46 protein-coding genes (2 of these 46 only partly in view) are annotated in these 57,671 nt (G+C 37.1%); 24 read left to right on the plus strand and 22 right to left on the minus strand.

Annotated elements, in window-relative coordinates; all coding sequences use genetic code 11:
• The 8 genes from hppD to smc form a co-directional block, all read right to left on the minus strand.
• Positions 1-710 carry the 5' portion of a 4-hydroxyphenylpyruvate dioxygenase gene (gene hppD / locus BW935_RS06680; protein ID WP_076499783.1) on the minus strand. The gene continues 385 nt to the left of window position 1, outside the view, so 710 of the gene's 1,095 nt are visible here — the first part of the coding sequence; it begins with the start codon at positions 708-710; its stop codon lies off the left edge, out of view.
• A 52-nt stretch (positions 711-762) separates the two neighbouring features.
• Positions 763-1,764, minus strand: coding sequence for a 1-acyl-sn-glycerol-3-phosphate acyltransferase (locus tag BW935_RS06685; protein WP_076499785.1), 1,002 nt, complete (start codon positions 1,762-1,764; stop codon positions 763-765).
• On the minus strand, positions 1,761-2,666 hold the full coding sequence (locus BW935_RS06690) for a bile acid:sodium symporter family protein (RefSeq protein ID WP_076499787.1): 906 nt from the start codon (positions 2,664-2,666) through the stop codon (positions 1,761-1,763). The genes BW935_RS06685 and BW935_RS06690 overlap by 4 nt, the downstream gene beginning before the upstream one ends.
• A gap of 62 nt (positions 2,667-2,728) precedes the next feature.
• The gene (locus BW935_RS06695) at positions 2,729-3,337 is read right to left on the minus strand and encodes a hypothetical protein (protein ID WP_076499789.1); all 609 of its coding nucleotides are present in this window, start codon (positions 3,335-3,337) and stop codon (positions 2,729-2,731) included.
• 161 nt (positions 3,338-3,498) lie between these two features.
• On the minus strand, positions 3,499-4,152 hold the full coding sequence (locus BW935_RS06700) for a porin family protein (protein ID WP_076499791.1): 654 nt from the start codon (positions 4,150-4,152) through the stop codon (positions 3,499-3,501).
• 357 nt (positions 4,153-4,509) lie between these two features.
• Positions 4,510-5,919: a TlpA family protein disulfide reductase gene (locus tag BW935_RS06705; protein ID WP_076499793.1), complete on the minus strand. Its 1,410-nt coding sequence runs from the start codon at positions 5,917-5,919 to the stop codon at positions 4,510-4,512.
• A gap of 328 nt (positions 5,920-6,247) precedes the next feature.
• Complete coding sequence (locus tag BW935_RS06710; protein ID WP_076499795.1) at positions 6,248-6,811, minus strand: hypothetical protein; 564 nt, start codon at positions 6,809-6,811, stop codon at positions 6,248-6,250.
• A gap of 182 nt (positions 6,812-6,993) precedes the next feature.
• On the minus strand, positions 6,994-10,533 hold the full coding sequence (gene smc / locus BW935_RS06715; protein ID WP_076499797.1) for a chromosome segregation protein SMC: 3,540 nt from the start codon (positions 10,531-10,533) through the stop codon (positions 6,994-6,996).
• 69 nt (positions 10,534-10,602) lie between these two features.
• Here smc and BW935_RS06720 point away from each other — a divergent pair, with 69 nt between their 5' ends.
• The 6 genes from BW935_RS06720 (at position 10,603) to BW935_RS06745 (ending at position 15,414) form a co-directional block, all read left to right on the plus strand.
• On the plus strand, positions 10,603-11,127 hold the full coding sequence (locus BW935_RS06720) for a hypothetical protein (protein ID WP_076499799.1): 525 nt from the start codon (positions 10,603-10,605) through the stop codon (positions 11,125-11,127).
• 94 nt (positions 11,128-11,221) lie between these two features.
• Complete coding sequence (locus BW935_RS06725) at positions 11,222-11,728, plus strand: QcrA and Rieske domain-containing protein (protein WP_076499801.1); 507 nt, start codon at positions 11,222-11,224, stop codon at positions 11,726-11,728.
• Complete coding sequence (locus BW935_RS06730) at positions 11,728-12,276, plus strand: YceI family protein (RefSeq protein WP_076499803.1); 549 nt, start codon at positions 11,728-11,730, stop codon at positions 12,274-12,276. The genes BW935_RS06725 and BW935_RS06730 overlap by 1 nt, the downstream gene beginning before the upstream one ends.
• Positions 12,277-12,278: 2 nt before the next feature.
• Positions 12,279-13,139, plus strand: coding sequence for a DUF5777 family beta-barrel protein (locus BW935_RS06735; RefSeq protein ID WP_076499805.1), 861 nt, complete (start codon positions 12,279-12,281; stop codon positions 13,137-13,139).
• 87 nt (positions 13,140-13,226) lie between these two features.
• Positions 13,227-14,141, plus strand: coding sequence for a helix-turn-helix transcriptional regulator (locus BW935_RS06740; RefSeq protein WP_076499807.1), 915 nt, complete (start codon positions 13,227-13,229; stop codon positions 14,139-14,141).
• A gap of 106 nt (positions 14,142-14,247) precedes the next feature.
• A complete protein-coding gene (locus BW935_RS06745; RefSeq protein ID WP_076499809.1) occupies positions 14,248-15,414 on the plus strand; it encodes a DUF4221 family protein in 1,167 nt (388 codons plus the stop codon).
• A 159-nt stretch (positions 15,415-15,573) separates the two neighbouring features.
• On the opposite strand, the gene BW935_RS06750 is transcribed toward BW935_RS06745, so the two are convergent.
• The 7 genes from BW935_RS06750 to BW935_RS06780 all read right to left on the minus strand — a co-directional run bounded on the left by BW935_RS06750 (position 15,574) and on the right by BW935_RS06780 (position 23,229).
• The gene (locus BW935_RS06750; RefSeq protein ID WP_076499811.1) at positions 15,574-17,085 is read right to left on the minus strand and encodes a DUF4301 family protein; all 1,512 of its coding nucleotides are present in this window, start codon (positions 17,083-17,085) and stop codon (positions 15,574-15,576) included.
• Positions 17,086-17,228: 143 nt separating this feature from the next.
• On the minus strand, positions 17,229-18,053 hold the full coding sequence (locus tag BW935_RS06755; protein WP_245802656.1) for a 5-oxoprolinase subunit C family protein: 825 nt from the start codon (positions 18,051-18,053) through the stop codon (positions 17,229-17,231).
• A gap of 37 nt (positions 18,054-18,090) precedes the next feature.
• Positions 18,091-18,801 (minus strand): 5-oxoprolinase subunit PxpB, encoded by a 711-nt coding sequence (pxpB, locus tag BW935_RS06760; RefSeq protein ID WP_076499814.1) that lies wholly within the window; start codon positions 18,799-18,801, stop codon positions 18,091-18,093.
• Between the two features lie 7 nt (positions 18,802-18,808).
• Entirely contained in the window at positions 18,809-19,531 is a 723-nt protein-coding gene (pxpA, locus tag BW935_RS06765) for a 5-oxoprolinase subunit PxpA (protein WP_076499816.1), read from the minus strand.
• Between the two features lie 35 nt (positions 19,532-19,566).
• A complete protein-coding gene (locus tag BW935_RS06770) occupies positions 19,567-20,481 on the minus strand; it encodes a carbohydrate kinase family protein (RefSeq protein ID WP_076499818.1) in 915 nt (304 codons plus the stop codon).
• A 4-nt stretch (positions 20,482-20,485) separates the two neighbouring features.
• Positions 20,486-21,655 carry a glycoside hydrolase 100 family protein gene (locus BW935_RS06775; protein WP_076499819.1) on the minus strand — a complete coding sequence of 390 codons (1,170 nt, stop codon included), beginning with the start codon at positions 21,653-21,655 and terminating at the stop codon, positions 20,486-20,488.
• The gene (locus BW935_RS06780) at positions 21,640-23,229 is read right to left on the minus strand and encodes a sodium:solute symporter (RefSeq protein ID WP_076499828.1); all 1,590 of its coding nucleotides are present in this window, start codon (positions 23,227-23,229) and stop codon (positions 21,640-21,642) included. Before BW935_RS06780 ends, BW935_RS06775 begins: the two co-directional genes overlap by 16 nt.
• A 238-nt stretch (positions 23,230-23,467) precedes the next feature.
• Between BW935_RS06780 and BW935_RS06785 the strand changes: the two genes are divergently transcribed.
• The 4 genes from BW935_RS06785 (at position 23,468) to BW935_RS06805 (ending at position 31,829) form a co-directional block, all read left to right on the plus strand.
• The gene (locus tag BW935_RS06785; RefSeq protein ID WP_076499830.1) at positions 23,468-24,493 is read left to right on the plus strand and encodes a LacI family DNA-binding transcriptional regulator; all 1,026 of its coding nucleotides are present in this window, start codon (positions 23,468-23,470) and stop codon (positions 24,491-24,493) included.
• A gap of 778 nt (positions 24,494-25,271) precedes the next feature.
• The gene (locus tag BW935_RS06795) at positions 25,272-27,272 is read left to right on the plus strand and encodes an alpha amylase C-terminal domain-containing protein (RefSeq protein WP_076499834.1); all 2,001 of its coding nucleotides are present in this window, start codon (positions 25,272-25,274) and stop codon (positions 27,270-27,272) included.
• A 192-nt stretch (positions 27,273-27,464) separates the two neighbouring features.
• Positions 27,465-30,434, plus strand: coding sequence for a SusC/RagA family TonB-linked outer membrane protein (locus BW935_RS06800; RefSeq protein ID WP_076499835.1), 2,970 nt, complete (start codon positions 27,465-27,467; stop codon positions 30,432-30,434).
• 18 nt (positions 30,435-30,452) lie between these two features.
• The gene (locus BW935_RS06805) at positions 30,453-31,829 is read left to right on the plus strand and encodes a RagB/SusD family nutrient uptake outer membrane protein (protein ID WP_076499837.1); all 1,377 of its coding nucleotides are present in this window, start codon (positions 30,453-30,455) and stop codon (positions 31,827-31,829) included.
• Between the two features lie 51 nt (positions 31,830-31,880).
• On the opposite strand, the gene BW935_RS06810 is transcribed toward BW935_RS06805, so the two are convergent.
• Positions 31,881-32,315, minus strand: a complete 435-nt coding sequence (locus tag BW935_RS06810) for a DUF6526 family protein (RefSeq protein ID WP_076499936.1) — start codon at positions 32,313-32,315, stop codon at positions 31,881-31,883.
• 4 nt (positions 32,316-32,319) lie between these two features.
• Positions 32,320-32,820, minus strand: a complete 501-nt coding sequence (locus BW935_RS06815; RefSeq protein WP_076499839.1) for a GNAT family N-acetyltransferase — start codon at positions 32,818-32,820, stop codon at positions 32,320-32,322.
• A gap of 109 nt (positions 32,821-32,929) precedes the next feature.
• Between BW935_RS06815 and arfB the strand changes: the two genes are divergently transcribed.
• From arfB to BW935_RS06850, 7 genes are all read left to right on the plus strand, one after another.
• Positions 32,930-33,349 carry an alternative ribosome rescue aminoacyl-tRNA hydrolase ArfB gene (gene arfB / locus BW935_RS06820; RefSeq protein ID WP_076499840.1) on the plus strand — a complete coding sequence of 140 codons (420 nt, stop codon included), beginning with the start codon at positions 32,930-32,932 and terminating at the stop codon, positions 33,347-33,349.
• A 29-nt stretch (positions 33,350-33,378) separates the two neighbouring features.
• Complete coding sequence (locus BW935_RS06825) at positions 33,379-34,056, plus strand: response regulator transcription factor (protein ID WP_076499842.1); 678 nt, start codon at positions 33,379-33,381, stop codon at positions 34,054-34,056.
• Positions 34,057-34,077: 21 nt separating this feature from the next.
• Positions 34,078-35,385 carry a sensor histidine kinase gene (locus BW935_RS06830; RefSeq protein WP_076499844.1) on the plus strand — a complete coding sequence of 436 codons (1,308 nt, stop codon included), beginning with the start codon at positions 34,078-34,080 and terminating at the stop codon, positions 35,383-35,385.
• 125 nt (positions 35,386-35,510) lie between these two features.
• Entirely contained in the window at positions 35,511-38,255 is a 2,745-nt protein-coding gene (locus BW935_RS06835; RefSeq protein WP_076499846.1) for a TonB-dependent receptor, read from the plus strand.
• 15 nt (positions 38,256-38,270) lie between these two features.
• The gene (locus tag BW935_RS06840) at positions 38,271-39,587 is read left to right on the plus strand and encodes a DUF4876 domain-containing protein (RefSeq protein ID WP_076499848.1); all 1,317 of its coding nucleotides are present in this window, start codon (positions 38,271-38,273) and stop codon (positions 39,585-39,587) included.
• Positions 39,588-39,696: 109 nt separating this feature from the next.
• Complete coding sequence (locus BW935_RS06845) at positions 39,697-41,184, plus strand: DUF6850 family outer membrane beta-barrel protein (protein ID WP_139325511.1); 1,488 nt, start codon at positions 39,697-39,699, stop codon at positions 41,182-41,184.
• 31 nt (positions 41,185-41,215) lie between these two features.
• Positions 41,216-42,340, plus strand: a complete 1,125-nt coding sequence (locus BW935_RS06850; RefSeq protein WP_076499852.1) for a cytochrome-c peroxidase — start codon at positions 41,216-41,218, stop codon at positions 42,338-42,340.
• Positions 42,341-42,401: 61 nt separating this feature from the next.
• Here the strand turns inward: BW935_RS06850 and BW935_RS06855 are convergent, their stop codons facing one another.
• Positions 42,402-45,164 (minus strand): M14 family zinc carboxypeptidase, encoded by a 2,763-nt coding sequence (locus BW935_RS06855; protein ID WP_076499854.1) that lies wholly within the window; start codon positions 45,162-45,164, stop codon positions 42,402-42,404.
• A 521-nt stretch (positions 45,165-45,685) separates the two neighbouring features.
• Here BW935_RS06855 and BW935_RS06865 point away from each other — a divergent pair.
• Genes BW935_RS06865 through BW935_RS06875 form a run of 3 tightly spaced genes read left to right on the plus strand, consistent with a single transcriptional unit; the run spans position 45,686 to position 48,188 of the window.
• Positions 45,686-46,462, plus strand: a complete 777-nt coding sequence (locus BW935_RS06865) for an MlaE family ABC transporter permease (RefSeq protein WP_076499938.1) — start codon at positions 45,686-45,688, stop codon at positions 46,460-46,462.
• Positions 46,463-46,467: 5 nt separating this feature from the next.
• Entirely contained in the window at positions 46,468-47,208 is a 741-nt protein-coding gene (locus tag BW935_RS06870) for an ABC transporter ATP-binding protein (protein ID WP_076499858.1), read from the plus strand.
• Between the two features lie 2 nt (positions 47,209-47,210).
• Positions 47,211-48,188 (plus strand): MlaD family protein, encoded by a 978-nt coding sequence (locus BW935_RS06875; RefSeq protein ID WP_076499860.1) that lies wholly within the window; start codon positions 47,211-47,213, stop codon positions 48,186-48,188.
• Between the two features lies 1 nt (position 48,189).
• Here BW935_RS06875 and BW935_RS06880 read toward each other — a convergent pair whose 3' ends face one another.
• Both BW935_RS06880 and BW935_RS06885 read right to left on the minus strand, forming a co-directional pair.
• Complete coding sequence (locus tag BW935_RS06880) at positions 48,190-48,843, minus strand: ROK family protein (protein WP_076499861.1); 654 nt, start codon at positions 48,841-48,843, stop codon at positions 48,190-48,192.
• 352 nt (positions 48,844-49,195) lie between these two features.
• Positions 49,196-50,782 (minus strand): calcineurin-like phosphoesterase C-terminal domain-containing protein, encoded by a 1,587-nt coding sequence (locus BW935_RS06885; protein WP_076499863.1) that lies wholly within the window; start codon positions 50,780-50,782, stop codon positions 49,196-49,198.
• Positions 50,783-50,974: 192 nt separating this feature from the next.
• On the opposite strand from BW935_RS06885, the gene BW935_RS06890 reads away from it, so the two are divergent.
• Together BW935_RS06890 and BW935_RS06895 are read left to right on the plus strand one after the other, a co-directional pair.
• The gene (locus tag BW935_RS06890) at positions 50,975-52,420 is read left to right on the plus strand and encodes a protein adenylyltransferase SelO (RefSeq protein ID WP_076499865.1); all 1,446 of its coding nucleotides are present in this window, start codon (positions 50,975-50,977) and stop codon (positions 52,418-52,420) included.
• Positions 52,421-52,478: 58 nt separating this feature from the next.
• Positions 52,479-52,883: a GNAT family N-acetyltransferase gene (locus BW935_RS06895; protein WP_076499867.1), complete on the plus strand. Its 405-nt coding sequence runs from the start codon at positions 52,479-52,481 to the stop codon at positions 52,881-52,883.
• Between the two features lie 177 nt (positions 52,884-53,060).
• Here the strand turns inward: BW935_RS06895 and BW935_RS06900 are convergent, their stop codons facing one another.
• Positions 53,061-54,314 carry a hypothetical protein gene (locus BW935_RS06900; RefSeq protein ID WP_076499869.1) on the minus strand — a complete coding sequence of 418 codons (1,254 nt, stop codon included), beginning with the start codon at positions 54,312-54,314 and terminating at the stop codon, positions 53,061-53,063.
• Between the two features lie 484 nt (positions 54,315-54,798).
• On the opposite strand from BW935_RS06900, the gene BW935_RS06905 reads away from it, so the two are divergent.
• Together BW935_RS06905 and BW935_RS06910 are read left to right on the plus strand one after the other, a co-directional pair.
• Complete coding sequence (locus tag BW935_RS06905) at positions 54,799-55,608, plus strand: hypothetical protein (protein WP_076499871.1); 810 nt, start codon at positions 54,799-54,801, stop codon at positions 55,606-55,608.
• Positions 55,609-55,778: 170 nt separating this feature from the next.
• Positions 55,779-56,279 (plus strand): CHY zinc finger protein, encoded by a 501-nt coding sequence (locus BW935_RS06910; RefSeq protein ID WP_245802657.1) that lies wholly within the window; start codon positions 55,779-55,781, stop codon positions 56,277-56,279.
• Between the two features lie 141 nt (positions 56,280-56,420).
• Here BW935_RS06910 and BW935_RS06915 read toward each other — a convergent pair whose 3' ends face one another.
• A protein-coding gene (locus tag BW935_RS06915) for an outer membrane beta-barrel family protein (RefSeq protein ID WP_076499873.1) crosses the window boundary here: on the minus strand, positions 56,421-57,671 show its end. 1,569 nt of this gene lie beyond the right edge of the window; 1,251 of the gene's 2,820 nt are visible here — the last part of the coding sequence; its start codon lies off the right edge, out of view — the gene reads right to left on this strand; the stop codon is at positions 56,421-56,423.

Here is a 57,671-nt window from a genome sequence, read left to right on the forward strand (position 1 = left end):
GATTTTTTCTTGCCTTCTGCGGGTTCGTTGATTGGGAATTTGATAAATCCATTACCATTGGAAACTACCTTAGACATCAAGGCAGAATACTCAGTAGAAATATCTTTGTCGTCGAAAGTAATCAAAAGATTGAAGCCCATGACTTTTTCATAGAATTCTACCCATTTGTTCATTTCTCCCCAGCCTACATTTCCTACACAATGATCTATATATTTCAATCCTATAGGAGTTGGTTTGTATTGTGAAGTCCTAAGCTTGTATCCTGGGAGGAATATACCCTTGTAATTTTTCCTCTCCACAAAAGTGTGAATAGTTTCTCCATAAGTTCTGATAGACGCTACTACTACTTCTCCGTTTTCATCTTTAATTGTCTTAGGTTCTTCGTAGGATATAGCTCCTCTTGAGGTAGTTTCCTCCCAAGATTTCACGGCATCATCTACCCAAAGAGCCAAGACCTTTACACCGTCTCCGTGCTTTTTGATATGATCAGCTATTGGATGATTTTCATTGAGCGGTGTAGTGAGTACCAATCTGATTTTATCTTGCTTCAAAACGTAGGACGCACGATCTCTAATTCCAGTCTCAGGACCAGCATAAGCGATCAATTCATATCCAAAAGCATATTGATAGTAGAGCGCCGATTGCTTGGCATTCCCAACATACATTTCAACGTAATCTGTCCCATTGATAGGGAGAAAATCTTGTTCCATTGTGTTTTTGATTTGGGTTTATACGAATGACTACAAAGATAAAAAAATAAAGCTATTGCTGCCCATTTCTATTGGCAAGTAGGAAAATCATCGCCAAAAAAAGAAAAGAAATTGCCCAATCTTGATGACCAATTGTAGATAAGGTGAAGTATAATGCTAAATACCAGACGGGTACTCCTACGAGACCAATGATGAACTTGAAGGTAGCTTTGAATGCTGGATCTTCGATTTTGGGCTCTAGCCATAACCAAAGCCAATATAATGGAAGGTGAAATAGTTTCATTAGCTTATTTCTCAAATAGGATTTTTGAGTTTTTCCCTTTGATGAAGAGGATTTAGCTAGAAACTGATCTACTTTATCCTTGGAAGTCAAATCTACATCATGGGCAATCAAAGCCGTCAAATCTTCCTCATATTCTTGATCTGGTATGGTTACAACCAATTGATCCAAAGCAGTATAAGTTGCTTTTATCAAAGCATCAAAATTGGGAAAATGAATTTTTGGATTTAAGGTTTCACCAAATGTGATTCTAACTCGGCTACCAGAATGTAAGTGGTTGCTGAAATTGATCGCCACTGGAAGAATTACCAAGTCAAGTTCAGGATTCTTCTCTAGGGCTTGATAAGCAATTCTAGCAAAACCTTTTTTCAATGGCCTTAAATTCCTCAATGTGCTGTGACTACCTTCCCCAAAAATCAGCATGGATCCTTTATTGAGAAGGACATCAACACTTTTATCAAACGTTTCCTGATTCTTCTCCATATTTTTGACACCATCACGAACACGGTAGATGGGAACCATCCGAATATAATTCAACAGCTTAGCTATAAAAGATTGCCTAAAAACTGATGCTCGAGTAAGAAAATGTGGCCTTAAGTTCGTATTGGTAGCAATAAGGATAGGATCTATCAAGGCATTTTGATGATTGCAGACTATAAGCACAGCCTTGTCTTTTGGAATAAATTTTTTCCCCTCTACAATGATTTTTCCAAAATAGATATTGAGCGCTAGTTTGACAATCAGCCTTAAGCAATAATTAAAGAAGTTCTTCATTTGATACTGGGAGTATTTTTCCAATAGAGGGCGATAGCCATGCCAGAGATGATGTGCCAAATTCCCCACCAAGCAGCAATAATAGCCATACCACCCAAACCATCAAAATAGGTAAAAATCAAGACCAATCCCAAACCTGAATTTTGAATCCCTGTCTCTATAGTTAATGTTTTGGTATCTGGTAAATCTAATTTAAAAATCTTGGCTAAACTGAATCCAGAGGCTAAACCCAATAAATTATGTCCTAAAACCCAAAGAAAAATCAATCCAATAAATTGAAGGAATAGTTTGTAATTACCAATAAAGGCGATGGCTACGAAAGCTGCGAAAATTAAAATACTTAAGGGCTTAAGAATTTTTGTAGCTTTTTGACTCCAAGAGGGGAAACGGCTGTTGATCAAAATCCCAACAATCAACGGAATTCCTAAAATTAAGGCAACTGTCTGAAAAACATCAAAATAACTCAAACTGATTTCTCTCAAAATTTTTGCTGATGGAGCATAAAATCCTGCCCATAAAGCAAAATTGAATGGCGTAAGAAAGATTGAAAACAAAGTAGAAAACCCTGTCAAACTAACGGATAAAGCTGCATTACCCTTTGCAAGATGACTGAGAAAATTAGAGACATTTCCACCAGGGCATGCTGCTACAAGGAACATTCCCAATGCAACTGATGGAGGAGGATTGACGAACAAAACAAAAACCCAAGTCAGAAAAGGAAGAAAAATAAATTGGCTCAGAATACCAGCTAGAAATGACCTTGGATTGGTCAGTATAGCTTTGAAATCAGCTACTTTCAAATCCAAGGCTACACCAAACATGATAATAGCCAAGGAGATATTAAGAATGAACAAAGATCCTTGGTCAAAATTTAAGGTGCTTTGATCCAATACTTCAAGCATAATTAGAATTGGGTTGGAGCAACAAGATATAATTAATGTAGAATATGACCAAGGTGCATCATTTAAAACCTGAAGGCTATCCCCGTTGCTATATTGATTCTACTGATATTACCAGATCCTCTGAATTGATTTTGAAAATCTATACTGTTGAACCAAGAAGAAGTAGGAGAGAGGTGATACCTTGCGGTGGCTCCTAACTCAATTCCGAAATCAAACTCACTTACTCGAGTTCCATTTGCAAACTCATCTGTATAATCCAAAACGTTGAAAAACCGACCTCCCTTAGCTTTAAAATCAATGATCAAATCATCATGGATTTCATAGGAATACATCGGGCCGAGTAAAATAGCACCATAATTAGATTTCAATACTTTTCTATCAGCTTTATTGGTAAAAAAACCACCTTGAAGTTTAGCTGCTATCCCCCAGTTACGATCAAAAGTATAGCCCGCATCTACAAAACTAAAATTGAAACCAACTGAACCTGGCCCTACTTCTGGATCATTCGACCCAGGTATGATTCCGGGATTGGCATTTACATACCTTATATTTCCACCTGTATGAATCGAAGGACCTAGGCTTATTCCAAAGTATCCTTTTTTGATACCTTCTTGAGCAAACCCATTCGCATAAACTGCAATCATCAGTAATAAAAGCGTGATTTTCTTCATGTTATTTTTGTAGGTTTTATGGGTGATTTAGAATTGGCCTCAATGATAATTAAAACTTATATAATCCCATGCAAAAAAAGGAAGATTTTGACATCTCCCTTTCTAAACAAAATGAATTTGTACACTCTAATTTGAGGACTCAAAGGACAAATAAAGTGTCTTTAAAATCTAAAAGCGATTCCCGTTGAAAGATTGATTCTGTTAATCCTTTCATCAGAATACTCAGTAAATTGATTTTGAAATTCCAAATTATTGATCCAGGACCACTTAGGTGCAAAATGGTACCTTAAGGATCCTCCAAACTCCAACCCGAAGTTAATATTTTCTTGCAATGACCCACCTGAGCCATTACCAATGGTATAATCATTCCCAAAATACATTCTACCACCTCTCAGTTTAATATCTAATTCTAAATCATCTTGGAGATTCAAAGTGTACATAGGTCCTAACATGATCATACCAAAGCTAGAAACAAAAGTATCTCCGTTTAGCTCGCTGACATGAGCACCTCCTTGCCATTTTAGCGCAATCCCCCAATGTTTTCCAAATGTATATCCAGCATCGATAAGATTGATGTTGATACCAATACTTCCCGGTTTTAAATCTGGTGCGGGGTCCAATATAATGGGTTGTTGTTCTTGTCCAGGATCAACTGAAGGTACAGGCACGATTCTCATTGGACCAAACGAGGATCCGGTATGTATTGTCCATCCAAGACTTATACCAACGTACCCCTTTTTAAATTTGATTACCTCTTGGCTAAATCCTTCAAAGCAAGCAGTAAACAAAAAAACAAGCAATAAAATTTTCTTCATAGAATTGAGTTTAAGATTATGACTGAAAATTTAATACTAATTTTTTAATAAAAAATACCTTGGAATTATTTGCATAAAAAAGAAAAGAGGAAAATTTTAAAATTTTCCTCTTTTTCCAAAATCTAGGTTTTAAAGTTGTATGTCCTTTCAGTTATCCTCAGAATCTTAAATACCTAATACTATAATTTGATTAAATGCTTCTTTGCCAGTAGCCTTAATCGATGGTTGATTGTTCGCTTATTTTCAATATCTATAAGCATCTAATATCAAATTAATAACTTGTCCGCTGCGGCGGATCGGTTATAAGCTAATCTAGGCTTTTCTTTTGTTTGTGGCCAAGCTCAGTATATCCATTTACTATAAATACTTGTCTACAGTCTCTCTGATTTTTCCTGAAGGCCTATCAGCAGATGGATCTATCACTTTCCCTTCTTTGTCAAGTAGCAAAAATCTAGGAATTGCATTGACCATGAAGTGTTGTGCAATTTCTGATTTCCAAGCATTTTCAGTAAACCACTGCAAACCGTCCATATTTTTAGCTTTGACCATTTTTTCCCATGGTTCTTTACTGTCATCAATAGAAACTGTCAAGAAAGAAATAGGCTTATCCTTATATTCCTCTTTCATCTTATCCCAATGCGGATGCTCTGCAATACATGGTCCACACCAAGTAGCCCATATATCCACGTAGACCAAGTTACCTCTCAGATCACTCAAATTCACAGGATCTCCTTCTATATTGACAAAATTAAAGTCTGGGACATCCTGACCAGGCATGATTGGTTCCCACTTTTGTTTGATTTCCTCTAGCTTCGCTTGAAGTTTTGGACTTTGATTTTCAGCCATAAACTTTTCAAGTGAAGACTTCACATGCACAGGTCCCCGATACTCTAAGTTAGACTTGATAAAGTCATAAAGAAACTGATCTTTAACTTCAGGATTTTCTAACAATTTATCCATCGCCATAAATCTGGCTTTTTCATAACCTTCAGAACTTCCTCTAAGCGTGGTGTCCTGCTTCATGATTTCGCTGATTTCATCACTCACTCTTCTGTCAATCAGCCCCTTGTATGGACCAGATTTTAACAAATCAGCTCTTCCAAGGTCCATTGATGCAATCTTTGCTTTTACCTCCTCTTTTGGAAAATCAATTGAATCTTGAGAAATTTTATTCACATAAGCATGATACATTGGGTATTGCGTATCAAAAAGTAAGGGCTGGTATTCAAAGTAAGCCTCTTCAAGTTTAACAAAGTCTGGGTCTAATTCTTCTTGAGACTTTTTTGACTCCAATTTCGATTTAAGTGTAGCAAAAAACTCGTCTTTTTTTGCGAAATAAGCATCCTTTTCCATTCCCATCAATTCCATCATATTACCAATACCACTTTCTTGATAATACTGATTCTTTTCAAATAGGTAAGTATTTTCTGCAGCATGGTCACCAACTAATTTGAAGCTATCATTGAATGATTCTTTATCAACTTCAACAAAAATGCTATCACCTGGGCTTAGAAATAAATTGAACCCCTCGCGACCCATACTTACATAATAATTCTCTGATTCCTCTGCATCAAATGACACCTGGAAACTTCCGTCGTCAGCGATGGTAGTAGCAGCAATCTCCTGCTGAAGGTAAATCTTAAGTTCTTTTGAATCCGCATTCGCTACTTTTCCTGCGATAATGATCTTCGGATCAAATTTTTCTTGCTGTCCACAGCTCAAAATCAAAAAAGCCAGTACAGCCATTAAAATGGATGAATGTTTCATAGTTAGGATTTTAGAAATGGTTAATAAGCGTAAAAATTAGTCAGTAAATATCAAAAATCATAATTAATATTTGATTTTAACAAATGATAAGATGGCTACACCATACTTGTCTTATAACAAAATGAGCATTAAAACTAATTACGATTTTGAGTGATTTTCGATCCACCACGCTTATGCACCTTGGAGTAGCGGACAATTTATTCTTCGAAATTAATACAATAGACACATTAAAGCTTTTGGAAGTTAAGCTTTCTTAAAAGCAGTTAAAAAATTGTGGTTAAAAAAAAGAGGGTCGGGACCCTCTTTTTAAGCTTACTAATCAGCTTTCTTACTTTTTAATTTCACTTATTATCTCCTTAGCACCATCTACGCTGGAATTCAAGGCGGACTTTACAGAATCTACTGCTTCTCCACCGATATCTTTTGCTGCGTCCAATGCTGCAACTACAGCATCTTTTGCGGCTCCAATCGTATCGCCTCCAACCTGCTTAACCCCATTGACAGCACCTTTCACAGCTTCAACCGCTACTTCGGCCACATCTTCACCAAGATCTTTGGCAGACTCAATAGCTTGTTTTACACTACCTTGAACAGCATCTTTTTGACTTATTCCTGAATCCATCGCTCCTTGAATCGTTCCATTTACAATACCTTTTGCAGATTTGACAACTGAAACGCCTATATCTGAAATTCCTTGAAATGCACCAGATACAATTGATGCAGGAACTTGAACCCCCTTCACTACCAACTCACCAGTTCCTTTCAAAGTAGTAACAGCTATGTTTTTAACAGAGTTTGCTAATACGCTTCCTGTATCAGCAGTACCTTTTAGCGTAGCTTTTACACCGCCCTTGATACCGTTTACGACGTTTGAAATGATAGGTATACCCATAATTTTTAATGTTATTTGGTTATTGAATATTGGTAATTTAATAAAGAAAAAGGTTAAAGTAAAGTTTAAATCTAAAATTCTAAAGTTAAAACATGTTTTCAATTTGTTTTATAACAAAAAAAGTTCAGTTACTAACCGAACTTGAAAAATAGGAACTCAATCCAAAACTTAGCACAAATCTATTAAGCCAACTCCCTCAAATCCACTGGAACTACCCTAGAAACACCTGCTTCAATCATGGTGATCCCATAGATGATATCTGTACTTGCCATGGTACGCTTGTTATGCGTCACGATGATAAACTGTGACTCCTTAGAAAAAGTCTGAATGATATTATTGAACTTATCTATATTGGCATCATCTAGTGGCGCATCGACTTCATCAAATATACAGAACGGTGCGGGCTTCAATAAGTAAATCGAGAAGAGTAGGGAAGTAGCTGTCAAGGTCTTCTCTCCTCCCGAAAGCTGATTGATGGTCAGTGGTCTCTTGCCCTTTGGCTTGGCCATAATCTCTATAGCGCTTTCCAGCGGATTATCTGGATCTACCAATTTGAGATCACAATCATCTTCTTCCGTAAATAGTGACCTAAAGACTTTCACAAAATTCTCTTTAATCTTTCCAAATGCATCCAAAAAGGTTTCTTTGGCCACTTCATCAATTTCTTTGATGGTTTCTACAAGCGAATTTTTGGCCTTGATCAAATCCTCTTTTTGCGTCGTGATGAAGGTATGACGCTCTTTGATCTCATCATAAGCTTCCATGGCCATTGGATTGATCGGTCCGATTTTCTCCAACCTATCTTTGCAGCGCTGAACGATTTGCCTGATCTCAGTATCTTCCATAGCTTCATAGGCCTCGTCTATTTCTGGATTTTCTTCCATTAGGGTATCCAGGTCAATCTCAAACTCCACACTGAGCCTTTCTTTCATGGAATTGAGCTTCAATTTCAATTCATTGAGCGCATTATTTAGCTCTTGAATAGTTGCATCAATGTTCTCTTTACTTTTTTGAATTTCCCTGATTTGCTTATCTGTAGTATCAATTTCTGCCCGAGAAGCATAGTAATCCTTCTCAGCTTCATTGACGCCTTTTTCTATGGCTTCTTTTTCTGTATATAGCTCTATCAATTCATCATCCTTGACTTCATTATTGTCAAGAAGCGTCTTGATTTCTTGGTCTATTGAACCTTGTTCAAGCTGTGACTTTTCTATCCTCTCTTTGCTGCTTTCAAAAGCACTTCTTTTGAATTCTATCTCTTGCTCTAGACTACTAACTCTATTCAGCTGTTGGTGATATAATATGTTTTCTTGATTGAAAGCACTGGATTTTTGACTCAAACTCTCAGATTCGATTTGCAGCTGAGCATTCAACTCCTCTACTTCATTTTCAAGATATTCGAATTTAGCTTTTTCATCTTCTAAGCGTGGTAAAATATCCCCCAAGCTATTTTCTAGTTCCTCAACTCTTTCCAAAATATCTTCACGCTTGTTGGCATTTGAAGAAAGCATATCGCTGAGCTGTTCTTTTTTAGTGCGTACAGATACGAATTCTTGATTGATTTCGGAGATTTCAGCTTGAAGTACTTCAATGCCCTTCTTGTAACTGACCTCCTTAAGTTTCAAAAGATCACTCAGTTTTTTATCCAAATTAGACCTGGTGATACTGACTTTCTTATTCAGTTCTTTGATCTCTTTCTCAAGCTTTTCTAGATTCTTGGCTCTTCCAATTCTTTTCCCCTCGAATAAGCCCACTGAACCACCTGAAATACTAAACTTCCGCTTGGTAAACTTTCCACTTTCGGAAATAAAAATTGCCGAACTATCTCCAGGAAAATCTTGATACTCTCCCTTTACCAGATAAACATCATCCAAAATAAATGCGATCAATTTCGCATATTTGTCATCATACTCAATGATCTCTGTGGCAGCTATCGCATTTGCGAAAAGCTTCGTCTGAGAAGCTTGAAATTTATCAAAATGTTCTAAAACAAAGAAATTGGCTTTTCCTCTAGCAGCATCACTGAGTAAATTCACTGCGGTGATGGCTTGTTCTTGCGTATCTACTACATAATAATTCATGTAGCCCTCGAGGTAATTTTCTATGGCAACTCTATACTTTTCCTCAGTAGTCAAAATATCAGAAAGTAATGGAGTGTCCTTACCCCAAGTAGAGTTTTTCTTGAGAAATTTAATGGCCTCTGGAAATCCCTCTAGATTTTCAACCAATGATTTGGTTAGGTTGAATTCATTCTGTTTGGCATCTAGTTTTCTGGAATTTTGTGTCACTTCCTCTCGGATCATTTCTATGACCCTATTGTGCTCTTCTATTTTTTGATTTTGCTCTTCTTCCTTTGTTTTCAGCTTGCTCAATTCACCCTGCTTCACATCTAGCTGCTCTCTTAATACCAATAATTTGTCTTCAAAATCCGCCAAATTAGATTCTTGAGAGTAATCATCTGAAGCTGTTTTCTCTAATTCTTGTTTGAGTGTAGAGAGTTGGATTTGCTTGATTTCTTGCTCTTTGGAAAGTTGATAGACCATATCCTTGCGAGTAGTAAATTCTCGAGTCAGATCTTTTTGCCTTTCTTGAATAGCTGTATGTGATGTCTTTTGATTTTCATAGGACTCTCGGAGCTGCTCTACAGTTATTTCTTTCTCTGCCAGCAATTTATTGGCAGATTCCATCTCCTGTTCAAGTGATCTTATACTAAACCCCGCTCTATCATTTGACTTTCGGTCAGTATCGATTTGCTCTCTCAATTTTTGAGCACGATCTTCTAAAAACCTTAGCCTTTCATTTTTTATTTTCTTATCAGACTCAAACTGCCTAATCTTATTAACATGATCGTTGAGTGTTTTTTGACGACCAGCCAGAAGTTTCTCTTTTTGAATCAAATCAGCTTTGATTTGTTCTAAAAGGGATTCTTTTTCAGTAATTCGGGTACTGAGCATGATTTTATTATCAGACTCGGTTTCTAGCTGTTTATTGAGTTCAATCAAAGACTCACTATGCTTGGCAACGGACTTTTTGGCAAGATTGATACTTGCTTCTTTATATTCTTGTTTGATTTCAAAATATTTGGCCGTCTGCTTTGCTTGCTTTTCTAAGCTTTTTAAGTTTTTCTCAATCTCAAAAAGTACGTCTTCCACACGATCCAAGTCAGCATCTGTATCTTCAAGTTTACGCAGTGTCTCTTTTTTTCTTGCCTTGAACTTTGATATTCCTGCTGCTTCCTCAAACAGATCCCTTCTTGAGTTGTTCTTATCATTGAGGAGTTCTTCAATCATTTTCAATTCTATGATCGCATAGCTATTGGAATTGATCCCAGTGTCCATGAAAAGATTGGTGATGTCTTTCAAGCGACATGCTACTCCGTTGAGCAAATATTCGCTTTCGCCACTACGATAATACCTTCTTGTAATGGTGACGTGAGTATATTCAGTTGGAAGGAGATTCTTGGTATTCTCAAAAGTCAAGGAAACTTCTGCAAGGTTGGTAGGTTTACGGTTTTTGGTTCCGTTGAAAATCACGTTCTCCATCTTATCAGAGCGAAGCATTCGGGATTTTTGCTCTCCCAATACCCACCTGATGGCATCAATCACGTTGGATTTCCCACATCCATTGGGTCCAACGACACCAGTGATTCCTTTGTCAAAATGAATCACCATTCTGTCACCAAAACTCTTGAAACCTTTTATCTCCAGCTTACTTAGCAGCATGCTTCCTCTTTTAAAATTTGAACAAGAAACAAATTTATAACTATATTAGAATCATCAAAAAGAAAAATCGTGGACGCAGAAAATATCATATACATCGTTGCTGTAATTATTTACTTTATCTATACAGCAGTAAAAAAGGGCAATAAAAATGCACAACCTGATAATAATGAGCCAGATATTCCCGCAGATCAAAGAGAAAAAGTACCTTCTTTTGAAGAACTACTCAGAGAAATTAGATCCGGACAGCAAGAAAGAGAACAGGATTTGAAAAACTCAGGACAAGGAGAAATAGAAAAACCTGTACAAAGAAGAGCCACACAGGAAACTTCTAAAGAAGTTGTCAGAGAGAATAAGCAAATTCGTGCTTTTGACAAATATTCTGGGGCGGTGACTGATGGCAGTTCACAGAAATTAAAAACCTTGGACGAACAAGTAAGTTTGACTGCTAATATTGAAGGCCTTATCCCTAGAGAAGAAAGAGCAACAACAAGAAAACAGCAATCAAATAACAGATACCGCAAACTTCTTCAAAGTAGAGGCAATGTAAAAGATGCCATCATTTTGAGTGAAATTCTGAATAGAAAGCATTTTTAATTTTTTGTTTAACATTTTATTCAAAACATTCCACATTTAAATAAAGTTAAAGATTCATCAATCCGATCTTTAATACTTTAGCGTAAATGGGAATATGGAAAAATTAGAGACAATTAAATCAGGAACTCTATCTAATCAAAGAAGAGACTTTCTCAAAAAATCAGGAGCATTTGCTGTAATGTCCGTGTTTGGAGTTGGCTTTTTCACTTCTTGTGCCAGTGATGATGATACCGCTCCTAACAATAATAATAACACACCACCTCCAAGTTCCGGAACTACAGGGATTACAGTCAATAGTGATACAGTCGTCATAGACCTAAGTCAAGCAAGCTCTCTCAATAATGAAGGCGGATGGATACTGATCACGTCAGCACAAATGCTCGTTGTCAATACTGGTAGTGGTTTTAATTCTTTGACATCAGTTTGTACACACTCTGGCTGTGATAGAAATTGGTCTATTAATAACAATCAATTTGTATGCTCTTGTCATGGCTCTAGATTTACTTTAGATGGCAATGTAGTGACTGGACCTGCAAATAGACCCCTTCAAGCTTTTTCAAATAGCAGGTCAGGAGATATTTTGACTATCAATAGAAGCTAATGAAAGGTTTGATTCAAATATTCATAATTTCTTTGATTTTGACATTTTCAAAGGATGCTTTTGCTCAGGTGTATAAGACCGAAGGTGGAAATGTGGAGTTCCTGTCGAAAGCTCCTTTGAATGAATTTACAGGTGTATCTGATAAGTTGAATGGTTTAATTGACTTAGAAAAAAGCACGTTTGATTTTTTTATCGATCTCAATACTTTGAAAACAGGTATCGGTCTGAGAGACCGTCATATGCGGGAAAATTACCTCGAGACTAAGAAATATCCATTCGCCGAATTTGTGGGTGAGATCATGGAAACTGTCAAACTCGAAAAAGGTCAAAGCAAAACCGTAACAGCCAAAGGGAAATTCAAAATTCACGGGGTGGAAAGATCAATAGAAGTTCCAGGAAAGTTGACAGCAATTTCAGATAATGAATTGAAACTTGAGGCCAAATTCACAGTCAAATTATCAGATTACAAAATAGAAGTTCCTAAGGTGGTATTTTACGAACTAGCTGAAGAACAAGAAGTGACAATCAATACAACTCTAAAAAAATAAACATGAAGACCAAATTGATACTTTTCATCTTTTTTCTGTGTAGTCCTGCAATGGCACAATTAGAGAGAAAACTGGCCACAGAAAACCAAGAAGTAGATTTGATTTTCCATGCTCCAAGACATATCAATTTGCTCACGGTAGAGCCTCTGGATAAAAATACACTTCATTTTGCCATCATGCATACCTTTGGAACATTAGATGGAGGTATCAGGAATCTTTATGGCTTAGACAATGGAGCTAATATTCAATTTAGTTTTGAATATGCTTTGAATGAAAACTTCTCTCTTGGTGCTGCAAGGTCAAGTAGAGATAAGTTTTATAATCTCTATGGAAGATATCATTTATTGAAGCAAACCAACGATGAAAAAATTCCATTTTCGCTATCATTGATGGCTGGAGCAGGAGTAAATAGTTCAGATTATAGTTTTTTACCAGAAGGAAGTCCCAGTTTTCAGGAAAGGACTAGCTATGCGGCTCAATTGATGCTGGCGAGAAAATTCTCCGATAAGTTAAGTATACAACTTTCTCCCATGATGGCCTATTTCGTAGACCCAAGAGAGGTATACTTCATCGAAGGCGATCAAAATTTATATATGGCTCTAGGCCTAAGTACAAAATATAAAATCACAGGTAAATCATCCCTTACTTTACAATATATTCCCAACCTGAATAGTGACCTGAGAAGCAACTTAGGTATTGGTATAGATGTGGAAGCTGGAGGCCATGTCTTCCAAATGTATTTTGTAACCTCACAAGCTTTGAACGAGCAATACCTCTTAGCTGGAGGCAATGGCGTTCCTGGTGAAGAGTTTAGAGTAGGTTTTAATGTCAACCGTGTTTTTGCCACTGGAAGGAGAAGATAGATCTCCAAAATAGATTTCAGTCAATTAGTGTCATTAATTTGAGCGTCTCTATATACTGTCCTATCTTGTGGTTCAATTCACACAGATATGGCAAAGGCATCTAACATTGAGCAGCAAAAAATTCTCAGGGTTTTTAAATTAATTACCTTATTGAGATCAAATATTGGTAGGCCAGTACACAAACTTGCTGAAACTCTCGGCACAGATACCAGAACTATCTATCGGTACTTTAAATTATTGGAAGCCCTAGGATTTCAAGTAGTCAAAGAGCACTCCAAATTCAAAATCATTGATAGGGTAGAATCGAGTCATGAATACAACTATGGGACATTTTCTGAAGAAGAGATCGAGTTTGTAGGTAGTTTGCTGAAAAAGCAGCCTAAAAAAAACTTGATGAAGGACAGTATCCTTCAAAAAATTACTTTGCGCTCGGATTTCCGTCAAGGGGTAAATCAACTTTTCAATGCCAATCTTGGTCTTTTTGTAGACCAGCTTTCTGAAGCAATCAAGTCCAAGACTCAAGTAATTTTGAAAGATTACTATGCTCCAAGCAGCGAAACCGTTTCTGATAGATTGATTGAACCTGTTAATTTCAATAAAAATTTTGACTCAATTCATGCATTTGAAGTAGAAAGTGAAATGATGAAGGTGTTCAAAATAGAAAGGATAGCAGCTATAATGCTCACTTCTAACTCTTTTGAATTCGAGTCAATGCATGAGACATTGGAACAAGGGTTATTCGGATTTTCAGGAAAGAACAATTTCCAGATTCAACTTCAAATGACAAGGAAAGCCTATCAATTGATGATAGAAGAGTATCCAGATGCCAAGCCATATACATCCACCAAGAACCATAAAAAGTACTTTTTCGAAGGGCAAATCCCTCAACTTCCAGGCATCGCAAGGTTCATTCTTGGCTTACCGGGTGAAATCAAAGTCTTGGAAGGGGAGGAATTGAAGGAATATTTGGAACAACAGATGAAGAAGGCGAAGTTTTGGTAAGTTGGAAGACTCAAGGTATTATAAGCTAGTCTTATTCCCTTTCTTCTATTTCAGTTTTAAGAACTTTTAAGTTTTTGGTCTTGGCATTTCACCGTACTTTTCAAGTATGAAACATCCATTAATTATTGTATTATTAGCGCTGATTTTGCTGGCAAGCTGTAATTCTGAGCAAAAAGGCTTGCATGATGATACCGACCTAAGCATCGTAATTGTTGATTCTATTCAGGTGGCTTACATGGGTAATCTTTTTCCTTATGATTTTGATTCAAATAGCGGGTTGTATTTAGGGAGATGGAACAATAATGAAGAGTATGTATTTTTCGATGATAATGGAAAGATTGTTAATCGATTCAAATTACCATCTGAAGGTCCAAATGCAATAAATTGGGCAATGGGTGTAGGCTTTTTGAATGGTAAGCTGACCATTATGGAACAACAAAAGGGATTGATTCAGTTTTCTGAGGATGGTGAAATAATAGACAAGATACCTATTCCAAATAATTACTTTTTTTTCAATGGACTTAATTTTCCAGCTTATAAATTAGGAAAAGAATTAGCTTATTCCAGACCTGAAAGAGAGGAGTTTGGATCAGAGGGAATAGACTGGGATGATCTTACAAATATCTTATTCAAAAATTATAGCAGCCCGTTGATAGAAGTATTAAATCCAGAAACTGGAACTATTAGAAATACCATGCTATTCCCTGAAAACACGATTTACAGCACTGGACAATTTTTTAATGTGATTCCTCCAAATATTATAAAGTTCGGCAAAGAATGGATTCTTTTTCTTCTTGCCGAAATGAAATACTTCGTCTACGAAGAGCAGGATGGAGATGTAGAGTTTGTCAAGGCCGTAGATCTCCAATTGGAAAATGCTATTCCCATGCCAGGTGTACCAATGAAGGACTATGCGGAATGGTATCCGCAAAAAGGACATATCATCTTTGGGAAAATAGAACAGCTCTATAGAAGGGATAATGATATTATTGTTATCTATACCAAGGGAGTAGATGAAGAGATTTCAAAAAACTACAGCCCTGATAATCATACCGAATGGATGGATTTCATCTATAACATTCCTAGGTTTGCAGCTGTCTTTAATCAGGATCATCAACTCATACAAAATGACATACCCCTACCCAAAGGGTTAATATGGTCCTCAGTTGTCAATAATGATGGTGATATCCTAGCCCTTAAAAATCAAGATTACTTTGGAATAGAAGAAGACTTTGTGACTTTTTATAAACTAGATCTCGCTTCAAATCAATGAATCCAAAACCAAATGTCAGTCTATCTATTTCACTTAATAAAATAACAATTTACTTTTTATATTATTTGATTGACCAATAACTGATCGACTAATAACTATGAACAGCAAGTCTAATATTTTACAACTAATGGACTTGCTGTTCATGACTTTAACTACTTTTTACTGATGCTCCTCCCTTAGCAAATCATTGACAGTCTTGACAGGATTGAAGGTGATCAAGGGAACTTCTACAAATATGGTGTTCCAGCCTGCCATAGCACCATTCCAAAGACCAGGTAATTCAAGCGCCTTGAGCGTTTTACCACTTTTTGACTTTTCGGTGATAAATCCTGTTCGCATATCTCTAAAAGAAATTAAGTCAAAAGCCTTACCCTTATAATCCTTAGTCCCACAGACCAAGTCCACGGGGTTAAAGTGAGTGGACTGCTGTACAAGCAATCTTTCCTTAGGATTGTTCATGTCAATCTGAGCAGTTTCGGCGATTTGTAGTGAAAGCGTTCCATCATCTTCCTTGACCCAAAACGGGCCACCACCTGGTTCTCCAGTATTCTTGACCATGCCACATACTCTGATTGGTTTATTGAGGCTTTGAAATAGATATTGCCCCTTTTCTTTAGCCGACATTTTTTTGTAAGCCTTTGGAAGCTCTGAGCCAAGTGCCTTTTCAAATGCTTTCTCTCCCTTTTTGATAGTAATTTCATCAAAATCATTTTCCAAAGCTTCAAGGGCATTGAATATTTGTTCTTGAATTTCGAGCAGCAAACCTCCCAGGGCTACTTTATATTCTTTGGTTTCACCTTTGATTCTATCTGGCACAACATTATCGATATTCTTGATAAAAATTAGATCACCATCAATTTCATTCAAGTTTTCTAATAGTGAACCATGACCAGCAGGCCTGAATAAAATACTGCCGTCCTCTTCTACAAATGGCGTATTATCCAAATTCACAGCGATAGTGTCAGTAGATGGTTTCTGCTGAGAATAGCTTACCTCAAAGAGCACATTATGCTTTCTTTCCAAGGTTCCTTGTATCCTAGATACCTCTTCCTTGAAACGATCCTCGTGTTCGGGGGAAACAGTAAAATGCAATCTCACGGTTTTATTTTTACCCAAACCATACATCAAGCCTTCTACAAAATGCTCGTAAGTAGGTGTTCTGTTATGATCATCATATTTGTGGAATTTTAAAAGGCCCTTGGGTAGCGAACCATAACCCAAACCATCTTCTGACAACAAGGCATTTACAATGCCCTTATAATCTTTAGAACTGATCGCTTTTTTAATACTACTGCCTTTACGCTCTAAAATAGTGTTCAAATCATCATAGAAGGCGAATTTGGAAAGATTGATGATAAATCGCTCTGTAAATGGGCTTTTGGTGAGGTCACCATCTCCCTCAAGATAACTGAATAAATCCTTGAACATCCGTGAAGCTGCACCACTTGCGGGTACGAACTTGACTACCTTAAGATCCTTTGCCTTTTCTGGATAGATTTTCTGAAAAGCAGCGATCTCTTCAGCACTCAATGCCTTGATTCCTTTGCCAATCGTAGCTGGTGAAACAATAGGTAAAAAAGGAAAACCATCTTGAAAATGTTTTAACTGTGCTTTTACATTTTCCAATGACATGCCTTGGGCCAAAATCTGTTTTTCTATCTCTTGGTTCATGGTTGAGGTTTTAAAATTTGGTGATTCAATATAAAAATTGATTTCGGTTTTATGAAATCAAGAGTGGCGAAAACTTTTCTTATTCACTTAATTCAAGGCTTTAAGCATATTTTAATTAATCCCTTACCACGCATTAAATGAATTCAAAACTCAAGTATGCTAAATCGTATTTTTTCCCCAAATTTTTTCTGAGCAATCACATTAATACTATGATCAGTCAATTGAAGAACTCTTGGGTAGCCTCCTGTCACTTGGGCATCTCGCATCAAGACGATAAGTTTTCCTGAAGGTGTAAGTTGGACAGTGCCGGGGTAGACAGGAGCAGTCAAGATGCTCGGCAAGGTATTACTTAGCAATTCAGTGAGCTGTATTCCCATTCTGTTTGAAATATTACTGTTTGAAAATTTCTGTTGTGTTAATTTTTCCTGTAATTCTTCCGGCAAAAGTTCCCAATCTGGCCCCTTATAGGCAGCAATGACTTCTTCCTGATACCAATCTGCTGATAATTTTGGATGTGAATAATGAGACCTGCTAAAATGCTCTTCAGAAAGATAGCAGATACTCGAAGCCTCCTGCACCCTTTCATATTCACTGATGCTAGGAAACCAGCTTCTGCTTTCCAAAAATTCAGGAGATTGAATTCCTCCTTCAATTCCCATATACAGCCATTGACCTTTGCTAAATCGGCCAATTTTGACTTGATCCTCTGCTTGAATTTGAATTAATTTTCCTATAGGTTGTAGTTGACCATTAACAAAAATATCGGCTTCAGCGCCAGTAAATACTATTCTAGTTGGCATCTCAAAAATCATAATAGGACCCAAAAGGGCCATTTCCAAAACTGCTGCATCCTCTTGATTATTCAAAAACATATTGGCTTGATTGTATGAAAGCTGATCCATCGCACCTGAGTAGGGGACACCAAAGTCAGCATAGCCAAATCTACCTTGATCCTGTACTGATGTCATCAATCCAGGCTTTAAAAAATGAATATAGGCAGTAGTTTTAAGCATGTGACCAATTATACTTTCCTTGTTGTACTTCTTTCTCAATTCTTAGGTATTCAGGTTTACTAATGGCAAAAAACTGAATAAAATCCCCTTGTTTGGGTACAACTGGACAAGTTTGATTTATATCAAATAATCGTAATGGGGTTTTCCCAATGATATACCATCCTCCAGGACTATCAGTAGGGTATATGCCAGTTTGCTGTCCACCGATCGCAATAGAACCAGCTTTAACCAAAGGATCAGGACTACTTTTTCGAGGTAGATGAAGTTCCTCAACTAGTCCCCCTAAATACATAAATCCAGGAAGGAAACCATAAAAATGCAATCGGTAAGTACTAGCCGTATGGAGTTGAATAACTTTCTCTATGGAAAGATTTTTTAAACTAGCAAAAAGCGTAAGGTCTTTAGCAAACTCCATTTCATAGCAAACCGGTATTGACCATCGTTTAACCTGTATTTCAATATCTTGCTTATTTATTTTCTTCATTTGAATCATTATTGACTCTAATTCAATAGGATTTACAGGTCTAGAAAATAAAATTGAAAGTACGTGATACCCCATCCTGATTTCATAAATGATAGCTTGGTAATTGGCTTGCAAATAAGCTTTCCAAAGAAGTTGTTCTTCAAGAATCGCATCATTTATCTGATTTGGCCATTGAATTTCTATTAAATCAGGCTGAATAAATTTGAACTTTATCTCCATACCTGAGTCAAAAAGTTTTCTTAAGAGCTTGTAAAATTTCTAAAGCAGCAGGATTATCCCCATGGATACATAGGGTATCGGCTTCTATTGGCACCAATCTTCCAGATATCGTTTCTATGCATTTATCCTCAATCATATGCCTGATGTGTGCTATTACCTCTATGGGGTCTGTGAGCAATGCACGTGGATGAGATCTTGGTACCAAGGTTAGATCATCTTGATAAGAGCGATCTGCAAAAACTTCACGATAAACTGTAACACCTTGCTCTTGAGCCTTTCGTTCGATCACTGACTTAGGAGGGACATATAAAATAGTATTTGGGTAAACACTGAGCATTATTTCCGTAAACCAAGCTGCTTCTACTTCAACTACCGCAAGTCGGTTGTATAATGCTCCGTGTGGCTTGATATGATGAAAATGGATATTTAATTCGTTTGCTTCATCTTCAAAAAGGGCCAATTGAGTAAGAATTGTATCCTGAAATGCAAGCTTTGAAAGTGAAACATACTTTCTGCCAAAATTTTCAAGATCAGGATAGGAGGGATGAGCTCCAGCTTTTACACCATAGGATTGACTTAGCAAAAGAGTTGCTCTGATTGACGTCTTGGTTCCAGCATGCCCTCCACAGGCAATGTTACAACTTCCAAGAAAAGGCATCAATTGCTTATCATTGGGCATTCCTTCTCCAAGGTCACAATTAAGATCAAAAGGCAGTTTGATTATGCTCATCAAACCAAATTTAATCTATTTCCTTGAATTCAACCTTAAAGATGTATTTTTTCGGGCATTGGACCATCTATGGATAATTTGATGGCCGCCATTTTCCCAGCTGATTTTACACAATTTTTCCAATCCATGCCATCTAACCAAGCAGATAGAAATCCAGACCAATACGCATCACCTGCACCTGTAGCATCTCCTTTCACGGTAATTTCCTCTGCTGGCACTGTGAAGTTTTCTCCTGTGTTCAAGGCTAAATGACTACCATCTTTTCCTTTAGTAAAACAAACCAACTTAGCTCCCCAATCTAAAATCGTTTCGATGGCTTCAGTTTCTGAAATCTCTTTTTGAAAAATTCGGTTGCAATCATCTTGACTGACTTTAACAAATGGCTCTAACTCACAATAATATTGCATTACACTTCGCGCTTCTTCATAATCAGGCCAAATGCTAGGAGCATAATTCAAATCAATACTCAATTGAACTCCATGATTATAGGCTCTTTTGGCTCCATCTAAAATTGAGGCTTGCGCGGGCTGCTTACTTAATCCAAAACAAGTCGTATGGTAAAGTTTTGCAGATTTTAGAATCTGATCATCAATATCAGCAGGATAAATAAAATGGTCTGCTTCTCTGTAAGCAATAAAATCAGGTGTTCCATGGCTTCTGGATAGTAAAACAAGACTTGTAGGATATGCAGCTCTTTTCTTTACACCTGAAATGTCAAGGCCCAACATTTCTAATTCATGAATGAGATACTTACCCATTCCATCTGCTCCCACGCTAGCAACCAAATGAACATTTTTGCCTAATCGACAGAGGTTAGCACCAAGATTAGCTGGACTGCCGCCTTGAAATCTCCTGAATGAATGTGTTCTGAATAGTTCTTCTCTCAGTTCGTGACCAATCAAGTCTACCAACAATTCCCCAACTACAACAATGTCTATTTGATGATGCATAATATTAATCTATCAGGTAAAAACCCTTGTAAATACTGTAACTTAATAACAATTGTCCTGCTGCGCTCCAAGTGCAAGCCTTTACGCCACATGGCAAGCTAGAGATACCATGAAAACACTCATTAAAATCCCAATTCTCGAGCGAATTTAGACCGATGATCCTATCGAGCACTTGCTCTGCTTCTTGCTTTCCTTTAATCAAGAGGCTTGCCATTCCCCAAAAACCATTTACCATAGGCCAAATACCTCCATTATGAAATTCATGAGGATGATTTCTAAATTCGAATCGGAAATTCTGTTTAAGTAAATGAAAATCGGGATTTTCAGGAAAGATGGTTGGATAGAAAGCAGGAAGAGGGTTCAGTTGCTTTGATTCAACCCAATCCAAACAAGCATGCGCATTTGGATGAATTCTAAAAATAATGGCCAAAGCATTGCCAAGTGCATCGAAGTAATTTTGATAACCAGCAGGATTAAAAGAAGCTGGTAAATAAGTAATGGAACCTTTTTCTAATTCTTTTTTCTTTGCTGATGGATGAATCCCAGCTAGATTTGAACCTTTTGATAAATCAAAATTATCTCGGATAGAAGTATGTACATTCTCTGCTTTCAAAGCCCAAGTTGCATTTTCAAAGGCTTCTGAAGAAAGCTTTAAGCTAGCAAATCTAAGAACCTGATCATAAAGCACATATCCACTTAAAATATATTCATCTGCCCAATCACCTGCTAGTGGTACATAGATCAAATTTTTATTATTGTACTCCCAGGCCTGATATAAATCATGGATACCCTGTATTTCACTTTTGTATTTGACCAAAAGAGATCTGTCTCCTGTATATTTGCTATAAAGACACATACCTATAATCCACCAGGAACCAGTATCTGCTCGACCAGCTAAACCTCCATAGCTCACATCACCAGAGTTGATATCTACATTGGATGGCACATGCCCTTGAGGACTTATATGAGCACCAAGTGTTTCCAGAGTTGCTTTGAATGTAGCTATCAAATCTAAATCCCTGCTCGCTAATGCTGCCAAACCCGTGATTACACCATCCCTTGCCCATATCCGTTGATAATTATCTTTACCAACTGCAGAAGCTAAAAAGCCCATAGGGTGTGAAGCGAGTCGAAGCACCTCTGTTGCCTTTTCATTGGCTATCTGAATATCCATACAATTACAAATGTGATGATCAATAAAAACACAGATAGTATTCTATAATTTTTATACCAAGGCAAACTACTAATAGCTGCTGTTTCATCTGTATAAATGCTATTTTTCCATGTATAATCCGCAATCTGCGCATCTGATGGCATAGGACCTCTTAGACTTACAAACACATAAATGACAGAGCATATCAAAAATAATAATGGTGCCGTGTGCAAAAAGTGCCATTGACTTATTCCAGCATCTGGTAAACTGACTTTAATCACGATCAAAATAGCTGCTATCACAAAACCAGTTATTAAGGAATAGAATGCCCCGTTTGCATTTCCTTTTTTCCAAAACATTCCCCAAATAAACACAACCACTACAGGTGGCGCTATCAATCCTACAACCATCTGTAAATACTTGAAAAGAGAATCGAATTTCTCTATCTGTGGTGTCCAGGCTGCCGCCAAGAGCACCAATATCACTGTGGCGAATTGTCCAACTCTTACTAATTGCTTACTGCTAAGCCCTGGCTTAAGATTTTTTACAAAATCCATGGTAATCAAGGTAGAAGCGGAGTTCAATGTTGCTGAAATACTGGATGACATCGCTGCGAGTAGTCCCGCCATCAGTAACCCGATCAATCCTGCGGGTAACAACTCAAAGACTAATGTAGGAAATACTGTATCTGGATTTTCTAAATCAGGAAATATTACCCTAGCCATAGTTCCAGGTAATACCATAAAGAATAATACTGGTAGCTTCAATAAGCCTGCAAATAAAGCACCCCATCGGCCATGATTCAAGTCTTTGGCTGTCAATACTCGCTGCACCATAAACTGATTATTTGCCCAGAAATAAAATCCGAGTAAAGGGACACCGAAAATCAAACCAGTCCATGGTACGGAAGGATCATCCATGGGTCTGATCAAACTCACCATATCTGCTGGTGTGACTGCCATGACATTTTCCCATCCCCCCACAGCCTGATAGGTCATATAAGTTAAGATCAATGAGCCAATCAATAGTAATATGGCCTGAATGACTTCAGTATGAACTACCGAAGACAAGCCACCTGGAATCGTATAAGCAGCCGCAGCAAAAGCCAAAACCAATATAATCACTGTCATACTGATGTCTGGAAATACCAATTTTAGAATCAAACTTCCAGCATATAGCCCAGCCGCTGTTTCTATCAAGACATTGCCAATCAATGTAATGAATGAAAAATAGTATCTACTTCTTCTGTCATATCTTCTTTCTAAAAATTCGGGCATGGTAAAAACACCAGACCTCAAATAAAATGGTAAAAAGAAAATACTGAAAAAGACCAAAATGACAGCCGCCATCCATTCATAATTGTATACAGAAATTCCAGTGCTATAGGCATCTCCTGCGAGACCGATTAAGGTGGTACTAGAAATATTTGCAGCAAACAAAGATATACCGACAATAGGCCATGTCATACTTCTACCTGCGAGAAAGTACTCTTCTGAGTTCTGGCGCTTAGAATGATAAAGCCCATAAAAGATCATTCCGATCAAATAGACGGCCATGATGACCAGGTCAATATTACTTATCAAATCTAAATTCATAAGGTAAATTGGTGGGTTTATTGATGAACTCTTTAATGAATTTCCAAGATTTCCTATCAAACAGAATTATTTGACTTTGAAAAGTAAGAGAAAAATATTTTCTACTGCAAGAGTCAAATTATCGCAACCGTTTGCACAATCCATTGCGAATTGTTTATTTAGAATAAATATCAATAATATTTAAGCTATTGGATGGAAGTGTAGATTTGCATAATATTAATTTTTATAGCCAAGCAAAATGACCGATAAAAAGAAGCTTACTTTAAAAGATATTGGAAAAGCGCTCAATCTTTCTGTATCCACAGTTTCTAGAGCTTTGAAAGCACATCCTGATATTGCACAAGAAACCATCGATCTTGTCAAAAAATATGCTGAAGAGCATCATTACGTGCCTAATTTGCTAGCGATCAATTTTAGAAAAAATAGAACTTTCAATATCGGATTGATTGTACCCGAATTAGTCCATCATTTTTTCTCCACAGTTATCAGTGGTGCGATTTCGGAAGCCAATAAGCAAGGGTACAACATACTCGTGTCTCAATCAAATGATATCTTGAAAGATGAAGAGAAAGCGAGTCGTGCCATGCTCAATAGTAGTGTAGATGGTCTTTTGATTTCCATTTCCAATGAAACCACAGTAGGTGAGCATTTAAAAGAGTTTTTAGATGAAGGTAAAGCTGTCGTACAATTTGATAAAGTCACTGAGCAGTTACCAACCCCAATGGTGATTGTAGATGATTTTGATGGTGCATATAATGCTGTGAGTCACCTTATAGAACAAGGCTATCAAAGAATCGCACATATACGGGGTAGAATAGATGTCAAAAATGCCTGTGATAGGTATGAAGGTTATATCAAGGCACTAGAAGATGCTAGTCTACCAATACTAGATCATTTAATCAAACCTTGCATAGCCATTACGGAGGAAGAGGGTTATCAATTTACCAAGGAAATGATGGAAGGAAAAAATCCTCCTGATGCTATTTTCTGTATCACTGATGTGGTAGCTTTTGGGGCAATGAAATATCTCAAAGAGAAGGGGATTGCAATACCGGAAGAAGTCGGGCTAGTTGGTTTTAGCAACTGGATGGTATCAAGGGTCATGAGTCCACAATTAACCACTGTCAATCAGCATGGTTTTCAGATGGGGGTAGAGGCTGCAAAATTATTACTCGATATGATCAAAAACCAAGATATTGCCTATCAAGAAACTAAAATACTTAAGACTGAATTGATAGTAAGAGCATCTTCACAGAAGAAATGATTAGCCTTAATCTTCAGTCAGAATTGATTTTCAATAATTTATGATTTTTTCCTTTTGCCTTATTAAGGAAATGTTAACTTTGTTATGCCCTAGTAACATTTATGGAAACATTATTTTCACTCCTCATGCTGACAGCGATTTATGGTTTGACCATATTATCAGTTATCCCGGATAGATTTATCCGCAAGCTCAGCCATTCTATGTATCACAAGCAAGCTCCCGATTATAAAAAATTCTCACTTGGAGGTTCTATTTTCTTAAGCTTCCTAGTCGGTTATATTTTCGCGTCAGTCATGGTGTATTTTATTATTTAGGCTTTTGTATAGAAGTTAAGGTTTTAAGTATAACCGATTTCACACCAGTAACCATTTTTTTATTAGGTATATACCTTAAATTCGGCCGTTGGCGACTGTCAACCGTCGTCAATCGACGATTATCCGCTTACTTACAAGTAGAACCTACATAATGGAACAAACCTGTGGTTTATAGTAAATATCAATGAATATCCAATATCTATGAGTATCGGATTTATATAGACCCTTATTTATATTGGTTAGTTGTATAATTGCGGATATACATGTAAGTTTTTATTCAATTTCTAAGATCTTGTGATTATTCCAAATAAACATATTTTGTGAATTGATGACTATTCAAAATATTGTAAGCAAGAACCATCTTTAAGCTATCATATTCCGCAATCCTGGAAACATTTATTTGCAAAAAATCCAATTATTCCTAACTTACGTTTCCATTAAATGAATTTTTTGTGAACTACAATATGACTCTTCCAATTGTAAAAGACGAACCATGGCTAGAGGACTATGCCAAGGATATTTATAATCGATACGAAAGATTTACTAACGCACTGAGGGAAATCGAAAATGAAGCAGGTAGTATTCTTGAATTTGCTAGAGCACACGAGTACTATGGTATTCATTTTGAAAAATTGAGAAATGGTTGGGTCTACAGAGAATGGGCGCCAAAAGCAGGCGCACTTTACTTGATGGGAGATTTTAATCAATGGGATCGATCTAGTCATCCATTGAAAAGAAACCATAGAGGTGATTGGGAAATCTTTCTACCTTATAGTACCTACAAAGACCGCTTTTTACATGGAAGTAAAGTAAAAGTACATGTTGTAGCAGAAAACGGCGCATTGGATAGGATTCCAGCTTACATTCTGCGAGTAGTACAAGACGAACAAACACATGATTTTGCAGGACAATTATGGTTTGATCAAGACTATCCTTGGACAGATCAGCATTTCACAAGTCATCAACACAAAAAGCAACCACTCATCTATGAATGCCACGTGGGTATGGCTTTGGAAAAAGCAGGCGTCGGAACTTATCTAGAGTTTGCAGATCAAATTCTACCTCATATCAAAGCATCTGGATACAATACCATTCAAATGATGGCCGTCATGGAGCATCCGTATTATGGATCCTTTGGATATCATGTTTCCAATTTTTTTGCTGCTAGCAGTAGATTTGGGACTCCCGAAGAATTGAAATACTTAATCAATAAAGCCCATGATATGGGCTTGGCCGTTATCATGGATATTGTGCATTCACATGCCGTAAAAAACATCAATGAGGGTCTCAATGAATTTGACGGTTCATCCCATCAATATTTCCATCCAGAGCCTAGAGGGTATCATAAAGGCTGGGATTCTAAGTTATTTGATTATGGAAAATGGGAAGTGAAGCAATTTCTGCTTTCTAATATCCGATTTTGGTTGGAAGAATATCATTTTGATGGTTTTAGGTTTGATGGGGTCACTTCGATACTCTACCTACATCATGGTCATACAGACTTTGATCATATTGATAAGTATTTCAATGACGGCGTAGATTATGATGCAGTAATTTATTTACAATTAGCCAATAAGCTGATACATGCATTTGGAGCTGATAAAATCAGTATTGCAGAAGAAGTAAGTGGCATGCCCGGGATGTGTAGAACCATAGAAGACGGCGGTTTAGGTTTCGATTTTAGATTGGCCATGGGAATTCCTGACTACTGGATCAAGACACTTAAGCATAAACCTGACGAACATTGGGATATGTTTGAGTTGTGGCACGAGTTGAGCAATAGGCCACAAAAAGAAAGGACCATAGCTTATGCAGAATCACATGATCAGGCACTAGTAGGGGATAAGTCACTGGCTTTTTGGCTGATGGACAAGGAAATGTACTTCAGCATGGGGATAGCCCAAGAAAACCTAGTAGTGGATAGAGGAATTGCACTGCATAAAATGATTCGGTTGATTACTGTAGCATTAGGAGGTGAGGGATATTTGAATTTCATTGGTAATGAATTTGGTCATCCCGAGTGGGTAGACTTCCCTAGAGAAGGTAATGAATGGAGTTATCAGTATGCCAGGAGACAATGGTCTTTGATGCATAATTCTGAGTTGAAGTATCAATACTTGGCTAATTGGGACAAGGCAATGCTAGCTATTATCAATCAGTATCAAGTCTGTAATAGTCCACATGCCATACAGCGATATGTCGATGCAGAAAAGAAAATCTTAATTTTCGAAAGAGCAGACCTGATTTTTATATTTAATTTCAACCCCAGCGAATCATATTTTGGCTATGAAGTACCCGTTGCACAATCAGGTTCTTTTGAAATCATTCTGAATTCTGATGATAATAAATTTGGAGGTTTTGAAAGAATTGACAAACAGTTGAATTATACTGCTACCCAAGAAAATTGTTTATTAATGTACTTACCAAGTAGGGTAGGAATTATTTTAAAAAAAGTAAAATCTTAAATATTTGAAATTTTTATACTTTTTTTCAAAGAATAAAACAATTTTCAAGGTAGAATAATTAATTTTTGTAAAAATTTTAAACACATTGATTTTATTTCGGCATTTATCATTAGAGATATTTTATCTACTTAAATTTTTTAATTCACAATAAGAACTATATTTACTATAGATAAATTTTAAATCCTATAACTTATGAGAAAAGCTTACAAACTCACGGCTGTACTCGCATTACTCTTCCTTTCAGTAGGGTGGTCTTATGCGCAGTATACTGTCACGGGAATTGTGACAGATGCCCGAACAGGAGAACCCCTGATTGGGGCTAATGTATTAATTAGGAATACCACGACAGGTACTGTAGCCAACCTAGACGGAAGGTTCACATTGAATGTACCTGGCAATAATGAAGTGGTATTGGTAATTTCATCGTTGGGCTATTTAAGCCAGAATTTCACTGTAAGTCAATCTAACAACAACTTACAAGTAGCGCTAAGGGAAGATGCTACCAACTTAGAGGAGGTTGTAGTGACTGGTTTGGCTTCATCTGTGAAGCGGTCTAATCTAGCCAATGCTGTTTCCTCTGTTTCCTCCAGGGAACTGACAGGCACAACAACGATTCAAACTACAGATGGCGCACTTTACGGCAAAATTGCCGGTGCAACGATCAGGTCAAATGGTGGTGCACCAGGAGGTGGACTTTCTATCCAATTGAGAGGTATTTCATCCCTATCAGGAGCTTCACAACCATTGATTATTTTGGATGGTGTATATATCAATAACTCCTTCCAAAGAACTGGTAGAGCAGCTGTTACAGGAGCGGGGGCATCAAATCAAGATGATGGTTCCAATAGACTTGCCGACTTAAACCCAGCGGATATCGAAACTATAGAAGTATTAAAAGGACCTTCGGCAGCTGCGATATATGGTACAAGAGCGAATGCTGGGGTTATTATCATCACCACTAAAAGAGGAGCTGAAGGCAAAACAAAAGTTTCCTTAGCTCAAGATATTGGATTTGCTCAACCTTTAAGATTGTTGGGTGTCGATGATTGGAGTGAGGAGAAAATTAATTTCTTCTTCCCAGAAGCCAATAATAGAAGACAAATAGAGCTTCAAAGATTCAGAGAAGGAAATAGAATTGATTATGAAGACTATTTCTACAACAATACTGCTTTATTAAGCAATACTAGGTTGACAGTCACAGGTGGAAATGAAAAAACCAAATTCTTTGTTTCGGGAAATATTACATCTGAAGACGGTACCGTGAGAAGAACTGGTTTTGACCGTTATTCTATTCGTGCTAATATTGACCACAAAATATCCAATAGCATCAGATTAGGTGTATCTTCCAATTATATTCAATCTAACACAGATAGGGGATTTACAGGTAACCAAAATAATACAGGTGCTAGTATTGGGTATACCATAGCATATGTACCGAATTATTTTGACTTAAGGCCAGTTAATGGAATTTATCCTGACAACCCATATTTCAATGATAACCCTGCGGCTATTACTGATAATGCAATCAATAATTCAGAAGTGAATAGATTCGTTCAATCTTTTACTCTAGATATAGATTTATTAAAAACAAATAATAGCTTTTTAAAAGCCAATATTGCTGGTGGTTTGGATTTTTTACAAAACTCAACAATGATCTACCTACCTGAATTTCTACAATCTCAGAGAGCTTCTGCCAATCCAGGTGATTTATTGATTGGAAAGCAAGAAAGCTTTAATTCTAATTTTCAAGCTGCTTTGGTATATAATTGGAATTTAGGTCAAGTAAACATGAACTCCCAAGCGGGTTTAGTAAGGTTAGACTTCAAAAATTCTTCATTATTCAACAGAGGTAGAGGTCTTGTTCCTGGACAAACCAATTTAAGGCAAGCTGCTGTTCAGGAAATTAATGAAAACTTTAATTCAGAAATTCAAGAGGCGGGGGTATTTTTACAACAGGAAGCAAACTGGGAGGATAAAGTCATCGGTACTGTTGGTGTAAGATGGGATAAATCAACGCTTAATGGTAACGCTAATCAATTCTACGCTTTCCCTAGAGCATCTTTAGCTGTAAACATAGCTAATTTTGACTTCTTTAACTCTACGGTAGTTAACCAATTGAAGCCAAGAATCGCTTATGGGGAAACAGCAGGGCCAGTAGCATTTGGTAATATTTACACACCATTGATTGGAGCTAATATTGGAGGTCTTTTGGGATCAGTAGTTTCTTCACAAGTAGGAAACGAAAGAATTTTCCCAGAAACTGCAACGGAACTAGAGTTTGGTGTTGATGCTGGATTATTTAATAACAGACTTGGTATTGAAGCTACTTATTATATCAAAAACACACAAAACAATATCCAAAACCTTAACCTTTCTCCAGCCGCTGGTGTAAATACCACACCAAGTAATGAAGCTGAACTTCAAAATAAGGGTATAGAATTGGGTATATCTGGTACAATCGTGGATAAGTCTGATTTCAGATGGTTTTCTAGAGTTTTATATTGGAGAAACAGAGTCAACTTGACAAGATTAGGAATTCCAACATATACTGCGGGTGCCTTTGGTTCAGGGTTGGGAACCTTCCTTTATGCCCAAGGCTTTCCACCAACAACTATCGTAGGAACACCTGCCGACCCAAATGTGCCTGGTGGTTTTACTATTTGGGGTGATGCACAGCCTGATTTTAATATGTCATTTTATAATACCATCAGTCTAAAAAAGAACCTGGAACTATCATTCCTTGTAGACTGGAGACAAGGTGGTGACAATATCAACCTGACTTCATTCCTAACAGACTCAGGAGGAACAACAAATGGCTGGTTTAATGATGACAATGGAGATGGCATTCCAAATGGAAGACAAAGACCACCTGCACCACATAATAATGCTGCAAGATGGGTACAAGATGCCTCTTTTGTGAAAGTAAGAGAAATAGGTTTGTATTATACCTTCCCTAGAACCCAAGTAGCAAATATGTTTGGCGGTGCATTAGAAAACATTAAAATCGGAGCTTCTGCAAATAATGTTTTCCTTTTCACTAAATATGAAGGATATGATCCAGAGACTTCTACCTTTGGAGCTCAGTCTGTTGCGAATAATGTGGACATTGCTCCATATCCAACGCCAAGAAGAATTTTCTTCCATATAACGCTCGATTTTTAATTCTAAAATTGACAAAAAATGAAAAAATATAATTTATATATGACCCTAACGATACTTATCAGTATGAGTATTTGGGGATGTAATCCACTAAAACTGGATGAAATTGACGATCCGAACAACCCATCTGTGGGAAGTGTATCCAATAATGCATCTAGACAACAGATTCAATTTGTGTTGACAGGATTGGAGGCTAGACACCGCGGCTATGTCACCAATGTATCACAAGCATGGAACACATTTGGCAGAGAAATATGGTACCTAAATGGTTCAGATCCAAGATTTCAAACTGACTGGCTCGGCCAAAATGGGAGGGTACCTGATAGATCTTATTTCGGATTTGGAAACACAGGTGGAGGTTCTTACGCAGCTCCTTACCAGGCAATCAATCAGGCGAATGTCTTGATTCGTGCGGCAAATAACACTACCTTTTTAAATGATTCTGAGAAGAGAGCTGTAGCAGGATTTGCAAAAATGATTCAAGGCTATCAATTCATGATACCGGCAAATTTTGTTTATAACAATGGAATCAGAATTGATGTAGAGGATCCCTTGAATCCGGGGCCTTTTGTTCCATATGCACAAGCAATGGATCATGTAAGGAACATATTAGTTGAAGCAGATGCAGATTTTAATGCAGCAGGGACTGGAAATTTCCCATTAGCCCTTACATCAGGCTTTTCTGGATTCAATACAATTGCTGGATTAAGACAAGTAAATAATGCTATCCTGGCAAGGGCTAATGCATATCGACAGGACTGGCAAGGTGTTTTGACAGCACTTAATAGTTCGTTTATGAATTTGAATGGACCTTTAAATATAGGTCCTGCACACCCTTATGTAGGGCCACCTGATGCTTTTAATCCATTATTTTACGTTCCTAATGCACCAACTACTACTATTATTGTTGTTCACCCATCAGTTTTGGAAGATGCCTTACCTAATGATAATCGAAGAACTAAATTCTTCCAAAGAAATACTCCTGTAACTGTATCAACTGATGCAGGTGTCTTAACAGGAACACACCAAGATGCAAGATGGCCTTCAAATACCACATCAATTCCATTTATCAAGAATGAAGAACTGATTTTATTGAAAGCTGAAGCACATGCTAACCTTGATCAATTTGCAGATGCAGTCGCCGCAATCAATATTATCAGAAATGCTGCTGGAATTGGGCCATATACAGGTGCTACTTCTAGAGCAGCATTGATCGACGAAATTCTGTTTCAAAGAAGGTATTCTCTATGGGCAGAACCATGGGGTCACCGTTGGATAGATGCTCGACGTTATGATAGGTTAAATCAAATTCCTACAAACTTTGATGGTGGAACAATCTTTACCCAATTCCCTCATCCTCAGGCTGAATTGAGCTGGGATCAATACACAGGGAATTAATTAAGTTTATGAATTTAGAGAGAGAGAAAGTTTTTTTCTCTCTCTCTTTTTTTAAACCCTTCTTGTATCTGCCTGCCATTTTTTAATTCTTTGCTTAATAACTTTGGCTCTTAGATCATTCTTGATGGTTTCATCAATCAGTGAAAGTAACTCCTCATCTGATGCAAAGCGAAGTGCAATAATTTGCGAAAGGCGTAATTTTGGTTCAAGCTCACGTAAAGATTTACCTGTCAATTCAAAATACCTTAATCTCATTTCCATACGGATGATTCTATCTTGATTTTTCAACGCATACAACCTTGACAGTATAGGAAGGATTAAAATAATCAAAGCGCCAATAAGATGGAAAATAGCATTAGAAAATAGATCAGTTTCAAAAGACTGGATCACTTTTACTATAGACCATATGAAAAAGACCAAAGTCAATGGTGTGATCACAAAATGATGTAAAGGATAGTAACGAGCGTGATTTTTATAGTTTTGCATATACTTAGATTTTCTTTTCCATGACAATATCATCCATCACAAATCCATTTTCAAGGGCTATTACTTCACGTTTGATTTCGTAAAATCCTAGAGCTAAATAGGCATGTATAGCTTTATTATTGAACCTATTGACATTCAGGTAAATGGCATCAAGTTGATTGACCTTTGCAATTTTTTCAACCTCTGAAATCAATTTTTTACCTACGCCATGTCCTTGCGCATCAGGAAGAAGGTAAATCTTATGAATCTTAACCTTACTAGAATCAGCACAATTGAGCTCATAAGAGCAGTATCCTATGTATTTGGAATGTTCTTCGGCTAAAAGAAATACATGCTTTTTGTCTTTAACCTGAGACTTTAATGAATCTAAGGTGTACATCCACTCCATCATGTAATCAATCTGACTTGGAGTCAAAATATCCCTAAAGGTATATGGCCATGTAATTTGAGCTATTTTCTGAACTTCTATTAACTGGCTTTCTGTAGCTTGGTAAATCTTCAACATGTATTGTGAAAACAAATGATGTTTAAAGCTAAATCCATTTTCTGGATTTTGGAAACAAAATCCTTTCACGAAATATATTTACCTTTAAGATTCATCCTATTTGTTCGCAATGACCATTCAGCAAAAAATAAAAAATCAAGCTTTGAATTCTGAGTTTGAATTTCAAGCTTCAAGAAGTAGTGGACCTGGAGGTCAAAATGTAAATAAGGTCAATTCCAAAGTTCAACTATTTTTTAACATTCAAGCTTCACAAATACTTTCTGAGGAAGAGAAAGAATTATTGCTTGAAAAGTGGCTAAATAAAATCGACTCTACTGGTAAAATAATGTTCCAGTGCCAAGAAAAGCGTTCTCAAAATCAAAATAAGGAAATTACCATACAGAAGTTTTATGATGCTTTATCCAGTGCATTTGAGAAAAAGAAAAAAAGGAAGGCTACTAAACCAACGAAATCAGCTATAGAAACAAGGATAAAAGCTAAAAAAAGTACCTCTCAAAAAAAGCAAAATCGAGGGAAAGTGGATTGGTAGATATTGATTAATTAATTATTTGATCCTTTATGAAAGTTTTGATTATCGAAGACGAAATTGAAATTGCAGAAGCTATCCACAATTACTTTCTGGGTTCTCCTGTGGTATGTGAAATAGTGACCAATGTAAAAGATGCTTCTGAAAAAATAGACCTTTATGATTATGACTGTATTCTGCTGGATATTGGTCTTCCCGATGGGTCTGGTTTTGACATTTTGGAAGAGATAAAAATCCGTAAAAAATCTGACAGCGTGATTATTATTTCGGCGAAAAACTCCTTAGATGATAAGCTCAAAGGTTTAGAAATTGGAGCAGATGACTTTCTTACCAAGCCATTTCACATGGCTGAATTGGCCATGAGAATCACTGCTGTTACCAGAAGAAAAATGTTTGATGGGAATAATATCGTAGAATTTGGAGGCATCACCCTAGATTTAATCAATAATACTGTCAAATATCAAAATGAAAACTTGGACTTAACACCTCGTGAATTCAGACTCCTGAGATTATTCCTTTCGTCTCATCAGCGTGTTTTATCCAAAACAGCCATTGCAGATCATCTCTTAGGAGAGCAGGTTGATTTTGTAGATAGTGACAAACTTGTATATGCCCATATTAAAAACTTGAAGAAAAAATTGCAACAAGCAGGTTGTCCTGAATATATTAAAACAGTATACGGTATTGGATATAAATTCAGTATCGATTGATGTACAATTCAAGAAAGTATCATGAAACTTTTAGATAAATCATTTAAACCATTTGTGATGATGACTACCATTTTGGTTTTGGTCAGCATTCCTTTGTTTTATTTTGTAGTCGTTTATATATATACTGTAGATGCTGATCAATCACTTATAAACAACAAATTACGTGTAGAGGATCAGCTCAATCATCTTCATATGCATCCAAGAACAGCAGTTATAAGAATCAGGCTTCTGAACGAATTGGATATTGGATATCAAATAATATCCATGGATACTTTTCCTGCTGAAAGGGGTGATCGGTTTTATACAGCAGAAAGATTTGACCAATATTCAAACAGCATCAGGCCATACCGATATTTGGAAACAGTTATTGATATTTTTGACAAAGAATATCTATTGAAAGCCGAAGTCGATATGGAAGAGTACTTTGATGTAATCCCATACACTACGGCAGTTGCAGGGCTTTTTTTCTTTTTGATACTAATTGGATATTATTGGATCAATAGAAGCATAGCACGAAAAGTCTGGCGACCCTTTTACAAGAGCATAGATGAATTATCGAATTTAAATATTCAAAATGGACAAACGCTTAGCCCTATTGAATCAGATATTGAAGAATTCAAGAAACTTTCTGATAATTTACTCTTTTACACCAATAGGAGTCACTCTGCCTACATGCAGCAAAAAGAATTTACTGAAAATGCCTCACATGAATTACAAACTCCTTTGGCTATTATTCAGTCAAAAGCAGAATTACTTATACAATCTAAGTTGACAAAAGAGCAATTTGAAATCGTTGACCAAATCAATTTGGCTGTCAATAGAATGAATAGGTTAAACAAAAATTTACTTCTTTTGACCAAGCTAGAGAACAAGCAGTATCTAACCAATGAAAATGTAAATTTATCTGATGTAGTCAAAGAAACTCTAGAGCTTTATCAATCTAATTTTGAAAGCAAAAATTTGAGTAGCTATGCTGAAATTAAAAATTCGATCATTATAAAGGGGAATATTGCTTTAATAGAGACATTGATAAATAGTTTATTGACGAATGCTACCACTCATAATTTTGAAAATGGAAAGATCAAAGTTTACCTCAATAGTAAATCTTTGATCATTCAAAATACGGGGAATTCAACAGCTCTTGATAAAAATAAGATTTTTAAAAGATTCAATAAAGACAATAAAAACTTAGCTGGGAGTGGCTTGGGACTTGCTATATGCAAAGAGATTGTACAATTGCATGATTTTAAAATAAGTTATAGAATGATCAATGATTTACATTCTTTTAAAATAACCAATTTTACGCCTATTACTGAAACAGTAATTTAGGATAGCTTTTAAAGCTTTTTGCCAAATTTTAATACTGTTTGAGTCATATTTTTAACATCTTCTAATTTTCTTCTAATTTGTTTTTCAAATTTAGAGCTGAATTCGCTTCACACTGAATCCGCTCTATGGGAAAACTTCTACGCATTATACTTATCCTCACCTTAAGTAGTTCATCTTTTGCTATAGCACAACAGTATACCATCAGGGGCCAAATTACAGATGCTAAAAGTAAGGAAACGCTACCATTTGTGACAGTAATGGCTGGCCAGAATGTCTATGCTTTGGCTGATGAAAATGGTAGATATGAGCTGAAAATAAGCGCTACTTCCGCTCGAAATATAACCTTGACTGTTAGACTAGTGGGTAAAAGAACAGAAAGAATAGAGCTTACACTCAACCCAAGTCAGAATGTCATTACAAGAGATATAACCCTTCAAGACAACGACAATTATATGTCGGAAGTGGTCGTCACCGCAGAACGAGACGATGAAAATGTATCTGTTTCTGCTTTCAAACTTGATAAAGATGTCATCGATCAGTCACAGGCAAATAGTCTTGGGGAATTACTACAATTGATACCTGGTCAGGAAATTCGAAACCCCGATTTGCAAAGTGCCCAAGCTATCAATTTCAGATCTGCCAATACAGGTCAATCATCTCTCAACAATTCCTTTGGAATTTCTATAGTTATGAATGACAATCAGCTGAATAACAATAGCAATATGCAAGGAAGAAACCCTATTCAAACAGGCGGGTTCAACTCGCTTGGAGGTAGCAATAGTTTCAGATCCAGTTCATTTGAAGGTGGCGAAAATCCTGGTGGTGGTTTTGACCTCAGGCAAATCTCAGTGGGGAATATTGAAAAAGTAGAAGTCATCCAAGGCGTGGCATCAGCAAAATATGGGGATATGTCCAATGGTGCTATTATCATAGAAACATCTGCTGGTCAAGCCCCCCTTAACTTTTCCTTGAGGCAAGCCAGAGCTGATCAGAATTTTCAATTATCCAAAGGATTTCAGCTATCAGAAAGACATTCCATATTTGCCAATATTGATTATTTGAATAGTCGTCCTGATTTGAGAGATGCTGTCAAATCTTTCAACAGAGTAGGGGGAGGATTGATGTGGAGCGCATTCATAGGATCTGGTAAATTGATCAAAAATACACTGGATTTAAAATATAACACTACTTTAGATGATTTTAGGATAGACCCAGACTTTGCCACCGAACGAAGGGTATTATATGAAAGAAGAGGTCAAACCGTTTCAAATAGAACTTACTTCAATTTAGAAACCCCGATTTTTGACAATTTCAAAACAGTTTTTTCTTACAATGGAGGTTATGATTATTCCTTTGTTGAGCAGTTTGTCAATCCTGGTGTATTGCCAGTAACAGGATTCTTGGGCGAAGGTGTAAATGAAGGTACATTCCATCCATCTTCTTATAGAACTACTAGAGCTATTGAAGGGAAACCTGTAAATATTTCAGCCAGACTTGACTTTTCAAAAGCCCTGGTCTACAAAAATACAGATCATAATATTTCATATGGGTTCACATACAACTTTAATGGTAATTATGGTGAAGGAAGGGTGTTTGATCCACTTAGACCACTCAGAACATCTGGGGTAGTTTCTCAATTTGGGAATGAAAGACCCTTAAGCTACAGAGAAATAAATCCCTTTTTAGAGCAGTTTGGGTTTTATATTGAAGATGGCATCAAAGGAGAGTTTTTAAATAAAGGATACAATCTCAACCTTGGCCTCAGGGTTGATAACCAATTCAATAATTGGAGTTTTTCACCAAGGATCAATTCAAGATACAATGTCAATGAAAACTTAACTTTAACTGGAGCATTCGGAATTAGCTACAAAGCCCCTGGATTAATTCACCTCTTTCCTGGCCCACAATTCCAAGATATTCCTTTGATCAATTTCTTCAATGGACGTGAAATAGAGTCACTCTACCTGGTGTATACCTATCAAAGGCCAAATGATGCTTCTCAAGTCAGACCCATGCAGGCCTACCAAAGAGAAATTGGGGCTTATTTCAAAAAAGGTTTATTCAATGTAAGTGTGACAGCATTTTTGAACGAGAACAAAAATGGGTTCTCTGTAAATACAAATAGAGTTGGCCTAGATGTGCCCCAATATGAACTGGTAGAAGTCAGAGAAAATCAAAGACCCATCTATCAACCAACAGGCGAAGTAAGGATAGTTCCAGTCACAGAAAGACAGGTAGTAAATGGAAATTATGATAGAAGTTATGGCTTTGAAGTAGTAGCCGCTACCAAAAAAATAGAAGCTATCAACACATCTTTCAGCTTGAATTTATCTTACTATGATAGTTATTATTTCAATGATAACCTGCAATATCTGGAACGAACCAACTTTCAACCAGGAGATCCTTTTTGGTTTGGAGTTTATTCTGGTACACAATCCCAAGGAGGAAATGCAAATGGTCTATTTACAATCAATCATCACATTTCAAAACTTGGCTTGGTCATGGCACTAAGAGGACAAGTTTTTATATATAATTATCAAAGAAGCTTTCCTTCCACTGATCGTGCAGTTGGGTATTTAAATGGCAACATGGAATTTGTAGAAATACCAGAATCCGAAAGAGACAGTCCATTCTATGATATCTTAAGCCGAACAGAGCAACAGGGTAATTACTTCAGAAGACCAGAATTCACCTACTTCAATGCTCACTTCAATTTAAGCAAAAACCTTGGAAAAGGAATTCGCTTCTCCTTCTTCGCTAACAATTTCCTAAATATTCGACCGGAATTATTGGATCCTATTACTGGAACTTTCCTCAGCTTCCTCAATCAGGATCCCTATTTCGGTCTTGAATTAAGATTTACTTATTAACTTAAATACACACCTATGAAAAATTTATTTTCTAAAATTATGCTGGCTGGAATTGTAGCCTTTTCACTAGCATGCTCTGAAAGAGACGATAGTCCAAGAGTAGAACCAACTGATGTAACTATACAAGTCAACCATAGTGAAGATTTCGATCAAGAACCTGCTCAAGGTAGTAAGGTTACTTTAAGAAATACTACGTCTCAACAAACTTTTGAAGGTGAAACCACAGCTGATGGATCAATCATCTTTGAAGCTGTTCCGAGTGGAATATATGATATCAGCGCTACTATCACCATGGATGCTGAGGCATTCTTTAATTTTGCTGGATACCTTCCTGATGGAGAAGAAGTAGTATTTAACGCCAACCAAACTGCTGTACCCATTAATACCACCGCTTCATCTTTTACAATAGAACTTCTAGCTGGTAGACTTGGTAACCTTGTGATCAAACAAGTATATGCTGCTGGATCTGATAGAGTCGACGGAGCACTCTTTAGGGATCAATTTATAGAAATTCATAACAACTCCACAGAAATTCAATACATGGATGGTCTATACATTATGGGCGTATTGGGAAGATTGGCAAATTCAGTTCAAGACTTTACTCAACCCGATGGACAATGGGATTGGAGCAAATCTGTTGGAATGAATGCAGAAGGCGATCCAAATACCGATTATGTATACTCCAAGTGGTTGTATCAATTCCCAGGTTCTGGACAACAATACCCAGTAGAACCAGGCGCTAGCATCATATTAGCTGCTACTGCTGTCAATCATAAAGCTCCTTTTGAAGGAAACGACGGTAATACTATTACTGTCAATAATCCTGACTTAACAGTAGATCTAAGTAATGCAGATTTTGAAGTATATCTCGGTGACGATGTACCTACGCCATTGGCTTCTGATATTGACAATCAATCCGTTCCAAATATGTTAAATATCCAATGGCAAGGCACTGATTTGATTTTAGATAATAGGGGGAGAGAGTCAGTGGTAATATTTGCTTCTGATGTTGATGTCAGAACTTTTCCGAGATATGCCACGCCTAATTCACAAAATATCACAAACAATACCGTTTTAAGATATCAAATCCCTAAATCACTGATCATTGATGGTGTAGAAGGACAAGAATCTCCTACTAATCAAGTTCCAAAGATGCTTCCTGTTGATATTGATGCTGGATTCTTCTATGTACCAGGTGGTTCTTTTTCCTCTGAAGCAGGATTTAGATTGACAGCCAATACTTTTGGTGACAGAAGAGTGATGAAAGATTCTAATAACTCTGAGAATGATATTATAGGGAAGAAAGCTGATCCAAAAGGGTTTGCAGATTAAAACTATCCATTCAAAAAAGGGGGGATATTTCTCCCCCTTTCTCTAATCTAAAACGGAGTTCTGTTCTCTATTTATGAAAAAACTATGCTACATATTAATCCTTATAAACTTGAACTTTTCGGTTCTTGCTCAGAATTCTGAGTGGAATGAAAAACTACTCTTGAAAAGCACTCAAGTGTATTTGGATCAATTCGCGATCCAACCACTTCGGTCGACCTTGATAGGGCAGGAGTTTGGGTTTAGTGGTGCGTATTGGGATTATACAGATGGCGAATTTCATACTGTCCAAATGCCAGAAAAAGAACGAAACTATGGTTTTTTTAGCTATGGTAATAGAGAAGTCAAAGGTTGGTTAATAGAAGGATACTTCCGGTATCAAAATCAAAAGCAAGACAGTGTAGGGTGGAAGCAAACGAGAAATGTAAACGAAACTCCTTATTACTATGGCAATATTAGGAGAGGAAATTGGAGAAATGAAATTTTCAATTCCTACATCAATGCCAGCAAGTTTTTCTTTGGAGATAAACTAGGAATTGGAATTGGTGTAGACTACTCACTGCAAACCCACAGCAGAGGTAATGACCCAAGGCCTTTGATTAATTACTATTTAATCAAACCAAAGGTACAAGTCTCCTATCGGTTTATTGAAAATCATCAAATAGCGGCAGGTGTACAAATCTTGAGTGCAAAGGAAAGAGGATCTGTATCTAATTTCAATCAAAGCAATGATAGCTTTGGACGCTCAGAATATAATATTTATACCATGATGGGAGGTGCCTCTTTCAATTTACTAAGAAGACCCAATTACGAATTATTTGATGAAGGTTATGGCATTTCAGCTGCTTATTATTACACTGGTGAAAACCTCAAAATAAGCAATGAATTCAATTACTCCTTGACCCAAAAACAATTCAATAGAAGAGGGGTAGAAGGATCTCAAAGAATTTTTGAAGAAATCGGCTTTTATGATATCGACATAATCGAAAATAAAATCTTTGTAGAATACCAGAATCAAAGCAGCGTAATTCAAGCAGTAGGAAAGCTACAAGTCAGCCAAGGGACTGATTTCAATAACCTATTGGTGGGGAACAACTTCCAGCAAGATGATTATAGTTATGGCTTGGATATTTTCTATACCTTCAAAAATCTGAATAATTTCAATTTATACTCCACGATTAATCATAATACGCATGCTATGCGGGATTTTAATGCAAGTCATGCTTATGAAATCATCAATTTTAACTATGGTATTGGTGCTCAAATCCCATTAAAGGCTTCCAAAAAATTGACACTCTATCCAGAACTTTCAATCAATTGGAACCAGAATTTGGATCAAGTTGTAAACATCATTCCCAATCAAATCAATGTCGTCAGTAGAAGCATCATGATTCCAAATATTGACTATTTCAGTTCTGAATTTAGACAAATCCAGGCAACACTATCAGCTAGATACAGCTTGGGAAAATTTGATCTTAACCCAGTCATATTTGGTAACTTCAACAATTTTCAACCATTAACTACACTCAATTCAGACTATTTTGAAATAAGGAATACACAAAGACAGACCATAGGATTCAGCATCAATTTTATCCATTGATTGTCAAACCCAAATAATTTAGAGTTATCAAATGACTAAGCGTAAAATCATCATATTATCTACCATTACTTTGCTGACCTGCATAGGATGGGTTCAAGTCTCTCAGAAGTATACATCGGACCAACTCAGACAAATTTATTCTCAGCCATCTGAATATTGGCCTGAGCCACATGTAGACGAGGATGTTGAATTTAGAGAAATTGGCTTGATGCCTGATAATCTATACAGAAATGTAGATTCACTCAAGCCAGTGATTGAATTAGGCAAAGTGCTATTCTTTGACCCTAGATTATCTTCATCAAATCAAATCAGCTGTGCTACTTGTCATGATCCCGAGTTAGGCTGGTCTAATGGACGATCACAATCTGTAGGTCATAATCATCAAGTTGGAAAAAGAAACTCTCCAGGGCTAAACAATATTTGGCAAACAGAACCTCTTTTCTGGGATGGTAGAGCTGCCACTCTGGAAGAACAAGCCTTGATGCCTGTGGAAGATCCGATAGAAATGCACCAGAAAATTCATTTTTTACCAACGAAGCTTTCCAAAATTGAAGGATACAAGAAATACTTCATAGAAGCCTTTGGAGATGATTCTATTACAACAGAAAGACTTTCCTCTGCTCTTGCTTATTTCCAACGATCCTTAACAAGTCGTACAAGTGACTTTGACCAATTTATGAAAGGGAGAAAAGATGCACTTTCTGACGAAGCTATCCAAGGAATGCATTTATTCAGGACAAAAGCCCGATGCATCAATTGCCATAACGGACCATTTTTTACCGACAATAAATTTCATAATCTAGGCTTACACTTCTATGGAGGAAGGTTTGAAGATTTGGGTAGATTTGATTTTACAGGTGACCCAAAAGATATTGGCAAGTTTAAAACTCCTTCACTGAGAGATGTAATGTATACAGGACCATGGATGCACAATGGCTTCTTCAATGATATCATGGGAATCATGCAGATGTATGATAATGGGATGGCAAGACCCAAACCACGACCTGGAATGGAAGATGATCCAAACTTTCCTGAAACATCACATTTACTCAAGAAACTAGACTTGTCACTGGAAGAAAAAGAACACTTAATTGCCTTTCTTCATGCACTCTCTGCACCAAATTTTAGAATGACAAGACCTGAAATCCCTAAATAAAAAGAAAAGAGGCTGTCTCTACATACGAGTCAGCCTCTTATAATTTGAATCAATATAAAACTCATCTCAATCCATCCCAATTGATCAATGCATTCCAAACCATAGGCGCATCATGATGATTGAGGAATCTATGCAATGGATCGAATGTGAAGGCTAAAACATTGCCTCGACCAACAGGCACATTGAATATAGTTCCATGACCAATGATCTCTTGTTCATTCCTTACCATACCAGCAACTACATAAGGCTTTGATTTTTCTTCCTTAGCTTCCACCTGCTCACTTTTAGGCTTATCAGGCATCCCAAGAATTGGTCCTTCGTAAGGAATTTCATCTTTCAATGGCTTGCTTCCATACTGCACAAGCATCAAATCTCTGTTGTATTTGTTCGTTTGCAATAATGGACCATTCCCTCTAAAAATTGAAAACTCCTCTGGATATCCATTGACAATTGGTGAACTGGATTTTCTCACTTTTGCCATCACAATAGACCCCGGATGGAATAAACTACCCGAACTGACTGGACTCAACTCAGGTGCAAGACCCAATTCCGCCATGATAGCTGCACTATTTTCTAAGGCTATCAGCAAGCCGCCATCTTGTACAAATTTTCTCAAATGCTCTATGCCGCTAAATCCAGGTCCACCTGTCATATCACTGGTAGAAGCGGGAACCCCATGGCTCGGGAATTCGGCTGTTTGGGTATAGGGCATAGGTCCAAATTTGCTGTCTACTCCATTGATGAACATTTTTGCATTACCTCTTACGCGAGGAATCAAGATCACATCATACTTGGATTTCAAGTTACCAGCCTTCAACTCGTCCTTATCTATAGAAGTATAAGGAATTCCTCTCTGTTCAAAAGTAAACCTTGACCAGCCTTCATCTTGAGTATTGTACCAAGTATGGTAGATGGCCACTCTCGGAAGATTGATTGACTTCTGTTCAAACCCAGCGAAATTTGCTGGACTTGCTTCAAAATCCAACTCGAAAGTTTCTGCTAGCTGCTTGATTTGGTTATTATTTGTCTTCGTGATCAATAAAGATCCAGCCGGATATGATTTGCCATTAATGATTTCTGATTGCTTCAAAACCGAGATTCCAGCATTCTTATTCTCTCGTTTCAGTGCATATAAAGCTGGAAGGATATTGTTTTGAGCATGATAAGCAAGGATAAAAGCATTACCGCTGCCTTCCACTTTTCCAGCATATTTTACCTCTTCGGTTAAAAGTTTATAAGAAGATAGGTTTTTGCCATCTAGTTCGTACAACACATCTACCTCAACTCCATATAAATTGGGTAGGGTCCAAGCAATGGCATCATAAGGAGGAAATTTGGCATCTTTTGGGTAAGCTTGAGGAGTCATCAGCGAAACCAAAAGATTTCTATACGGCTGCTCAGATAAAATCAAGTACTCCTCTGCTGCTTCATGTACTTCTATTCCTTGAACCATCAATTGATTGGCTAAATAAGCAGCCATAGCAGGATCTCTTTGCGATTTGGCAATCGTAAAGGCTTTAGGACCTTCTGTTCTTCCTTTTTCTACACTATTGAATCCCTTTTTATAAAAATTTCGAAGCAACATTTTCCCATTATTGGCAGCATAAGAAAGAGAAGCAAGCACCCCAGTTTGCGTATAATTGATATTATTTCTAAAAGACCATAATACTTGTGGAGTAGCAGGATCCGGCCTATACCATTCTTTGGAAGTAGCGAGATCACCTGCATAGCGGGAGGTAGACAGATCTCTCAAATAAGTATCCGCTCCTGCATTACCATAAGTTTCGTAGAAACGACCGTTGGAATTATGGTTATTGGCCACCCATATACCATATCCAGGCCACCAACCATCATAAAATGCCCAAGTAAAAGCACCTGGCATCCCTTGCGCGGCCACCTCTGCCACATCATGATTTCCCATCACCTGCCATTCACTTTGTGTAATCGGGTCTACAAAGTCATTGTAAGGTCCTGTACCAGTAGAGATGTAGAGTAGGGGAACAGATTCATGTAAATCCAACATGACAGTTGGGTGAAATTCAAAAAAACCTTTGAAGATGGATTTGGTGATTGCTTGAGATACTTGTAGACCATCTCTATTATTGTCATGAAATACATACTTACCCCAATAAGGAACAGATCTTGGGAATCCATCATCAAATAATTCCCTTCCTTTGGTGTATCTGTAGTACCAATCCACTTGCTTGTCCCAACCATCAGGTTCAGAAACAGGATTGATCACTGTAATGATATTTTCTCTAATTTCTTTGATTGGTGTAGCCTCAGAAGTCACCAAACGATAAGCTAGTTCCATTAACATTTCTGGGGCACCCATCTCAGTAGCATGCATTCCTGCACTCACATAGTAAATCGGTTTAGCTTTTTCGATGATTTTTTCGGCCTCTTCCACACTGGTCTTCCTAGCATCAGCCAAAAGTGCTGTTTGTGTTTTGTACTGATCTAAATTCTGGATTGAACTCTCATCTCCAATGACAATCAGATAGAATTTTCTGCCTTCCTCTGTTTCGCCCATTTCCTGCATGTGAACCATGGGGGAGGTTGCTGCCAATTGCTGATAGTAGCCATAAATCTCAGAAGTTCTATGAACATGTCCTTCTGCACCAATAATATGTCCAAAATGCTTCAAAGGCGAAGGAATAGTAGGATGATCGACAAGATCCAGTAAAGACTGAGGCAAAAACCGCTTATCCGTAGTAAAATCCTTGATCTTCTGATTGTAAACCTGATCTAATTGCTGAGCAGTAAGCTGACTCAAGCATAAAAAAAAGACTAAGAGCAGGGCAGCGTTGTAACGTTTTTTCATAGTGAATTAGTTAGTGATCATTCAATCTACAAAAAATCTAAACAATCAGATAAGGCATTTACATGAAATCCATTCAAAATCAATCAATGGTCAAAATATGTCAATCATCGAATACCCAGCAATCTAAAAGGTAATAAGAAAATATTCCTGATCAAATCAAACGATAGATTGATCGCAAATCCCAATAACCTAAAGGGAAGGAACAAAAGCCAAAGGATAGGATAAAGGAATAATGCCAATATGGCAATAGGCCAACAGATGATCAAGAGTATCAACCAAAGTAGAAATGTCATCATATTATATTTTTTTTAGATCTATTCACAAAATAGCTTCCAAACTTAAAATGGATGTTCTAATGCAAATTTTCATCATTTCAACATCCGTAGATGTCCTATTTTGGACACTTTTATTTGCAGTTTCGGACAATTTCAGATAAACTGATCAATGTCATACTTTTAACTGATTGACATTTTGAATTTATGACTGTAAATTCTGCAAATTTGAGCAAGAACCAAATAAGGATGCTGAAAACCTTTCAAATAGAGCAAAATGAATTCTTGAAGGAAATCGGAAACATTGCCAGGTTTACTGGTAAGTTCTTCAGAACAGTCATCAAGCCAAAGCAAGAATACAAGGAGTTTCTCAACCAATGTTTCTGGATCGGCTTCAAGACATTGACATTGGTGGGCATCACTGCATTCATCATGGGTTTGGTATTGACGATTCAGTCAAGACCAACTTTAGTAGAATTTGGTGCTGAATCCATGCTTCCAGCTATGGTTTCTGTATCATTGATTCGAGAAATCGCCCCAGTCATTACCGCTTTGATCTGTGCGGGTAAGATCGGCTCTGGAATCGGGGCTGAATTAGGATCTATGCGCGTAACAGAGCAAATTGACGCCATGGAGGTATCAGGTACCAATCCATTCAAATACCTGGTGGTAACACGCGTAATGGCTGCAACACTGATGGTACCTGTCTTGAGTAGTTTGGCCAATGCCATTTCGCTCTATGGAGGTTACCTAGGTGTAAATATCAGAGGTAGTGTCAGTTGGAACCTTTATTGGTTTCAGGTATTTGATGCTTTAAGTTTTGGGGATTTGTTACCAGCTATTGTCAAAACTTTCTTCTTCGGTTTTGCTATAGGCATCATAGGTTGCTACATGGGCTATTATTCCAAGAAAGGTACAGAAGGCGTAGGGCGTTCCGCTACGACTGCTGTGATTGTAGCCTCATTATTAGTCTTCATCCTAGACTTGATTGCTGTACAAGTGACAGATTTATTGGGTTTGACTTGATCGATATGAAGAAAATAGCACCCATAGTAGAAGTCAAAAATCTTTATAAATCATTTGGAAGCAATCATGTGCTCAAAGACTTCAGTATGGAGGTTTCACCTGGCGAAAATATCGTAGTCTTGGGTAAATCTGGTTCAGGAAAATCGGTTCTGATCAAGTGCATCATCAATTTGATTCAAGCAGATAGCGGCATACTCAAAATCCTCAATCAATCAATCCAAGATATGGGTGAAGATGAAGTAGATCAACTGAGGTCAGAAATTGGGTTTCTCTTCCAAAGCAATGCCTTGTATGACTCCATGACTGTCAGGCAAAACTTGGAGTTTCCTTTAAGAAGACACTGGAGTGTTGAGCAGAGAAAACAAGGCGCGGAGAGAGCTGTACTAGAAGCTTTGTCAGATGTAGGTCTTGCACATACCATAGATATGATGCCAGCAGAACTTTCAGGAGGTATGAAAAAAAGAGTAGCCCTAGCAAGATCTCTTATTCTCAAACCTAAGGTAATCCTTTACGATGAACCAACTACAGGACTAGACCCGATTACTTCAAGGGAAATATCAGAATTGATGGTAAAGGTCCAAAAGAAATACAATGCAACATCAATCATTATTTCGCACGATATGAATTGCATTCGCATCACTTCCAATCGGGTGATCATGTTGATCGACGGGAAGAATTATGCAGAAGATACATTTGAAAATTTACAAAAATCAACGGATCCTAAAATCCGTGAATTCTTCGACTAACCATGAAAGAAAAAAATGAATTAAATAGCGCCAAACTCGGACTCATGGTCATCTCGGGAGTCCTTTTTCTTGTATTTTCCCTCTATATGATTGGGAAAAACCAAAACCTTTTTGGTTCTTCTATTGAGGTCGTGGCTGTGATGGACAATGTCAATGGACTCGTACCTGGCAACAATGTGCGATACAAAGGGATGGATATTGGTACTGTAAAATCTATCGATATGGTCAACGATTCCTCAATATTCGTTTACTTTTTGGTCAAAAGAAAAATGCAGCCAAACATCAAGCAAAATGCGCTAACTTCTATCAATACAGATGGATTGATGGGAAACAAAATTCTTCAAATCATTCCCCAAGATGGAGATGCTAGACCAATAATGGAAAGCGATACACTGTATCCCCAAAATGTCTTGAGTACTGATGAAATGCTCAAAAGGCTTGGCTCTACGGGAGATTATTTTGAACGCATCGCGGTCAATCTCTACGATATCACCAATAAACTCAACCAAAGCGAAGCATTATGGCAAGTACTATCGGATCAGGAAATGACAGCTGATATCAAAAGCACCATCAAAGAACTCAAACAAGCTAGCCAAAATGCAACCACCATGACTAAATCGGGGTTAGACATGTTGAAAAAATTAGAAATGGGTGAGGGGATGGTTCATACTGTATTTACAAATGAAAAACTAAGCGAACAATTGATAGCTTCTATGGATAATGTCATGCAAACCAGTGAAAACGCTGTCACCTTGATAGCTGAAATCAGAAACTGGTTGACTGAAATTCAAGAAGCAGAAGGAACAGTAAACCTAATTCTTCAAGATAGCACATTAAAATCTGATATTCAACAGACTATGTCGAATCTCGAAGCAGGAACTGACAACTTCAATCAGAATATGGAAGCCTTAAAACAGAATTTTCTATTCAGAAGATATTTCCGTAGGCTGGAGAAAAAAGAGTCGGGCAAAATCAAATGAACTAGTTTTTATCATTCCACATCTTCAAACCTCCTTCAAATGCCATATGGTTGTTGCCTAATCTACATTTCTCAGGGACTTTGCTTAGGTGCTTGGAATTACCTCCACCTAGGACAATTTCATCAGGATTGAATGCCTTTTCGAAACGTCTGACAACATAATTCACATGCTTATTCCATTTGACCAAGCCTAATTTTTTGAATCCACGCTTGCCTACATAATCTTCAAATACACCCTTCTTGTAAGACAAATGCGCTAATTCCATGGGAACCACATGACCCTCACTGACCAAGGCCGAGCCAAGTCCAGTACCCAAGCCTAAAAATAACATGGTACCCTTGTCATAAGAGCCAAGTGCTTGCATGGCCGCGTCATTGAGGATTTTAACAGGCTTACCAAAAGCGGACTCAAAGTCAAAACCTCTCCAACCACCACCTAGATTGACAGGTTCAGAAGCAATTTTTCCATTTCTGACCACTCCTGGAAATCCTATGGAAATCACTTCAAAATCCCAATCTTCAGTGTACCGCTTCACTTCAGCGACCATAAAACTAGGATTCATAAAATTTCCTGATGGGATTTTTCTTCTTTCCTCTCCATTATTTACCCTAACCTTCACATTGGATCCACCGATGTCTATGACAAGTATTTTCAAAATTGATGCGTTTATAGTTCTTCTAGCTAAAACTAAATCAATTTTTCTTTATATCCAATCTAGTCACTAGACTTAAAAAGCTCATATTTTCAAAGGATAAAATATTACCGAGAGCTTCTTGTGTAATTATTTCAGTTTTTATCATTCAAGGATAATCAAATAAAAAACTGTCTCCTCAATCAATCATGACTTTCACAACTCAGTGTTGCAGCTATAGGATTGATCAAGGAGACAGCTGGTATTTTTATCCTATTGATCTTTTAAAATCTAGAATTTTATTGTGGTTGCATTGAACTTGACAACTCTTTTCAACTCACCAAACGTGTAACAATTCAATTTTTCAAAGAGAAGTCTATTTTGCTCTCACTTCCATCTGAGTAGTAGCCTGATGTACTTGACCAAATAGATCTGTGGCTTCTACTTCTATGGTATGTGTCCCAACAGGTAAGTTGCTTGGAATGTTTGCCCGCCACAAGTGGGTACTTTTTTGAGGTAAGGAGGGTCTTTTACCTTCCAGTAGTTCTGTAGTAGTATCCCACTCAAATAGCTCAACCAGGTATTTAGGGGCATAATCTTCTAAATAATTCATATCGGACCAATTCCCACCATTGATTCTATATCTCACATTATTTTCTTCCGATCCCATAAAGAAGTTAACATAAATCCCAGACGTGGTTCGCTTTCCTGCTTCTAGTACTTTCGGTGCAAAAATATCCATTTGATATGTCGCAGGCTTTCCAGGTACCTTATAGCGGATTTTATATTGATTACCAGTTACATCCAAAAATGCATATCCTCTCGGAGAACCATCTCTCATTGTAGAAATAGGAAGCCCTTGCTCATCTAATTTTCCTTTGTACCAATCTCCAGATGGTGTCCCTGCATTGTAGTGATGATGTGGTTTTTCCCCGTGCCATCCATAGGCTGTTCCCATCAGGTCTTGGCGTTGGTAATGGGTATGGGCTGACATACTGAAATTATTCGGAAACGGCTTCAACAACTCAAATAACCGCTCTCTATCCTCATCCCTAAATGAATCTCCTTCTTCAAACAAAGGAATATGCATGGCTACAATCACCAATTTATCTTTAGGAACCAGTTTCAAATTATTTTCCACAAAAGTCAATTGATCTTCTCTGAATCCACCCCAATAACCGACCCCATCTCTAGGATCTGGATAAAGGATGTTTTCTAAGACTAGAACATGTACATCTGCATAATTGAAGGAATAAGTAGCGGGTCCAAAATGCTTTGAAAATGTCTCATCAGTAAGCTTATCATCCTCTACATCGTAATTTTGATCGTGATTACCCATCACGTGATACCATGGAATCCCAATCTTGGAAACTACTTTAGAATATGCTGGGTAGAGACTCAAGTCATCTCCGACTATATCACCTAGGGCAATCCCAAAAGGAATTCCCTGAATACCTTCCACTTCTTTGACCACAGATTGATAAAAGTAATCTACTTCCGTCAAGTTGTATGGCTGAGGATCACCAAAAACCAAGGCAGTAAAATTCTTGTCTTCTACCTGCTTTTTCAATCCAAAGTCCAAAGATTTCTGGAGTTCACCTGTAGGGGAAGAGCCGGCGTATCTCAACCCAGTAGGTGAGCCACTCGGTTTGTGGATATAAAAATATTGAGGAAAATTAAATTCATTGACTGGAAGTGCATATCCTGATGGCTTGATAACGAAAATCAAATCTCCATCAGAAACAGGAAGATTGTATTCTCCTTTTTCATTGGTCTGTACCACATCTCGACCATTGGAGATGCCTACACCTGCCAATCCTGGTTCGTTTCTTTCCTTTTTACCATTGCCATTAAGGTCTTCATAAATCACCCCCTTTGCCATATCCTGAGCAATGGAAAGACTGGTAAACATCACTCCTAAAAGTAGGAGTTGAATTGATTTTAGATTTTTAACTGCTATCATAAAAACTTTTGATATTAAACAATTTAAATATATTAATGAATAAGGAGTAGGCTTTAGCATTCGTATTATCATTTCTTTACCTTATACCAATGGACTTAATCTTTTTCTAAAACTGAAATTTTAAAAATGAATCATTAGCAATTCAGCTATGTTTGCTTGTTGTAATGGAAAACTTGAAATCCAATTGAAAAAATGACTATCCCAGATCTATCATATACCTACAGCAATCTTCCTCTTCAATTTTTTTCACATCAAGAACCCATTCCAGTCAAATCACCTGAAATGCTACTTTTCAATCATAAATTAGTAGAGCAATTGGGTATTGATGATCTTCAAATTAACGATTGGTTAAAAATATGCTCAGGTAATCAAATAATCCCTAATTCTAAACCTTTGGCTCAAGCTTATGCAGGACATCAATTTGGTAATTTCACTATGCTAGGTGATGGAAGGGCTATTTTGCTGGGAGAAATAAGGGGGAAAGATGGGTTGCTCTACGACATACAGCTCAAAGGTTCTGGCAGAACACCCTTTTCCCGTGGTGGTGATGGAAGAGCGACTGTAAAAGCCATGCTCAGAGAATATCTGATTTCAGAGGCCATGCATGGACTAGGAATCCCAACTTCTCGTTCACTGGCTGTAGTTAAAACAGGGGAGCAGGTTTACAGAGAGAAAAATTATGATGGAGCTATTCTTACAAGGGTAGCAAAAAGCCATCTGCGTGTGGGTACTTTTGAATATGCCTACCAGTTCACAACTTTAGAAGATCAAAAAGCACTTACAAAATACGCCATCGAAAGACATTATCCAGAATTAAGGAATGCTGATAACCCAGCCCTAGAATTGTTGAAAGCTGTCCAGCAGCAACAAATCAACTTGATTGTAGACTGGATGCGAGTAGGCTTTATCCATGGAGTCATGAATACTGATAACATGACCATATCTGGTGAGACAATAGATTATGGCCCTTGTGCTTTTATGAATGCTTATGATCCTGAGACGGTATTTAGTAGTATTGATACGACTGGAAGATATGCTTATGGTAACCAACCCAAGATAGCTCAGTGGAATCTTTCGAGGTTAGCTATTGCATTGATTAACCAAATCGACGAAAATCAAGATAAAGCTGTTCAAATGGCTCAAGATGTCATCAACAGCTTTCCCCACAGCTATCAAAAAGAATTCCTTCAAATGATGCGCAACAAGCTGGGTTGGCTAGGGGAGGAGCAAGGCGATAAGCTCCTAATTGACGACCTATTGCGCATGATGCAAAGATTCCTAGCTGACTATACCAATACATTTTTAGGAATTGCTTCAGGAGAGTTTCAAAATGAAAGTATCTTTGAAAGTCTCGAATATCAAGATTGGTATATGAATTGGCTCAAAAGAGCCAGTCTAAATGCTCGTCCGCTTGAGGAAGCGATCCAACAAATGAGTCAATACAATCCACAATTTATCCCAAGAAATGATAAAGTAGAAGCTGCACTAGATGCTGCGGCAGAAGCAAGTGATTTTAGTCTATTTTATCAATTACTGGAAATAGTACAGGATCCCTACAGGCCGAAAACAGGATTTACCGCTTATCAATTTCCTCCTATAAATGGAGATGAAGGTTATCAAACCTTCTGTGGAACTTGATAAAAATTGCTATTTTGCGATGCAATTGAAATAATACCCAAAATATTAAACCACAGACATGATTATCAAAGAAATCAGCCTAGAGGAAGCTTTGCCTGTTAGGCACCTAGCCATGTGGCCTGACAAAGACCTTGACTTTGTTAGGGTTCCTGGAGATGAAGAAGCAACACATCTTGGACTTTTTGCCAATAGGGAATTGATTTCTGTAGTGTCTGTCTTCAAAAAAGAAGAGGGAGCACAATTTCGAAAATTTGCAACACTTCCAAAGCACCAAGGCAAAGGTTATGGTAGCAAATTGCTCGTCTATATGATCGGATTTATGCAAAAAAAAGATGTCCCCAAAATCTGGTGTAATGCAAGAGTGTCAAAAATTGACTTTTATTCAAATTTTGGTCTCGTAACTACACCAAAAACCTTTCAAAAAGCAGGTTTGGATTACGTAGTAATGGAAAAAGTCCTTTGAGAGTTCTTTTTAATTAGTATAGCTACTTCAGCTTAGACATAAAGAAATAAGAGCATATACCAATAAAATCAGCAAACTTCCGCTAAATCCCCTTCATCAGCGTTATCTCAGCATTTATTTCACGCCAAGACGCAAAGAAAATTTTGAAATATTAGATTATTCTTAAAGAACTACAAATCATCTATTAAATGGCAATTCATTGACAAACCTAAATCCACGATTCATCAACAGGTAATCAGCTTTGATCTTCCTTTTAGCTTTCACATGGTATTGATTGTTGCCAATAGTGGTGGTCAGTGAATAGGTGCCGTCTTCTAACTCTGTAACGAATAACTGATATGGATCTTCTTGATCTGATGAGGATATAAAATTGATTTCACCTTCATTCCATATTTGCTCAATGGTGTAGTAATTTTTTGTTTTTGCACGATTGATTGTCATGATCGTTTGCCCCTGGATGATGACTTTTTCCCAATGTGCAGTTGCTGATAGGTTTTCTTTGCCTGCAATTTCAAAATGCGTTACTTCATAGACGCCTTCCCATTCGTTGAGATAAGTCCTGAATGATTGGCTAGCAATATGACCATAAGCAAGGCTCATTGGAATCAGCGCTACAAGGATAGTTTTTGCACCATAATAGCCTATTTTATCCCACTTACTTACCAATGGATAGGTTATAGAGTGAATCTGCGTTGGTTGATGTAGGATAAAAAATGAAATCAGTGACTTGAAATATGGCAAAGCTATCAATATAGAAAACATCAATAAATGACCTGAAAATAACTTTACAGGAACATCAAAAGAAAGATTCACAATAAAAATATTGGTACAAACAGCTATTGAAAGTAAAGCCCCTAATAATACAGTTCTCCTAAATAGCAGCAACATACCTGCAAGAATTTCGGAAACTCCCATAAACCCCTTGTATAATGATGAGTAGCCAAAAAACCTCCAGGCAAGCCCCATGGGAGAAGATTCGCCATAAGTGGTTTCTAAGGCCATCAAACTAGGACTTGGAAACTGCCCATGCAAAAACTTGATCACGCCATAAGACACCAGGGTAATCCCAACAAAATAACGAGCATAAACCAATGCAGCAGGATAGACTTTATCAATCAAATCAAATTTTCTAAAAACAAGTCTAAATACCAACACAATAATCACAGCTACCAATGAGTAGCTCAATAAGGCAACATAATCTAAGGTGGTATCTCCACTGCCATTCATTTCCTGATAACTTACAGACTTGTAACCTAAAAGGTACTCAGCAGTCAAAATATTAAGTTTGGCTTTGAAATTATTGATATACTTACCCAGTAATTGATAGCCATAAGGCATGTAGTTGATTGGAAATGGAAAACAATAAATAAAAATGTACATTGCCATGAAGAGCTTAGAAAATGTTTTGAGGTTATTTAAAATTCTGTTCATAGCCTAATATATTTAAAAGCAATTAAACGAATTTCTTGGTAAGTAATAAATTAAAAATTCTTAAATCTTGGTACTCAATGTTCAAAACAATTTAGAATTAATCATATTAACACTATATGAAGATAATGACTTTGGTGACTTTTATATCCCTCATTATAGTCCACAGTTCGATGAAAATGAATCCATTAATCTTTAATTTTAGAACAAAATTCAAAGAATTGGAATAATCTTATCTGATAAAAAAGAAGGAGATTTTAAACTTTGGATAGATTACATCAAGTTTATTTAATGGCCTAAGCCTTATTTTTTTTTATTTAATCCCCATAAAACCACGGTATATAATTCGCTTATTTTCAAAATATTATATTTCATAATAGATTCATTCCAATTTTTATTCTTCCAATAATTTGTTTGAAAGTTGGATTTTCTGTCAAACTTATTTTTTCTTTTCCGTATAAGAAGCTAGGTATCATAAGAAAGTTTTATGCAAAAGATAATCAAATCAATCCTTCTACTAGCATCTATCATGTTTTTATCCTCGGGCTGTGTTGTAAACTATGTTGGAACATGGCAGAATTATGATGAGGGAAAAGAATTGACCGATCAAGGCAATTATGCTATAAAAAATGATACCATTGGGATCTCTCATGCTTTCAATACCAGAAGTGGAAAGATCCAAATCAGAATGGAAAATTATACAGATAAACCACTGCTAATCAATCTGACCAAATCTGCAATGACTGTCAATGGAAAAGCTATGGGCTTTGTTGATGGAAAGTCTACAATCTATGGGGTTTTGAATTCATTCAACGGTGTTCAAGGCGGATCCTTTTCTATTATTGATGCAGATATGCAAACAACACCCAACACCATTATCATACCTCCATTCTCCTTTGCTGAAGGACAATACACGAATATCAGGGTAGAAAAGCAAATGGTAATAGGGGAGAAATTTGACGGAAATTGGACTACCTATCCTCTTTTTGATGAACCCATGTACATGAAAGTACTATTTTATAATCAAGAAGATAGCCCACTGAAACTTACCAGTTTTATCAACTACTCTGTTTTGAATAAGGATAATGAACCATTGAATACCAACACTTTAATACAAAATTTTTACCTTTCTAGCTATGCTAGACTAAAATATATTGGAGAAAAAACACTAAATCAAAAACTTGAAAGTAGAGAAGATATGTCTAGCTATTCTGTACTTAAAGGAGGTGGATTAGCAACAGGATTATTACTCGGAGCTCTGATGGTAGGCTTAATCATAGCAGACCCTGACGAATAGAGATCTTATTTTATCATTATTTAAAGCACATCCTAAGGACTTTAGAATTTACTTCGTTTACTCAACCAATCCATGGTTAAGCCTTCTCAAGTTTGAGTTGATTCGTGATACTTGATAGAGCTGATAAAAAATTCATTACTTTAGGGCTATAAAATCAATAGTCAATAATAATGAGCTTTACCAAAACCTTTCCAACCAAGCTTCCATTGAAATTATTAGTATTGCTATGCATGCTATTGAATTTAAGCATAGCCTCAGCCCAAACTCAAAAATCAGGTCCTTTTAACATCATTCAAATTGAAGGAATCAGAGTTTTTGGTAAATCAATCGATCACCAAACTCGCTGTGTTCACTGGCATTCTAACTTAGATGTCATCGCCATCAAATTCAAGTGTTGTGATAAATATTACCCTTGCTTTTCCTGTCATGAAGAAGAAGCTAATCATGAACACCAAGTATGGCCCAAAGGAGAATTTGATCAAAAAGCGATTCTATGTGGTGTATGTGGACATGAATTAAGCATCACTGATTACATGAATGCAGACAACACCTGCCCAAAATGTGAAGCAAGCTTCAATCCCGGCTGCAGCAATCACTATCATTTATACTTTGATGTAGAACAGAAGAAGGTAGGCTTAAGAGCAATTAATGACTTTTTATTCCAGCATTGAGAAAATACTTCATTTCTTAATGGGAAGATTTTAAACCATTAAGGTGTGAAGGGGCATTAAGAAAATACTTAACTCCCTAATCCCTTAATGGTGAAAAATTTCAAACCATTAAAATGTGAAGAATAACCAATTAGATCTCTCCTACATTCTCATAATCCTCACTGGTCCAGCTGATCCTGGCCTGCCCAAGGAGTTAAGTGGGTTGAGTCTGCTATTTAGTTTATAGGTAAAGCTAAGCATGATGATTCTACCAAGGTTATTGGTGACAGATTGCTCTATAAAATTCACATCAGCACGCTGTGATACCCCAATATTCTGATCAAGTAGGTTGTTTCCAGAAATTTTGATCTCACCCATATTATTTTTCAATATAAATCGACTCAATGAAATGTTGAGTAATGGGATAGCTTCATTGAAATCCGTTGTCCTTGAGTTGAATTTCAAATAATTGAAATTTGCTGCAAAAGCATATTTCTCCAAGAATGTCAATCCCAAATCCACATTGTAGTTTTGATTGAAGAACAATTGATTTTGTTGAGGATTGAAGGTATAAGCAGTAGATTGTCTGCTGATATTAGAAGAAAGTCCAAGGTTGACATTCTCTTTCCAAGTAAAATCGTATCGCAGATTTCCCCCTAGGTTATTGATCTGAATCCTATCTTCCAGCTCATTGATCTGATTATAGCCATTACTGTAATTGATATTGGGACCTAGATTAAACCTACTATTCAATGAGGGTATTGGAAAGCCAAGATTGACTGTTCCACCAAACAACATATTGTTGCGGACATTGACGGGGGTGATAGTTCTGACCTGCCTTTCGTCTATGCTTTGAGCATTTACAATGGCATTTTCTGTAAAGTTGGCAAATCCATTTGCAAAAATGTTAATGAACTTTCCCATATCGAAACTATTGTAATTCACTTGCCATCTATGATTGTATGCAGGACGTAAAGTAGGATTCCCAACATAAATATTCAATGGATCAGCATTATTGATCACGGGCTGCAACTGCTCTATATTTGGTTCATTCACGGAGGTTTGATAATTGAACACGAGATTTTTTGTATTGCTCATGCTGTAATTCATCCTGAGGCTTGGGAGCAAATTCTGAAAGTTATTACTCACTGTTTCATCAAATAGAAGTAATTCTCCATTGAGTGTGGTGGCTTGCAGGGCCAATCCAGCCACCAAATTATATTTCCCTGCATTATAAGATACATTGGCACCGGGTCTATGGTAGGTGTACACAGCATTGAACCGATTACTCAGTGCTTGATTGAATACCAAATTTTCGCCGTCTCTATCATAAACCGCTCGATCTACTTCACTTCGGTTTTGTCTAAAGTTATAGACCAATTCCAAATATTTCCTTCCGCCCAAAGGTGAAGT

Source organism: Belliella pelovolcani (genome assembly GCF_900156785.1).
Taxonomy (GTDB): Bacteria; Bacteroidota; Bacteroidia; order Cytophagales; family Cyclobacteriaceae; genus Belliella; species Belliella pelovolcani.

What these genes read in the sequence shown, in the direction of transcription:
- BW935_RS06785 (WP_076499830.1), top strand. Translation starts at nt 23,468, where the DNA reads ATGACCGATAAAAAGAAGCTTACTTTAAAAGATATTGGAAAAGCGCTC.
- BW935_RS06745 (WP_076499809.1), top strand. Translation starts at nt 14,248, where the DNA reads ATGAAACATCCATTAATTATTGTATTATTAGCGCTGATTTTGCTGGCA.
- BW935_RS06690 (WP_076499787.1), bottom strand. Translation starts at nt 2,666, where the DNA reads ATGCTTGAAGTATTGGATCAAAGCACCTTAAATTTTGACCAAGGATCT.
- BW935_RS06755 (WP_245802656.1), bottom strand. Translation starts at nt 18,053, where the DNA reads ATGACATCAGTACAGGATCAAGGTAGATTTGGCTATGCTGACTTTGGT.
- BW935_RS06910 (WP_245802657.1), top strand. Translation starts at nt 55,779, where the DNA reads ATGAGCTTTACCAAAACCTTTCCAACCAAGCTTCCATTGAAATTATTA.
- BW935_RS06900 (WP_076499869.1), bottom strand. Translation starts at nt 54,314, where the DNA reads ATGAACAGAATTTTAAATAACCTCAAAACATTTTCTAAGCTCTTCATG.
- BW935_RS06775 (WP_076499819.1), bottom strand. Translation starts at nt 21,655, where the DNA reads ATGGATATTCAGATAGCCAATGAAAAGGCAACAGAGGTGCTTCGACTC.
- BW935_RS06895 (WP_076499867.1), top strand. Translation starts at nt 52,479, where the DNA reads ATGATTATCAAAGAAATCAGCCTAGAGGAAGCTTTGCCTGTTAGGCAC.
- BW935_RS06695 (WP_076499789.1), bottom strand. Translation starts at nt 3,337, where the DNA reads ATGAAGAAAATCACGCTTTTATTACTGATGATTGCAGTTTATGCGAAT.
- arfB (WP_076499840.1), top strand. Translation starts at nt 32,930, where the DNA reads ATGACCATTCAGCAAAAAATAAAAAATCAAGCTTTGAATTCTGAGTTT.
- BW935_RS06800 (WP_076499835.1), top strand. Translation starts at nt 27,465, where the DNA reads ATGAGAAAAGCTTACAAACTCACGGCTGTACTCGCATTACTCTTCCTT.
- BW935_RS06725 (WP_076499801.1), top strand. Translation starts at nt 11,222, where the DNA reads ATGGAAAAATTAGAGACAATTAAATCAGGAACTCTATCTAATCAAAGA.
- BW935_RS06710 (WP_076499795.1), bottom strand. Translation starts at nt 6,811, where the DNA reads ATGGGTATACCTATCATTTCAAACGTCGTAAACGGTATCAAGGGCGGT.
- BW935_RS06795 (WP_076499834.1), top strand. Translation starts at nt 25,272, where the DNA reads ATGACTCTTCCAATTGTAAAAGACGAACCATGGCTAGAGGACTATGCC.
- BW935_RS06850 (WP_076499852.1), top strand. Translation starts at nt 41,216, where the DNA reads ATGACTAAGCGTAAAATCATCATATTATCTACCATTACTTTGCTGACC.
- BW935_RS06885 (WP_076499863.1), bottom strand. Translation starts at nt 50,782, where the DNA reads ATGATAGCAGTTAAAAATCTAAAATCAATTCAACTCCTACTTTTAGGA.
- BW935_RS06770 (WP_076499818.1), bottom strand. Translation starts at nt 20,481, where the DNA reads ATGCATCATCAAATAGACATTGTTGTAGTTGGGGAATTGTTGGTAGAC.
- BW935_RS06730 (WP_076499803.1), top strand. Translation starts at nt 11,728, where the DNA reads ATGAAAGGTTTGATTCAAATATTCATAATTTCTTTGATTTTGACATTT.
- BW935_RS06780 (WP_076499828.1), bottom strand. Translation starts at nt 23,229, where the DNA reads ATGAATTTAGATTTGATAAGTAATATTGACCTGGTCATCATGGCCGTC.
- BW935_RS06875 (WP_076499860.1), top strand. Translation starts at nt 47,211, where the DNA reads ATGAAAGAAAAAAATGAATTAAATAGCGCCAAACTCGGACTCATGGTC.
- BW935_RS06810 (WP_076499936.1), bottom strand. Translation starts at nt 32,315, where the DNA reads ATGCAAAACTATAAAAATCACGCTCGTTACTATCCTTTACATCATTTT.
- BW935_RS06835 (WP_076499846.1), top strand. Translation starts at nt 35,511, where the DNA reads ATGGGAAAACTTCTACGCATTATACTTATCCTCACCTTAAGTAGTTCA.
- BW935_RS06825 (WP_076499842.1), top strand. Translation starts at nt 33,379, where the DNA reads ATGAAAGTTTTGATTATCGAAGACGAAATTGAAATTGCAGAAGCTATC.
- BW935_RS06735 (WP_076499805.1), top strand. Translation starts at nt 12,279, where the DNA reads ATGAAGACCAAATTGATACTTTTCATCTTTTTTCTGTGTAGTCCTGCA.
- smc (WP_076499797.1), bottom strand. Translation starts at nt 10,533, where the DNA reads ATGCTGCTAAGTAAGCTGGAGATAAAAGGTTTCAAGAGTTTTGGTGAC.
- BW935_RS06805 (WP_076499837.1), top strand. Translation starts at nt 30,453, where the DNA reads ATGAAAAAATATAATTTATATATGACCCTAACGATACTTATCAGTATG.
- BW935_RS06815 (WP_076499839.1), bottom strand. Translation starts at nt 32,820, where the DNA reads ATGTTGAAGATTTACCAAGCTACAGAAAGCCAGTTAATAGAAGTTCAG.
- pxpB (WP_076499814.1), bottom strand. Translation starts at nt 18,801, where the DNA reads ATGGAGATAAAGTTCAAATTTATTCAGCCTGATTTAATAGAAATTCAA.
- BW935_RS06705 (WP_076499793.1), bottom strand. Translation starts at nt 5,919, where the DNA reads ATGAAACATTCATCCATTTTAATGGCTGTACTGGCTTTTTTGATTTTG.
- BW935_RS06870 (WP_076499858.1), top strand. Translation starts at nt 46,468, where the DNA reads ATGAAGAAAATAGCACCCATAGTAGAAGTCAAAAATCTTTATAAATCA.
- BW935_RS06740 (WP_076499807.1), top strand. Translation starts at nt 13,227, where the DNA reads ATGGCAAAGGCATCTAACATTGAGCAGCAAAAAATTCTCAGGGTTTTT.
- BW935_RS06865 (WP_076499938.1), top strand. Translation starts at nt 45,686, where the DNA reads ATGCTGAAAACCTTTCAAATAGAGCAAAATGAATTCTTGAAGGAAATC.
- BW935_RS06830 (WP_076499844.1), top strand. Translation starts at nt 34,078, where the DNA reads ATGAAACTTTTAGATAAATCATTTAAACCATTTGTGATGATGACTACC.
- BW935_RS06855 (WP_076499854.1), bottom strand. Translation starts at nt 45,164, where the DNA reads ATGAAAAAACGTTACAACGCTGCCCTGCTCTTAGTCTTTTTTTTATGC.
- BW935_RS06905 (WP_076499871.1), top strand. Translation starts at nt 54,799, where the DNA reads ATGCAAAAGATAATCAAATCAATCCTTCTACTAGCATCTATCATGTTT.
- BW935_RS06890 (WP_076499865.1), top strand. Translation starts at nt 50,975, where the DNA reads ATGACTATCCCAGATCTATCATATACCTACAGCAATCTTCCTCTTCAA.
- pxpA (WP_076499816.1), bottom strand. Translation starts at nt 19,531, where the DNA reads ATGAGCATAATCAAACTGCCTTTTGATCTTAATTGTGACCTTGGAGAA.
- BW935_RS06840 (WP_076499848.1), top strand. Translation starts at nt 38,271, where the DNA reads ATGAAAAATTTATTTTCTAAAATTATGCTGGCTGGAATTGTAGCCTTT.
- BW935_RS06700 (WP_076499791.1), bottom strand. Translation starts at nt 4,152, where the DNA reads ATGAAGAAAATTTTATTGCTTGTTTTTTTGTTTACTGCTTGCTTTGAA.
- BW935_RS06685 (WP_076499785.1), bottom strand. Translation starts at nt 1,764, where the DNA reads ATGAAGAACTTCTTTAATTATTGCTTAAGGCTGATTGTCAAACTAGCG.
- BW935_RS06750 (WP_076499811.1), bottom strand. Translation starts at nt 17,085, where the DNA reads ATGAACCAAGAGATAGAAAAACAGATTTTGGCCCAAGGCATGTCATTG.